At 70.9% G+C, this 56,085-nt stretch carries 52 protein-coding genes, 1 tRNA gene and 1 pseudogene (1 of these 54 only partly in view); 41 read left to right on the top strand and 13 right to left on the bottom strand.

The window, feature by feature from the left end; all coding sequences use genetic code 11:
* The 4 genes from ACWCQK_RS21085 to ACWCQK_RS21070 all read left to right on the top strand — a co-directional run.
* On the top strand, positions 1–22 hold the 3' portion of the coding sequence (locus ACWCQK_RS21085; protein WP_451157354.1) for a helix-turn-helix transcriptional regulator. 149 nt of this gene lie to the left of the window's left edge; the window shows 22 of its 171 coding nt (coding positions 150–171); its start codon lies beyond the left edge, outside the window; the stop codon is at positions 20–22.
* Complete coding sequence (locus ACWCQK_RS21080) at positions 19–1,392, top strand: tyrosine-type recombinase/integrase (protein WP_451156971.1); 1,374 nt, start codon at positions 19–21, stop codon at positions 1,390–1,392. Before ACWCQK_RS21085 ends, ACWCQK_RS21080 begins: the two co-directional genes overlap by 4 nt.
* Before the next feature lie 109 nt (positions 1,393–1,501).
* Positions 1,502–2,362: a nuclease-related domain-containing protein gene (locus ACWCQK_RS21075; protein ID WP_451156969.1), complete on the top strand. Its 861-nt coding sequence runs from the start codon at positions 1,502–1,504 to the stop codon at positions 2,360–2,362.
* Between the two features lie 134 nt (positions 2,363–2,496).
* Complete coding sequence (locus tag ACWCQK_RS21070) at positions 2,497–2,790, top strand: hypothetical protein (RefSeq protein ID WP_451156967.1); 294 nt, start codon at positions 2,497–2,499, stop codon at positions 2,788–2,790.
* Positions 2,791–3,138: 348 nt separating this feature from the next.
* On the opposite strand, the gene ACWCQK_RS21065 is transcribed toward ACWCQK_RS21070, so the two are convergent.
* Positions 3,139–3,210: transfer RNA gene (locus ACWCQK_RS21065), tRNA-Arg, on the bottom strand.
* 177 nt (positions 3,211–3,387) lie between these two features.
* Here ACWCQK_RS21065 and ACWCQK_RS21060 point away from each other — a divergent pair.
* From ACWCQK_RS21060 to ACWCQK_RS20940, 25 genes are all read left to right on the top strand, one after another.
* The gene (locus tag ACWCQK_RS21060) at positions 3,388–3,852 is read left to right on the top strand and encodes a response regulator (RefSeq protein ID WP_451156965.1); all 465 of its coding nucleotides are present in this window, start codon (positions 3,388–3,390) and stop codon (positions 3,850–3,852) included.
* 580 nt (positions 3,853–4,432) lie between these two features.
* Positions 4,433–5,455 (top strand): ArgS-related anticodon-binding protein NrtL, encoded by a 1,023-nt coding sequence (gene nrtL, locus ACWCQK_RS21055; protein WP_451156963.1) that lies wholly within the window; start codon positions 4,433–4,435, stop codon positions 5,453–5,455.
* A gap of 43 nt (positions 5,456–5,498) precedes the next feature.
* Complete coding sequence (gene lysA, locus ACWCQK_RS21050; RefSeq protein ID WP_451156961.1) at positions 5,499–6,890, top strand: diaminopimelate decarboxylase; 1,392 nt, start codon at positions 5,499–5,501, stop codon at positions 6,888–6,890.
* A gap of 197 nt (positions 6,891–7,087) precedes the next feature.
* Positions 7,088–8,386 (top strand): homoserine dehydrogenase, encoded by a 1,299-nt coding sequence (locus ACWCQK_RS21045; protein WP_451157352.1) that lies wholly within the window; start codon positions 7,088–7,090, stop codon positions 8,384–8,386.
* Between the two features lie 6 nt (positions 8,387–8,392).
* Positions 8,393–9,451 carry a threonine synthase gene (gene thrC / locus ACWCQK_RS21040; RefSeq protein WP_451156959.1) on the top strand — a complete coding sequence of 353 codons (1,059 nt, stop codon included), beginning with the start codon at positions 8,393–8,395 and terminating at the stop codon, positions 9,449–9,451.
* 306 nt (positions 9,452–9,757) lie between these two features.
* A complete protein-coding gene (gene thrB / locus ACWCQK_RS21035) occupies positions 9,758–10,675 on the top strand; it encodes a homoserine kinase (protein ID WP_451156957.1) in 918 nt (305 codons plus the stop codon).
* Positions 10,676–11,084: 409 nt separating this feature from the next.
* Positions 11,085–13,133 (top strand): transcription termination factor Rho, encoded by a 2,049-nt coding sequence (gene rho / locus ACWCQK_RS21030; protein ID WP_451156955.1) that lies wholly within the window; start codon positions 11,085–11,087, stop codon positions 13,131–13,133.
* Positions 13,134–13,559: 426 nt separating this feature from the next.
* Positions 13,560–14,699, top strand: a complete 1,140-nt coding sequence (locus ACWCQK_RS21025; RefSeq protein ID WP_451156953.1) for an LCP family protein — start codon at positions 13,560–13,562, stop codon at positions 14,697–14,699.
* Positions 14,700–14,936: 237 nt separating this feature from the next.
* Complete coding sequence (gene rpmE, locus ACWCQK_RS21020) at positions 14,937–15,161, top strand: 50S ribosomal protein L31 (protein ID WP_385776107.1); 225 nt, start codon at positions 14,937–14,939, stop codon at positions 15,159–15,161.
* Positions 15,162–15,270: 109 nt separating this feature from the next.
* Positions 15,271–16,347 (top strand): peptide chain release factor 1, encoded by a 1,077-nt coding sequence (gene prfA, locus ACWCQK_RS21015; protein WP_451156951.1) that lies wholly within the window; start codon positions 15,271–15,273, stop codon positions 16,345–16,347.
* 48 nt (positions 16,348–16,395) lie between these two features.
* Positions 16,396–17,241, top strand: coding sequence for a peptide chain release factor N(5)-glutamine methyltransferase (gene prmC / locus ACWCQK_RS21010; protein ID WP_451156949.1), 846 nt, complete (start codon positions 16,396–16,398; stop codon positions 17,239–17,241).
* A gap of 53 nt (positions 17,242–17,294) precedes the next feature.
* On the top strand, positions 17,295–17,942 hold the full coding sequence (locus tag ACWCQK_RS21005; protein ID WP_451156947.1) for an L-threonylcarbamoyladenylate synthase: 648 nt from the start codon (positions 17,295–17,297) through the stop codon (positions 17,940–17,942).
* Complete coding sequence (locus ACWCQK_RS21000; protein WP_451156945.1) at positions 17,939–18,607, top strand: arsenate reductase/protein-tyrosine-phosphatase family protein; 669 nt, start codon at positions 17,939–17,941, stop codon at positions 18,605–18,607. The genes ACWCQK_RS21005 and ACWCQK_RS21000 overlap by 4 nt, the downstream gene beginning before the upstream one ends.
* A 133-nt stretch (positions 18,608–18,740) precedes the next feature.
* Positions 18,741–19,979 carry a serine hydroxymethyltransferase gene (locus ACWCQK_RS20995; protein WP_451156943.1) on the top strand — a complete coding sequence of 413 codons (1,239 nt, stop codon included), beginning with the start codon at positions 18,741–18,743 and terminating at the stop codon, positions 19,977–19,979.
* 129 nt (positions 19,980–20,108) lie between these two features.
* Complete coding sequence (locus ACWCQK_RS20990) at positions 20,109–21,443, top strand: MraY family glycosyltransferase (RefSeq protein ID WP_451156941.1); 1,335 nt, start codon at positions 20,109–20,111, stop codon at positions 21,441–21,443.
* A 302-nt stretch (positions 21,444–21,745) separates the two neighbouring features.
* Positions 21,746–22,204, top strand: coding sequence for a hypothetical protein (locus ACWCQK_RS20985; RefSeq protein ID WP_451156939.1), 459 nt, complete (start codon positions 21,746–21,748; stop codon positions 22,202–22,204).
* Positions 22,205–22,414: 210 nt separating this feature from the next.
* A complete protein-coding gene (atpB, locus tag ACWCQK_RS20980; RefSeq protein WP_451156937.1) occupies positions 22,415–23,254 on the top strand; it encodes a F0F1 ATP synthase subunit A in 840 nt (279 codons plus the stop codon).
* Positions 23,255–23,329: 75 nt separating this feature from the next.
* Positions 23,330–23,560: an ATP synthase F0 subunit C gene (gene atpE / locus ACWCQK_RS20975; RefSeq protein WP_103780068.1), complete on the top strand. Its 231-nt coding sequence runs from the start codon at positions 23,330–23,332 to the stop codon at positions 23,558–23,560.
* Positions 23,561–23,602: 42 nt separating this feature from the next.
* Positions 23,603–24,151 carry a F0F1 ATP synthase subunit B gene (locus tag ACWCQK_RS20970; RefSeq protein WP_451156935.1) on the top strand — a complete coding sequence of 183 codons (549 nt, stop codon included), beginning with the start codon at positions 23,603–23,605 and terminating at the stop codon, positions 24,149–24,151.
* On the top strand, positions 24,148–24,969 hold the full coding sequence (locus tag ACWCQK_RS20965; protein WP_451156933.1) for a F0F1 ATP synthase subunit delta: 822 nt from the start codon (positions 24,148–24,150) through the stop codon (positions 24,967–24,969). The genes ACWCQK_RS20970 and ACWCQK_RS20965 overlap by 4 nt, the downstream gene beginning before the upstream one ends.
* A 141-nt stretch (positions 24,970–25,110) precedes the next feature.
* The gene (gene atpA, locus ACWCQK_RS20960) at positions 25,111–26,700 is read left to right on the top strand and encodes a F0F1 ATP synthase subunit alpha (RefSeq protein WP_451156931.1); all 1,590 of its coding nucleotides are present in this window, start codon (positions 25,111–25,113) and stop codon (positions 26,698–26,700) included.
* 21 nt (positions 26,701–26,721) lie between these two features.
* Positions 26,722–27,639, top strand: a complete 918-nt coding sequence (locus ACWCQK_RS20955; protein ID WP_451156929.1) for a F0F1 ATP synthase subunit gamma — start codon at positions 26,722–26,724, stop codon at positions 27,637–27,639.
* Positions 27,639–29,075 (top strand): F0F1 ATP synthase subunit beta, encoded by a 1,437-nt coding sequence (gene atpD, locus ACWCQK_RS20950; RefSeq protein WP_451156927.1) that lies wholly within the window; start codon positions 27,639–27,641, stop codon positions 29,073–29,075. Before ACWCQK_RS20955 ends, atpD begins: the two co-directional genes overlap by 1 nt.
* Before the next feature lie 111 nt (positions 29,076–29,186).
* Positions 29,187–29,561, top strand: coding sequence for a F0F1 ATP synthase subunit epsilon (locus ACWCQK_RS20945; RefSeq protein ID WP_451156925.1), 375 nt, complete (start codon positions 29,187–29,189; stop codon positions 29,559–29,561).
* A 161-nt stretch (positions 29,562–29,722) separates the two neighbouring features.
* The gene (locus tag ACWCQK_RS20940; protein ID WP_385776078.1) at positions 29,723–30,169 is read left to right on the top strand and encodes a DUF2550 domain-containing protein; all 447 of its coding nucleotides are present in this window, start codon (positions 29,723–29,725) and stop codon (positions 30,167–30,169) included.
* 71 nt (positions 30,170–30,240) lie between these two features.
* On the opposite strand, the gene ACWCQK_RS20935 is transcribed toward ACWCQK_RS20940, so the two are convergent.
* On the bottom strand, positions 30,241–32,073 hold the full coding sequence (locus ACWCQK_RS20935) for a glycosyl hydrolase family 18 protein (protein ID WP_451156922.1): 1,833 nt from the start codon (positions 32,071–32,073) through the stop codon (positions 30,241–30,243).
* A 229-nt stretch (positions 32,074–32,302) separates the two neighbouring features.
* Here ACWCQK_RS20935 and ACWCQK_RS20930 point away from each other — a divergent pair, with 229 nt between their 5' ends.
* The 4 genes from ACWCQK_RS20930 to ACWCQK_RS20915 are packed head-to-tail and all read left to right on the top strand — an operon-like array spanning position 32,303 to position 35,119.
* Complete coding sequence (locus ACWCQK_RS20930) at positions 32,303–33,001, top strand: response regulator transcription factor (protein WP_451156920.1); 699 nt, start codon at positions 32,303–32,305, stop codon at positions 32,999–33,001.
* Positions 32,998–34,461 carry a sensor histidine kinase gene (locus ACWCQK_RS20925; RefSeq protein ID WP_451156918.1) on the top strand — a complete coding sequence of 488 codons (1,464 nt, stop codon included), beginning with the start codon at positions 32,998–33,000 and terminating at the stop codon, positions 34,459–34,461. The genes ACWCQK_RS20930 and ACWCQK_RS20925 overlap by 4 nt, the downstream gene beginning before the upstream one ends.
* 50 nt (positions 34,462–34,511) lie before the next feature.
* Positions 34,512–34,919: a hypothetical protein gene (locus ACWCQK_RS20920; RefSeq protein ID WP_451156916.1), complete on the top strand. Its 408-nt coding sequence runs from the start codon at positions 34,512–34,514 to the stop codon at positions 34,917–34,919.
* A complete protein-coding gene (locus tag ACWCQK_RS20915; RefSeq protein ID WP_451156914.1) occupies positions 34,919–35,119 on the top strand; it encodes a hypothetical protein in 201 nt (66 codons plus the stop codon). Before ACWCQK_RS20920 ends, ACWCQK_RS20915 begins: the two co-directional genes overlap by 1 nt.
* Before the next feature lie 140 nt (positions 35,120–35,259).
* Here ACWCQK_RS20915 and ACWCQK_RS20910 read toward each other — a convergent pair whose 3' ends face one another.
* Both ACWCQK_RS20910 and ACWCQK_RS20905 read right to left on the bottom strand, forming a co-directional pair.
* Positions 35,260–35,832 (bottom strand): cob(I)yrinic acid a,c-diamide adenosyltransferase, encoded by a 573-nt coding sequence (locus ACWCQK_RS20910; RefSeq protein ID WP_451156912.1) that lies wholly within the window; start codon positions 35,830–35,832, stop codon positions 35,260–35,262.
* A gap of 13 nt (positions 35,833–35,845) precedes the next feature.
* Entirely contained in the window at positions 35,846–36,013 is a 168-nt protein-coding gene (locus tag ACWCQK_RS20905; RefSeq protein ID WP_451156910.1) for a hypothetical protein, read from the bottom strand.
* Positions 36,014–36,406: 393 nt separating this feature from the next.
* On the opposite strand from ACWCQK_RS20905, the gene ACWCQK_RS20900 reads away from it, so the two are divergent.
* The 3 genes from ACWCQK_RS20900 (at position 36,407) to ACWCQK_RS20890 (ending at position 40,500) form a co-directional block, all read left to right on the top strand.
* Positions 36,407–37,255, top strand: coding sequence for a 3-hydroxyacyl-CoA dehydrogenase family protein (locus ACWCQK_RS20900; protein ID WP_451156908.1), 849 nt, complete (start codon positions 36,407–36,409; stop codon positions 37,253–37,255).
* A 169-nt stretch (positions 37,256–37,424) separates the two neighbouring features.
* Complete coding sequence (locus ACWCQK_RS20895) at positions 37,425–37,748, top strand: STAS domain-containing protein (RefSeq protein ID WP_385776062.1); 324 nt, start codon at positions 37,425–37,427, stop codon at positions 37,746–37,748.
* A gap of 265 nt (positions 37,749–38,013) precedes the next feature.
* Positions 38,014–40,500 carry an ATP-binding protein gene (locus ACWCQK_RS20890; protein ID WP_451156905.1) on the top strand — a complete coding sequence of 829 codons (2,487 nt, stop codon included), beginning with the start codon at positions 38,014–38,016 and terminating at the stop codon, positions 40,498–40,500.
* Positions 40,501–40,614: 114 nt separating this feature from the next.
* On the opposite strand, the gene nucS is transcribed toward ACWCQK_RS20890, so the two are convergent.
* Positions 40,615–41,286: an endonuclease NucS gene (nucS, locus tag ACWCQK_RS20885; protein ID WP_385776058.1), complete on the bottom strand. Its 672-nt coding sequence runs from the start codon at positions 41,284–41,286 to the stop codon at positions 40,615–40,617.
* A gap of 253 nt (positions 41,287–41,539) precedes the next feature.
* On the opposite strand from nucS, the gene ACWCQK_RS20880 reads away from it, so the two are divergent.
* Positions 41,540–41,932: an SCO5389 family protein gene (locus ACWCQK_RS20880; protein WP_451156903.1), complete on the top strand. Its 393-nt coding sequence runs from the start codon at positions 41,540–41,542 to the stop codon at positions 41,930–41,932.
* A gap of 84 nt (positions 41,933–42,016) precedes the next feature.
* Here the strand turns inward: ACWCQK_RS20880 and ACWCQK_RS20875 are convergent, their stop codons facing one another.
* Complete coding sequence (locus ACWCQK_RS20875) at positions 42,017–43,045, bottom strand: LLM class flavin-dependent oxidoreductase (RefSeq protein ID WP_451156901.1); 1,029 nt, start codon at positions 43,043–43,045, stop codon at positions 42,017–42,019.
* 223 nt (positions 43,046–43,268) lie between these two features.
* Here ACWCQK_RS20875 and ACWCQK_RS20870 point away from each other — a divergent pair, with 223 nt between their 5' ends.
* Complete coding sequence (locus tag ACWCQK_RS20870) at positions 43,269–43,598, top strand: ATP/GTP-binding protein (protein WP_451156899.1); 330 nt, start codon at positions 43,269–43,271, stop codon at positions 43,596–43,598.
* 54 nt (positions 43,599–43,652) lie between these two features.
* On the opposite strand, the gene ACWCQK_RS20865 is transcribed toward ACWCQK_RS20870, so the two are convergent.
* From ACWCQK_RS20865 to mce, 7 genes are all read right to left on the bottom strand, one after another.
* Complete coding sequence (locus tag ACWCQK_RS20865) at positions 43,653–44,528, bottom strand: ABC transporter permease subunit (protein ID WP_451156897.1); 876 nt, start codon at positions 44,526–44,528, stop codon at positions 43,653–43,655.
* On the bottom strand, positions 44,525–45,841 hold the full coding sequence (locus ACWCQK_RS20860) for an ABC transporter ATP-binding protein (protein ID WP_451156895.1): 1,317 nt from the start codon (positions 45,839–45,841) through the stop codon (positions 44,525–44,527). Before ACWCQK_RS20860 ends, ACWCQK_RS20865 begins: the two co-directional genes overlap by 4 nt.
* Before the next feature lie 123 nt (positions 45,842–45,964).
* Positions 45,965–46,732, bottom strand: a complete 768-nt coding sequence (locus ACWCQK_RS20855; RefSeq protein WP_451156893.1) for an ABC transporter permease — start codon at positions 46,730–46,732, stop codon at positions 45,965–45,967.
* Between the two features lie 2 nt (positions 46,733–46,734).
* Positions 46,735–47,685, bottom strand: a complete 951-nt coding sequence (locus ACWCQK_RS20850) for an ABC transporter ATP-binding protein (RefSeq protein ID WP_451156891.1) — start codon at positions 47,683–47,685, stop codon at positions 46,735–46,737.
* 134 nt (positions 47,686–47,819) lie between these two features.
* Positions 47,820–48,755: a coiled-coil domain-containing protein gene (locus ACWCQK_RS20845; RefSeq protein ID WP_385776042.1), complete on the bottom strand. Its 936-nt coding sequence runs from the start codon at positions 48,753–48,755 to the stop codon at positions 47,820–47,822.
* A 183-nt stretch (positions 48,756–48,938) separates the two neighbouring features.
* Entirely contained in the window at positions 48,939–52,784 is a 3,846-nt protein-coding gene (gene scy, locus ACWCQK_RS20840; RefSeq protein ID WP_451156888.1) for a polarized growth protein Scy, read from the bottom strand.
* Positions 52,785–52,993: 209 nt separating this feature from the next.
* Positions 52,994–53,434: a methylmalonyl-CoA epimerase gene (mce, locus tag ACWCQK_RS20835; RefSeq protein ID WP_385776037.1), complete on the bottom strand. Its 441-nt coding sequence runs from the start codon at positions 53,432–53,434 to the stop codon at positions 52,994–52,996.
* A gap of 147 nt (positions 53,435–53,581) precedes the next feature.
* Here mce and ACWCQK_RS20830 point away from each other — a divergent pair, with 147 nt between their 5' ends.
* The 3 genes and pseudogenes from ACWCQK_RS20830 to ACWCQK_RS20820 all read left to right on the top strand — a co-directional run.
* Positions 53,582–54,781 (top strand): acetyl-CoA C-acetyltransferase, encoded by a 1,200-nt coding sequence (locus tag ACWCQK_RS20830; protein WP_451156886.1) that lies wholly within the window; start codon positions 53,582–53,584, stop codon positions 54,779–54,781.
* 35 nt (positions 54,782–54,816) lie between these two features.
* The gene (gene meaB, locus ACWCQK_RS20825) at positions 54,817–55,773 is read left to right on the top strand and encodes a methylmalonyl Co-A mutase-associated GTPase MeaB (RefSeq protein WP_451156884.1); all 957 of its coding nucleotides are present in this window, start codon (positions 54,817–54,819) and stop codon (positions 55,771–55,773) included.
* Positions 55,774–55,947: 174 nt separating this feature from the next.
* Positions 55,948–56,085: pseudogene (locus tag ACWCQK_RS20820) on the top strand (MFS transporter); the annotation flags it as partial.

Here is a 56,085-nt window from a genome sequence, read left to right as displayed (position 1 = left end):
AGAGCTGGAGGCCGCGGCGTGAAGTCTCTTGACGTGAAGGTCTGGGCCGTTCGGAAGCGTGACACGAAGACGCCCTCGTACGGCGTTCGGTGGTCCGTGGCGGGCAATGTCTTCTCCGACTCGTTCCGGACGAAGGCACTCGCCGATCACTACCGCTCGAAGCTGATGCGGGCGATGCGCGACGGCGAGGAGTTCGACCAGGCGTCCGGGCTTCCGGACTCGATGGAAACGAAGAAGTCGGCTGTGTCCTGGTACGACTTCGCCCTCCGGTACCTCGCCATGAAATGGCCGCACGCCGCTCCCAATACGCGCGATGGCATCAACGAGTCGCTTACCAGCGTGACGGTGGAGCTCCTCGACGAGCGGGCTGGAGGGCCGTCCGACCAAGCCATCCGTAAGGCGCTGCGCAACTGGGCTTTCGTCCTGCCGGGGCCGGACGACCGAGACGTCCCGGACGACGTACGGAATGTTCTCCACTGGGTGGCCAAGGCATCGCGACCGCTGGCCGATCTCGCTGAACCGGCCACGGCGCGTGCGGTGCTGGACTCGCTGAAGCTCAGGCTCGACGGCACGGCCGCGGCAGCCGAGACCGTGCGGCGTAAGCGGCGGACCCTTGTCAACGCTGCCAACTATGCGGTCGACCTGGGGGAGCTGCGCGAGAACCCGATCACGGCCGTCCGCTGGCAGAAGCCGAAGGTCTCCAACCAGGTCGATCCTCGCGTTGTCGCGAACCCCGAGCAGGCTCGGAATCTCCTGGCGGCCGTCTCCTACGTGGGCGGCTACCGGCGGGCCCGTGGTCGGCGCCTGGTGGGTCTGTTCGCTGCGATGTACTTCGGCGGGCTCCGGCCGGCTGAAGCGATCGGCCTCGTCGAGACGGACCTTCGCCTCCCCGAACAGGGCTGGGGATCGGCACTGCTTCACCGGACACGGCCGTCGGTCGGCAAGCAGTGGACCGACTCGGGGGAGACCCACGACGACCGCGGTCTGAAGAACCGGCCGGTTGAGGACGTCAGGCGGGTGCCGATCCCGCCCCATCTCGTGGTCGCGCTTCGCGAGCACCTGGCCACCTTCGGCACGGCGGACGACGGACGACTCTTCTTCAGCGAGAAGGGCTCGGTCGTCCCGTCCTCGACCTACTACCGGGTTTGGCAGGAGGCCCGTCTCCTCGCGCTCCCGCCGTCCGTCGCGGCCTCGCCGCTCGCGAGTCGGCCGTACGATCTGCGGCACTCGGCTTTGTCGACGTGGCTCAACGCGGGCGTCGACCCGACAGAGGTGGCCGAGCGCGCCGGCAACAGCGTTGAGGTCCTGCTGACCCGCTATGCGAAGTGCCTCGACGGGCGGCAGGACGTGGCCAACCGGCGTATCGAGGACTTGTTGCGCGAATACGAGTGAGGCACCCTGCACACCCCACCGAGGCCCCGGGCAATTTGTCCGGGGCATCTCTCGTCATGAGCCCTACCTGTTGCGACGCTTCGAGCTGAGAGCGGACGAGGGGGGACTCGTGGAGCTGAAGGTCACGCGTTGGAAGCGGTACGGACATGATCGCCTGTACGCGAACCTGCCTGATGGCAGGGCGGTCGGCTGGGCAGATGTGAGGACGGGGGACATCACGGTCCTGGTGGCTGAGTATCGCGACGACGTGATCGCCATCCTGACAGACCACTTACGGAACACCCCAGAACCGGTACAGCCGCAGAAGACACTCGGGACGCCCCAGGCTGAGGCTGAGGTTCCCCCGTTGCTGCCGCCCCTGACGGCGGCCGATGACTTGTCGGCCAACCGTCCCGGTGAGTCTCTGCTCGATAAATCCGGGCCGGGCCTGATCAAGCGGGTCGTCTCGCAACTCCTGCGGCGCCCCGCCGAATGGGACTCCTGGCGGAAGGGCCTTGCGGGGGAGCGGAGGGTGGGAGCCGAACTGAACCGGTTGGAGCGGCACGGCTGGCGTGTCCTGCATTCCATCCCCTTGGCAGACCAGGTGGATGTGGATCACCTACTGATCGGGCCTGGCGGCGTATTCAGCATTAATACGAAGAAGCATCAAAAAAGGTCGGTATGGGTCGGCGACGACTCAGTCAAGGTCGATCACGGAAAGCCGGCACCCTACGCGCGCAAAAGCCGGGCTGAGGCCAAGCGAGTAGCTCGCGTGCTTGAGCACTATTGCGGCTTCCCCGTACCGGTGGAACCGGTGCTCGTCTTCGTCGGTGTGACCGATTTGAACGTGGTCGCCACGCAGCTCAGCGTACGCGTGTACAGGGAGCGTGAAGTGGCGGCACTGGCGCCGCTTTCCGGAGTGCTGACGGCCGAGCAGGTCGAGCGGGTGTACGGCATCGCTCGCCATCGTCAGGCTTGGATCCGGGCATGAGCCGGTGCGTCCCAGCGAGGTGCCGGCCTCCCTGCGTGATCTGTGGGGGACCACTGGCTGGGCGAGATGACCTGTCAGTGCCGTCTCCTACACTCCGCTTTCGATCAAGCATGTCGAACGGAGAGGGGATACGAATGGGCGGCGACGAATGGGCCCGCACGGGCCCGTATCAGCGTGATCTGTCGGCCGCGTTCCGGCAGGCCCAGGAAGACGAGCTGGCGCGGGACAGCCGCGGCTTCGAGGGACGGTCCGTTGAACAACTCTGGCGCGACCCGGACTGGCAGGAGTACATCTTCACCGGTGGCACGGGAACCGTGCTGGACTTCCCTCTCATGATCGAAGCCGAGGACAGCGACGACGGTCCGTTCATGCGGCCGCTCACCGATAGCGAGGTGCGCGCGTGGGCTCCTCACGGCCGGCCCACCTAAGAGGAGTGGGACGCGGCTCTCGACTCCGGGCGGTTGGAGTTCCCGGGCCGCAGCCAAGGGAATTGCACAGTGCTCTACCGCGACGGCAGGCCCGTGCACATCGGGTACTGAGGCGTCACCACCGACTAGCGGGGAGCTGGTAGCGCCTGGCGGTGCGGCCCCCGCACCTGTTCCGGGGGTACGTCGATTTGGGGGCCTCACCTGGTGTGATGCCCCAAGATCCCGTCCACGCCTCGTCCACAGACCCCGACATACGGCCGCTTCGGGCGGCATCCGGCTGCGCATACGCGAAGACCCCGGCCTCAGCGTTTCCGCTGGTGACGGGGTCTTTGGGCACCTCATGAGGGGTGCCCCCGGCAGGATTCGAACCTGCGCACACGGCTCCGGAGGCCGTTGCTCTATCCCCTGAGCTACGGGGGCGTGTCCGTCGCGGGCTTGTTGCTCGCGGCGACGGACAGAACACTACCAGCTTCGCCTGGGTGGTCATGAACGGGTTTTGTCGGCGTCGCGAGGTGGCGAAGGGGTCGGCGTCCCTCGCACGGGGTGGAAGTGGGGAAAACCCGGACGCGGTGGCCGGTCCGGACCTACTCTCGAGTTGTGCCAGGCGCTTCGGGACGGGTGCTTGTTGTAGACGACAACAAGGTCATCCGGCAGCTGATCAGGGTCAATCTCGAGCTGGAGGGTCTCGAGGTGGTGACCGCGGCTGATGGTGCCGAGTGTCTGGAAGTCGTGCATCAGGTGCGGCCTGACCTCGTGACCCTCGACGTCGTCATGCCCCGGTTGGACGGTCTGCGGACCGCCGCCCGGTTGCGGGCCGATCCCCGGACGCGCGGGCTGCCTCTCGCCATCGTCAGCGCGTGTACGCAATACGAGGTCGAGGCCGGGCTCGATGTCGGCGTCGACGCCTTCCTCGCCAAGCCCTTCGAGCCCGCCGAACTCGTTCGGCTCGTGAGGGAGTTGATCGAGAGCGGGGGGAGTGCGGCCGCCGCCGAGGGGAGTGGCGGGGGCTCCCTCAGGCGTGTGCTCAGCGCCGGCGAGGCGGCCGAGCGCGCCGGCGGCTAGTCCTCCACCTCTCTAGCTTTCCAGCTTTCTTCAGTTCTCCAGTCCCCATGTGCCTGCCACGTCGGCAGCTAGTTCTCTACGTCTGCCATGTCGGCGGTCAGTGAGCGAGCGGGGCTCACCGCAGCTAGCCGTTACGCGCCCGGGGCGCGCCATCCCAGGCAGTTAAACCCAGTTAAACCTCCTGCGCGGGCCCTCGTCCTCGGCCAATCCGCCATCCATCAGCGGGGTCGCGACAACCCGCCGGACCCCTTCCGGCCCAGCCCGCCCCGGCCTGCCTCCTCACCTCGCCGCGCGTCTCCCGCCTGCCGCTCTCCACCGTCGCCCTGACCGACGCGTCCACCGGCGTCCCAGCCAGCGCCCTGACCGGCGCTCCCCCCAGCGCTCTGCCCGGCGCCCGCCCGGCCCCCTAACCGGCGCGCCCACCCGCGCCCTGCCCGTCCCCCGGCCGACGTCCTAACCGGCGCCCCCGGTGCCCCACCGACGTCCCAGCCGCCGCCCCGCCCACCACCCCCCGTCCACATACCGGACCCTCCCCCCACCGGTTCGCGTGACCTGCCCCCTCCTCGCCTAGGGTGGTCCCGTGACCCCCGTCGAGCTCTCCCGTACCGTGCTGCGCGCGGTGCGTGATGCTGTGGACGAAGGTGCGCTGAGGGTGGCCGTGCCGGAGCGGGCCGTGGTGACGCCGCCCGGTCCCGGTGGCCGCGGGGACTACGCCACCAACATCGCCCTCCAGCTCGCCCGCCCGGCGGGGCAGCCCCCGCGTCGCGTCGCCGAGGTGCTCCGGCCGTATCTGGTCCGGTCCGCCGGTGTCACCGGGGTCGACATCACCGGACCCGGGTTCCTCAACATCAGCCTCGACCAGGGCGCCGCCTCCGTCGCGTTGGTGCGGCGGATCCTGCGCGAAGGGCCGCTCTACGGGCACTCCGACGCCCTTGCCGGTCAGGTCGTCCCGCTGTGTATCCCGTACGACGTCCGGGCCGAGGCCGTCGCCGACGCGCTCGGGCGGATCATCGGGTCCCAGGGCGGGCGCGTCGCGGTCGAGCACGGCGAGCCCGCCGGCCTGCGGCCCGTGCCCGCCCCCGAGGACCCCGCCCCGCTCGGCCCCGACGCCGCCCGCTGGGCCCTGCTCCACCCCGCCCCGCACGACCGGCCCCGCATCACCGCCGATCACCTGGTCCAGCGCGAGAGCAACCCTCTCTTCCGCGTCCGCTACGCGCACGCCCGCACCCGGGCCGTCCTGCGCAATGCCGCCGACCTCGGCTTCACCCCCGAGCCCGGCCCCGTCGGCGACACCGAGGAGCGGCACCGCGCCCTGCTCGCCCTCCTCGCCGACCACCCCCGCTTCCTCGGCGACCTGGTCCTGGCCCCCGCCTCCCCGGGCGGTCCGCTTCCCACCCCCCGGATCGACGCGCCCTCCCGCCTGGCCCGGCACCTCCTCGGTATCGCCGACGGGATCCTCGTCCTCCTGCCCGCCGTCCTCCCCCGCGGGGAGGAGAAACCCTCGGCCGCCCACCGTGCCCGGCTCGCTCTCGCCGAAGCCGCCGGGACGGTGCTGGCCGGTGGCCTGTCCCTGCTCGGTATCGACGCACCCGACCACCTCTGAGAGCGCCGCAGGGCGCCAGAGAGCAAGAAAGAGCCCTTCAGTCATGAGTCGTTCCGCACACCCCGCCGGGCCCCGGCACGCCGATGTCCTCACCGAGGGGCACTACTCCGCCCCGCCCGCCGATCTCAACACCCTCGACCCCAAGGTGTGGGCGCAGACCGTCAGCCGGGACGCGGACGGGGTCGCGACCGTCGGCGGGATGGACGTGAAGCGGCTCGCCGAGGAGTTCGGCACCCCCGCCTACATCCTCGACGAGGCTGACTTCCGCGCCCGGGCGCGCGCCTGGCGGACCGCGTTCGGCCACGACGCCGACGTCTTCTACGCGGGCAAGGCCTTCCTCTCCCGTGCCGTCGTGCGCTGGCTGCACGAGGAGGGGCTCAACCTGGACGTCTGTTCCGGCGGCGAGCTCGCCACCGCCCTGTCCGCCGGGATGCCCGCCGAGCGCATCGCGTTCCACGGGAACAACAAGTCCACCGAGGAGATCCACCGGGCCGTCACGGCCGGTGTCGGGCGCATCGTCCTCGACTCCTTCCAGGAGATCGTCCGGGTCGCCCACATCGCCCAGTCGCTGGGGAAGCGGCAGCGGGTGCAGATCCGGATCACGGTCGGCGTCGAGGCGCACACCCACGAGTTCATCGCGACCGCGCACGAGGACCAGAAGTTCGGGATCCCGCTCGCCGGCGGTCAGGCCGCCGAGGCCGTGCGCCGTGCCCTCCAGCTCGACGGCCTGGAGCTCATCGGCATCCACAGCCACATCGGCTCGCAGATCTTCGACATGTCCGGGTTCGAGGTCGCCGCGCACCGGGTCGTGTCGCTGCTGAAGGACGTCCGCGACGAACACGGTGTCGAACTGCCCGAGATCGACCTCGGCGGCGGGCTCGGTATCGCGTACACCAGCGACGACGACCCGCGCGAGCCGCACGAGATCGCCAAGGCGCTGACGGAGATCGTCACCCGCGAGTGCGAGGCCGCCCGGCTGCGTACGCCCCGCATCTCGGTCGAGCCCGGGCGCGCCATCGTCGGGCCCACCGCCTTCACCCTGTACGAGGTCGGCACCATCAAGCCCCTCGACGGGCTGCGTACGTACGTCTCCGTCGACGGCGGCATGTCCGACAACATCCGCACCGCGCTCTACGACGCCGAGTACAGCGTCGCCCTCGTCTCCCGGGCCAGTGAGGCCGAGCCGATGCTCGCCCGCGTCGTCGGCAAGCACTGCGAGAGCGGGGACATCGTGGTCAAGGACGCGTTCCTGCCGGCCGACCTGGCGCCCGGTGACCTCATCGCCGTACCCGCCACGGGTGCGTACTGCCGTTCCATGGCCAGCAACTACAACCACGTGCCCCGGCCGCCCGTCGTCGCGGTGCACGACGGTGCCGCCCGGCTCATCGTCCGGCGGGAGACGGAGGAGGACCTTCTCCGTCTCGACGTCGGGTGAGACCGGTCCGGGGTCGCCCGGGTCCCGGGCGGCGGACGAGCCGGGAGGCGCGGGGGCGCGGCGGGCGGAAGATCTGTCGTCCTCCCGGCCCGCAGGGATGAAATAGATGTCTCACGATCCGGACCAGGGGCAGAAAGTCCCGTCCGGTGAGTGAGACTGGTGCGACCGTAGACGGTATGAGGAAACGAGGTCGGATGATGCGTACGCGTCCGCTGAAGGTGGCGCTGCTGGGCTGTGGAGTGGTCGGCTCAGAGGTGGCGCGCATCATGACGACGCACGCCGACGACCTCGCCGCCCGGATCGGCGCGCCCGTGGAGCTCGCGGGCGTGGCCGTACGGCGTCCCGGCAAGGTCCGTGAGGGGATCGACCCCGCCCTCGTCACCACCGACGCCACCGCGCTGGTCAAGCGCGGCGACATCGACGTCGTGGTCGAGGTCATCGGGGGCATCGAGCCCGCCCGTTCCCTCATCACCACCGCCTTCGAGTACGGCGCGTCCGTCGTCTCCGCCAACAAGGCCCTGCTCGCCCAGGACGGGGCCGCCCTGCACGCGGCGGCGGAGGAGAACGGCGAGAGCCTCTACTACGAGGCCGCCGTCGCCGGTGCCATCCCGCTGATCCGGCCGCTGCGCGAGTCCCTCGCGGGTGACAAGGTCAACCGCGTGCTCGGGATCGTCAACGGGACGACCAACTTCATCCTCGACAAGATGGACTCCACCGGCGCGGGCTACCAGGAGGCCCTCGACGAGGCCACCGCGCTCGGCTACGCCGAGGCCGACCCGACCGCCGACGTCGAGGGCTTCGACGCCGCCGCCAAGGCCGCCATCCTCGCCGGGATCGCCTTCCACACGCGGGTGCGTCTCGACGACGTGTACCGCGAGGGCATGACCGAGGTCACCGCCGGCGACTTCGCCGCGGCCAAGCGGATCGGCTGCACCATCAAACTGCTCGCCATCTGCGAGCGGGCCGCGGACGGCGGGTCCGTCACCGCGCGCGTGCATCCGGCGATGATTCCGCTGAGCCACCCGCTGGCCTCCGTGCGCGGCGCCTACAACGCCGTGTTCGTCGAGGCCGACGCCGCCGGTCAGCTCATGTTCTACGGCCCCGGCGCGGGCGGCGCCCCCACCGCCTCCGCCGTCCTCGGTGACCTCGTCGCCGTCTGCCGCAACCGGCTCAACGGCGCCAGCGGGCCCGGCGAGTCGGCGTACGCCGCGCTGCCCGTCTCGCCGATGGGCGATGTCGTCACGCGCTACCACATCAGCCTCGATGTGGCCGATAAACCGGGTGTTCTCGCCCAGGTGGCGACCGTGTTCGCCGAGCAGGGCGTGTCGATCGACACGGTGCGGCAGCAAGGTCGTCCTGAAGGCGGCGGCGAGGCCTCTCTCGTCGTCGTCACCCACCGCGCGTCCGACGCGTCCCTGAGCGGGACCGTCGAGGCGCTGCGCAAGCTCGACACCGTGCGGGGTGTCGCCAGCATCATGCGGGTTGAAGGAGAGTAACCAGCAATGACCCACCAGTGGCGCGGAATCATCGAGGAGTACCGGGACCGGCTGCCGGTCTCCGGCAGCACGCCGGTCGTGACGCTCCGCGAGGGCGGCACGCCCCTCGTGCCCGCGCAGGTGCTCTCCGAGCGCACGGGCTGCGAGGTCCACCTCAAGGTGGAGGGCGCGAACCCCACCGGGTCCTTCAAGGACCGCGGGATGACCATGGCCATCAGCAAGGCCAAGGAGGAGGGGGCGAAGGCCGTCATCTGCGCCTCCACCGGCAACACGTCGGCCTCCGCCGCCGCGTACGCGGTGCGGGCCGGCATGGTCTCGGCCGTGCTCGTCCCGCAGGGGAAGATCGCGCTCGGCAAGATGGGCCAGGCCCTCGTGCACGGCGCGAAGATCCTCCAGGTCGACGGCAACTTCGACGACTGCCTCACCCTCGCCCGCGCGCTGAGCGACAACTACCCGGTGGCGCTGGTCAATTCGGTCAACCCGGTGCGGATCGAGGGACAGAAGACCGCCGCCTTCGAGATCGTCGACATGCTCGGGGACGCCCCCGACATCCATGTCCTGCCGGTGGGCAACGCGGGCAACATCACCGCGTACTGGAAGGGCTACACCGAGTACGCCGCCGACGGGATCGCCCGGCGGACGCCGCGCATGTGGGGTTTCCAGGCCTCGGGCTCCGCCCCGATCGTGCGCGGCGAGATCGTCAAGGACCCGTCGACGATCGCGACCGCGATCCGGATCGGCAACCCCGCGTCCTGGAAGTTCGCGCTGGCGGCGCGGGACGAGTCCGGCGGCTTCATCGACGAGGTGACGGACCGTGAAATCCTGCGCGCCTACCGGCTGTTGGCCGCGCAGGAGGGCGTCTTCGTGGAGCCCGCGTCCGCCGCGTCCGTGGCCGGTCTGCTGAAGGCGGCCGAGCAGGGCAAGGTCGACCCGGGACAGACCATCGTGTGCACGGTCACCGGCAACGGCCTCAAGGACCCGGACTGGGCCGTCGCGGGCGCCCCGCAGCCGGTCACCGTGCCGGTCGACGCGGCGACGGCGGCCGAGCGCCTCGGTCTCGCCTGACGAGGGACGCCGACCGGTCAGGGGTAACCCCATCGGGGGTGCACAGGGGGCTTACGACACGCATCGTGCGCCTCCTGTGCGCCCTATGTCGCCACGGAACCTTCCTTCGATAGGCTGTACTGAACCCGCCCGCTGCATATGCCTCCGCATACGGCACGGCGTCGCGCCGTCCCACGGCCCGAGGGTCCTCACGTACTCATCGCCACGTACCTATCGAATCCGTTCGCATCGTCTGCCGCATCGCATGTCGCACGTCCGTATCGCATGTCATTCGACAATCTCGCAGCTCAAGGAGTTCATCGAGCGATGGCCGGTCCAGCGTTCCGCGCCGCCGCCGTCCGGGTGCGCGTCCCCGCCACCAGCGCCAACCTCGGCCCGGGCTTCGACGCCCTCGGCCTCGCGCTGGGGTTGTACGACGACGTGGTCGTCCGGGTGGCCGACTCCGGACTGCACATCGACATCGCGGGCGAGGGCGGCGAGACCCTCCCGCGCGACGAGAGTCACCTGCTCGTACGGTCCTTGCGGACCGCGTTCGACCTGCTGGGCGGCCAGCCGCGCGGGCTGGAGATCGTCTGCGCCAACCGCATTCCGCACGGCCGCGGTCTGGGCTCGTCGTCGGCGGCCATCTGCGCCGGCATCGTGGCCGCGCGGGCCGTGACCATAGGCGGCGAGGCGAAGTTCGACGACGCCGCCCTGCTCGAACTCGCCACCGAGATCGAAGGCCACCCCGACAACGTCGCGGCCTGTCTGATGGGCGGGTTCACGCTTTCCTGGATGGAGGCGGGCGCCGCGCGGGGGATCAGGATGGAGCCCGCCGATTCCATCGTTCCGGTGGTTTTCGTCCCCGGAAAGCCGGTACTGACGGCGACCGCGCGCGGTCTGCTGCCGCGTACCGTGCCGCATGTCGACGCCGCCACCAACGCGGGCCGCGCCGCGCTGCTCGTCGAGGCCCTCACCAGGCGCCCCGAGTTGCTGCTGCCCGCGACCGAGGACCGGCTCCACCAGGATTACCGCGCACCCGCCATGCCGGAGAGCGCCGCGCTCGTCGAACGACTGCGTGCGGACGGCATTCCGGCCGTCATCTCGGGTGCCGGACCCACCGTCATGGCGCTGGCCGACGCGGGCACCGCCGACAAGGTCGAGCAGCTGGCCGGTACGGGCTGGGCTGCGAACCGGCTGAGCCTTGATCTGCAGGGAGCGAGCGTGCTGCCGCTTGCGAGCTGAGACACGGTTGCCGGATTTCGAGAGGGGGAATGTTTGTTGGATCCGGTAGTGTTAACCTCAAGTCTGCACCCGACCCCACCATGGCGAGGTGCTTCGTGTCCCCGTCCGGGACCAACATTCTTCCGGGAGCTCCCCAAGCCGCGCGGTATTCCGTACGTCGTACCTGGGCAGTACGCCGTACGCGGGTGCTGAGCGGTCCGCAGGGCACGCTCCGGAATCGGTGCTTTCACACCACGTGACGCAGACAGTCGGTGCCACGGGTCATGGAAGCGCCATCACCAGAAATTCTCTTCCGCCGCTGAGGCGGACCACCGCCCCGGCACGGTCCACACAGACGGGACCACTGCCGGACAGCACAACCGGTCGCCGAGCCAGACAGGCCGACGTCCGCTCCAGGGAAGGACCCTTCGTGAGCGACACCACCGATCTGATGGGCGCACGTGTCGAGGAGACCGCTGCCGCGCCCGCCACGGACGCCTCCGCGCCTGCCACCGGTGCCGGCTCCCGGCGGCGCCGCGGTACCGGCCTCGACGGCATGGTGCTGGCAGAGCTGCAGCAGGTCGCATCCGGCCTCGGCATCAGGGGCACCGCGCGCATGCGCAAGAGCCAGCTGATCGAGGTCATCAAGGAGGCGCAGGCGGGCGGGGGTGCTCCCGCCGCCAAGGCCACGTCCGCCGTCGCCGGGGACGCCGAGACCAAGCCGAAGCGCCGCGCCACCTCGAAGGCGCGCACCGGCGACGACGCCTCCGCCGAGCAGGCCGAGGCGAACGCCGACAAGGCCGTCGCCCAGCAGCAGATCGACATTCCCGGCCAGCCCGCGGCCGACGACGCCCCCGCGGAGCGCCGCCGTCGGCGTGCCACCGCCGACGCGGGCAGCCCGGCGGCCAACGGCACCGAGACGATCGCCGCCGAGGCCACGGGCGAGTCGAGGACCGAGTCCGCCGCGCAGTCGCAGGGCGACGCGGGTGACGGCGCCGAGGGCCGCCGCCGCGACCGCCGTGAGCGCGGGCGCGACCGTGACCGCCGCGGCAAGGGCGACGAGCAGCAGCAGGGCGGCGGCCAGCCGCAGCGCCAGCAGGGCCAGCAGGGCCAGCAGCAGGGTGGCGGCCGGCCGGAGCGCCAGGACCGTCCGGAGCGCCAGGACCGGCAGGACCGCCAGGACCGGCAGGACCGCCAGGACCGGCAGCGTGACAACGGCCCGCAGGACGACGACGACTTCGAGGGCGGACGCCGCGGCCGGCGCGGCCGTTACCGCGACCGCCGTGGCCGTCGTGGCCGCGACGAGATCGGCACGGCGGAGCCGCAGCTCGCCGACGACGACGTCCTGATCCCGGTCGCCGGCATCCTGGACATCCTCGACAACTACGCCTTCATCCGTACGTCGGGCTACCTGCCCGGGCCGAACGACGTGTACGTCTCCCTCGCCCAGGTCCGCAAGAACGGCCTGCGCAAGGGTGACCACGTCACCGGCGCGGTCCGTCAGCCCAAGGACGGTGAGCGCCGCGAGAAGTTCAACGCGCTGGTCCGCCTGGACTCGACGAACGGCATGGCTCCCGACTCCGGGCGCGGGCGGCCGGAGTTCAACAAGCTGACGCCGCTGTACCCGCAGGACCGGCTCCGGCTGGAGACCGACCCGGGTGTGCTGACGACCCGGATCATCGACCTCGTCGCGCCGATCGGCAAGGGCCAGCGCGGTCTGATCGTGGCCCCGCCGAAGACCGGCAAGACCATGATCATGCAGGCGATCGCCAACGCGATCACGCACAACAACCCCGAGTGCCACCTGATGGTCGTCCTGGTCGACGAGCGTCCGGAAGAGGTCACCGACATGCAGCGGTCGGTCAAGGGCGAGGTCATCTCCTCGACCTTCGACCGTCCGGCCGAGGACCACACCACGGTCGCCGAGCTCGCCATCGAGCGTGCCAAGCGGCTGGTGGAGCTGGGCCACGACGTCGTCGTCCTGCTCGACTCGATCACGCGTCTGGGCCGTGCGTACAACCTCGCCGCCCCGGCCTCCGGCCGCATCCTGTCCGGTGGTGTCGACTCGACCGCGCTGTACCCGCCGAAGCGCTTCTTCGGTGCCGCGCGCAACATCGAGGACGGCGGCTCGCTGACCATCCTCGCGACCGCGCTCGTCGACACCGGGTCCCGCATGGACGAGGTGATCTTCGAGGAGTTCAAGGGCACCGGCAACGCGGAGCTCAAGCTCGACCGGAAGCTCGCCGACAAGCGCATCTTCCCGGCGGTGGACGTCGACGCGTCCGGTACCCGTAAGGAAGAGATCCTGCTCGGCAGCGACGAGCTCGCCATCACCTGGAAGCTGCGTCGCGTGCTGCACGCGCTCGACCAGCAGCAGGCGATCGAGCTGCTGCTCGACAAGATGCGGCAGACGAAGTCGAACGCGGAGTTCCTGCTCCAGATCCAGAAGACGACCCCGATGCCCGGCAACGGCGACTGAGGTCCCTCCTGACACGAAAGGGCCGTTCCCGACTCGGGGGCGGCCCTTCGTGCTGCCCGGGCCCTTTGCCCCACCTGTCGTACGCGTACCGCCCCGCCCGCCGTACACGTGCTGTCCGGGCGGCCCGGTGCGTGTGCTGTCCTGCCCGCCCGTTTCGCGCCCGCCGTGCGGGGCGGGCCGCGCGGCGAGACCTTTGCCACAGGGAACGTTTTCGGGGCCCTTGCGGACCGGGCCGGTTCGGTGGCGGAAACCGCAGGTGAGCGGCGTACGCCCCGGTTTGGTGACTACGCGCTGTGCACGCAACGGCACCCGTCGGACGCGGAGCGTTGTGCAACTCTTTCCCGAGTTTCCCCGTCTGACCGGACGGAGCGACGATGAAGCTAGGGGGATTCCCCCGAACGAGCGACACCGGGAGCCGAGGAGCACATGTCTGCCGAGAGCACGCCGGAGCCCGGCATACCGGGACCCCCCGCCGCCGGCGGCCCCCGCCGCCGCGCCAAGGGCCGCCGCCGCAAGAGCCGCGGCAAGCGGGGCAAGGGTCTGCTCATCATGGCCTGGACCGCGGCGGGCGTCCTAGTCCTGGGCGGTACCGGCGCCGGCTACCTGTACCTCAAGCTCAACGACAACCTGAAGTCCGTCGACATCAACCAGGCCCTGGGCAGTGACCGGCCCACCCGGACCGACAACGGTTCCGAGAACATCCTGGTGCTCGGCTCGGACACCCGCTCCGGCTCCAACAAGAAGCTCGGCGGCGGCACCGACGACGGCAGCGCCCGCTCCGACACGGCGATGGTCGTGCACGTCTACAAGGGCCACAAGAAGGCCAGCGTGGTCTCCATCCCGCGCGACACCCTCGTCGACCGCCCCGCGTGCACCGACGCCCACGGCACCAGGCACACCGCCGCGACCGGCGTGATGTTCAACTCCGCCTACTCCACCGGCGGCGCCGCCTGCGCCGTGAAGACGGTCGAGGCTCTCAGCGGCGTCCGCATGGACCACTACCTGGAGGTCGACTTCAGCGGCTTCCAGAAGCTCGTCGACGAGCTCGGCGGTGTCACGGTGACCACCACCGAGAACATCAGCGACCCCGACAGCCATCTGCACCTCAAGGCCGGCACGCACCGGCTCACCGGGGCGCAGGCGCTCGGGCTGGTCCGCACCCGGCACGCCGTCGGCGACGGCTCCGACCTCGGCCGCATCCAGCTCCAGCAGGCGTTCGTCAAGGCCCTGGTCGACCAGGTCAAGGACGTCGGCCTCTTCACCAGCCCCAAGAAGCTGGTCGATCTCGCCGACACCGCGACCAAGTCGGTCACCGCCGACTCCGAGCTGGGCTCGGTGAACTCCCTGCTCGACTTCGTGAACGGCCTCAAGGGCATCGGCGCGTCCCACATGACGATGGTCACGCTGCCGGTGCTGTACGACCCGGCGGACCCCAACCGCGTCGTCGTCGCCGAGGCCAAGTCGAAGCTGGTCTGGAACGCCCTGCGCGAGGACCGGCCGATCCCGAGGTCCGCCACCAAGGGCACCGTGACCGGCGGCGCCAAGGGCGTCGTGACCTCGTCCTGAGCCCCCACGGGGGCCGCTCCCGCCAGGGCGGGCAGCCCCTCCCCGGGCTCCTCCCCAGCCTCTTCCCGGCCCTTCACCGGCCCCTCCCCGGCTCTCCGCCGGGTCCGGGGAATAGATCGGCTCACCCCCCGGTTTTGGGGGATGCGCCCAGTCCTGGCAGACTGGTACGTCGGCTCCGGTTCACGCTCCCGCATCCCGCGGCTGCGACCCGGCGCCCTCCCGAAACTAGGAGACACCTTGAAGCGCGACATCCACCCCGAGTACGTCGAGACGCAGGTCAGCTGCACCTGTGGCGCGTCGTTCACCACCCGTAGCACCATCGACTCCGGCACCATCCGGGCCGAGGTGTGCTCCGAGTGCCACCCGTTCTACACGGGCAAGCAGAAGATCCTCGACACCGGTGGCCGTGTGGCCCGCTTCGAGGCCCGCTTCGGCAAGGCATCCGCCGGCTCCAAGAAGTAGCGAGCCCCATTTCGCCGGTCCACGGCCGCGCCCCTTCACCGGGGCGCGCCCGGGACCGGCGTTTTTGGTCGCCCGCCTTCCCTTTCGTCACGCAGTACAGGAGCCCAAGATGTTCGAGGCCGTCGAGGAACTCGTCGGTGAGCACGCCGACCTGGAGACGAAGCTCGCCGACCCGTCGGTCCACGCCGACCAGGCCAACGCGCGCAAGCTGAACAAGCGCTACGCCGAGCTCACCCCGATCGTCGCCACGTACCGCTCCTGGAAGCAGACCGGCGACGACATCGAGACCGCGCGCGAACTGGCCGCCGACGACCCGGACTTCGCCGCCGAGGTCAAGGAGCTGGACAAGCAGCGCACGGAGCTGACGGAGAAGCTGCGGCTGCTCCTCGTCCCGCGCGACCCCAGCGACGACAAGGACGTCATCCTCGAGATCAAGGCGGGCGCGGGCGGCGACGAGTCCGCCCTGTTCGCCGGTGACCTGCTGCGCATGTACCTGCGCTACGCCGAGCGCATCGGCTGGAAGACCGAGATCATCGACGCCACCGAGTCCGAGCTGGGCGGCTACAAGGACGTCCAGGTCGCCGTGAAGACCAAGGGCGGCCAGGGCGCCACCGAGCCCGGCCAGGGCGTCTGGGCCCGGCTGAAGTACGAGGGCGGCGTGCACCGCGTGCAGCGGGTGCCGGCCACCGAGTCGCAGGGCCGCATCCACACCTCGGCGGCGGGTGTGCTGGTCACCCCGGAGGCCGAGGAGGTCGAGGTGGAGATCAACCCGAACGACCTGCGCATCGACGTGTACCGCTCGTCCGGCCCCGGCGGCCAGTCCGTCAACACCACCGACTCCGCGGTGCGCATCACGCACCTGCCCACCGGAGTCGTCGCCTCCTGCCAGAACGAGAAGAGCCAGCTGCAGAACAAGGAGCAGGCGATGCGTATCCTGCGCTCCAGGCTGCTCGCGGCGGCGCAGGAGGAAGCGGAGCGGGAGGCCGCCGACGCCCGCCGCAGCCAGGTCCGCACCGTCGACCGCTCCGAGAAGATCCGCACGTACAACTTCCCGGAGAACCGGCTCTCGGACCACCGCGTCGGCTTCAAGGCGTACAACCTTGACCAGGTCCTGGACGGAGACCTCGACGCGGTGATCCAGGCCTGTGTCGACGCGGACTCGGCGGCGAAGCTCGCGGCCGCGTAAGGACGGACGTATCCACGTACGAGGACGAGTACGACACGGAGGACTTGCGTGAACCTGCTGCTCGCAGAGGTGGCCCAGGCCACCCAGCGGCTGGCCGACGCCGGCGTGCCCTCGCCGCGCAACGACGCGGAGGAGCTCGCCGCGTTCGTGCACGGCGTGAAGCGGGGCGCGCTGCACTCCGTGAAGGACGCGGACTTCGACGCCCGCTACTGGGAGGCCATCGCGCGCCGTGAGCAGCGCGAGCCGCTCCAGCACATCACCGGCCACGCCTTCTTCCGGTACCTGGAGCTCCAGGTGGGCCCCGGTGTCTTCGTGCCGCGCCCCGAGACGGAGTCCGTCGTCGGCTGGGCCATAGACGCCGTACGCGCCATGGACGTGGTCGAGCCGCTGATCGTCGACCTGTGCACCGGTTCGGGCGCCATCGCGCTCGCGCTCGCCCAGGAGGTGCCGCGCTCGCGGGTGCACGCCGTGGAGCTGTCCGAGGACGCCCTCCAGTGGACCCGCAAGAACATGGAGGGGTCCAGGGTCGACCTGCGTCAGGGAGACGCCAGGGACGCCTTCCGCGACCTCGACGGCCAGGTCGACCTGGTCATCTCCAACCCGCCGTACATCCCGCTGACCGAATGGGAGTACGTCGCGCCCGAGGCGCGGGACTACGATCCCGAACTCGCCCTGTTCTCGGGCGAGGACGGGCTCGAACTCATCCGCGGCCTGGAACGCACCGCGCACCGGCTGCTGCGCCCCGGCGGTGTCGTCGTCGTCGAGCACGCCGACACCCAGGGCGGTCAGGTGCCGTGGATCTTCACCGAGGAGAAGGGCTGGGCCGACGCGGCCGACCACCCCGACCTCAACAACCGGCCCCGGTTCGCCACCGCACGCAAGGCGCTGCCGTGAGCGGCGCACCCCAGATCTCAGCCCAGCAGTACGTGTACGAGGAGGCCCGCTAGATGGCACGGCGATACGACACCAACGACGCGACCGACCGTGTGACCGGTCTGCGCGAGGCCGCGTCCGCCGTCCGCCGGGGCGAACTCGTGGTGCTGCCGACGGACACGGTGTACGGCATCGGCGCCGACGCGTTCTCCTCGGAGGCCGTCGCCGATCTCCTCGACGCCAAGGGCCGGGGCCGCAGCATGCCCACGCCCGTCCTCATCGGCTCCCCGAACACCCTGCACGGCCTCGTCACGGACTTCTCCGAGCTGGCCTGGGAGCTCGTCGACGCCTTCTGGCCGGGCGCGCTCACGCTCGTCGCCAAGCACCAGCCGTCCCTCCAGTGGGACCTGGGGGACACCCGTGGCACCGTCGCCGTCCGCATGCCGCTGCACCCGGTGGCCATCGAGCTGCTGACCGAGGTCGGCCCGATGGCGGTGTCCTCCGCGAACCTGACCGGCCACCCGTCCCCCGAGACCTGTGACGCCGCCCAGGAGATGCTCGGCGACTCCGTCTCCGTCTACCTGGACGGCGGCCCGACCCCCGGCAACGTGCCGTCCTCGATCGTCGACGTCACCCGCGAGGTGCCGCTGCTGCTGCGCGCGGGCGCGATCTCCGCGGAGGAGCTGCGGAAGGTCGTACCCGACCTCGAGGTGGCGAATTGACGGCCCCTGACGCGGGGCGTGGCATAGGCAACGGGGAAGTGACGGGAACCTTCGGGTTCCCGCGCGACAGCTTCCGCATCCTCCACGTCAGCACCGGCAACGTGTGTCGCTCGCCCATCACCGAGCGGCTGACCCGCCATTTCGTGGCGGACCGGCTGGGCGGTCTGCTCAGTGGTGGGCTCATCGTGGAGAGCGCGGGCACCTGGGGCCACGAGGGCGCGCCCATGGAGGCCAACGCGGAGACCGTGCTGGCCGACTTCGGCGCGGACGCCTCCGGCTTCGTCGGCCGGGAGCTGCTCGACGAACACGTCATCATGGCCGACCTGGTCCTGACGGCGACCCGCGACCACCGGGCCCAGGTCATCTCGATGGGTCATTCGGCGGGCCTGCGTACCTTCACGCTGAAGGAGTTCACCCGGCTGGTCCGCGCGATCGACCCGGCGACGCTGCCGACGCTGGACCACGGGGTGGTCGAGCGCGCGCGTGCGCTGGTGCGCGCGGCCGCCGCGCTGCGCGGCTGGCTGCTGGCGCCCACCGCCGAGGCGGACGAGGTGTACGACCCGTACGGGGCGCCGCTGCCGTTCTTCCGGTCGATCGGGGACGAGATACACGAGGCCCTGGACCCGGTGGTGACGGCGCTGACCGGAGTACCGGCGCGCGCCTAGGCCCTGCCGTCCGGACCGGCCCGGAGCCGCGGGGTGCGGCCCGAAGGCCCCTGACGGCGGCGGGTACCGGGCGCCGTGCGCGCCCCCGGCCTACATTGGACGTACGTCACCGTCGACGCGTCCGGAGCCCATCATGGCGGTCACTCATACCTTCCAGGCCGATGTCCTGCGCCGGCAGGACCCCGAGCTGGCCGACGTCCTGCTCGCCGAGCGCGAGCGGCAGGCGACGTCGCTCCAGTTGATCGCCGCCGAGAACTTCACCTCGCCCGCCGTGCTGGCCGCGCTCGGCTCGTCGCTGGCGAACAAGTACGCCGAGGGCTATCCGGGGGCCCGCCACCACGGCGGGTGCGAGCTCGTGGACGTCGCCGAGCGGCTCGCGGTGGAGCGGGCGAAGGCGCTGTTCGGCGCCGAGCACGCCAACGTGCAGGCGCATTCCGGATCGTCCGCGGTGCTCGCCGCGTACGCCGCGCTGCTGCGCCCCGGTGACACCGTCCTCGCCCTCGGGCTGCCGTACGGCGGTCACCTCACGCACGGCTCGCCGGCGAACTTCTCCGGGCGCTGGTTCGACTTCGTCGGCTACGGGGTGGACGCCGAGAGCGGGCTCATCGACTACGACCAGGTGCGCGCGCTGGCCCGTACGCACCGGCCGAAGGCGATCGTGTGCGGCTCCATCGCCTACCCCCGGCACATCGACTACGCCCTGTTCCGGTCGGTGGCCGACGAGGTGGGCGCCTATCTCGTCGCCGACGCCGCCCATCCCATCGGTCTGGTCGCCGGGGGAGCGGCGCCGAGTCCGGTGCCGTACGCCGACATCGTGTGCGCCACCACGCACAAGGTGCTGCGCGGGCCGCGCGGCGGCATGATCCTGTGCGGCGCGGAGCTCGCCGAGCGGGTGGACCGGGCCGTCTTCCCGTTCACCCAGGGCGGTGCGCAGATGCACACGATCGCCGCGAAGGCGGTGGCGTTCGGGGAGGCGGTGACGCCGGCCTTCACGGTGTACGCCCATCAGGTGGTCGCCAACGCCAGGATGCTGGCGGACGGGCTGGCGGCGGAGGGCCTGGCCGTCACCACCGGCGGGACCGACACCCACCTCATCACCGCCGACCCGGTGCCGCTCGGCGTCGACGGGCGCGGCGCGCGTGGCCGCCTCGCGGCGGCCGGCCTGGTCCTGGACTGCTGCGCACTGCCGCACGGCGACGCCCGCGGCCTGCGGCTGGGCACGGCCGCGGTGACCACGCAGGGCATGGGGCAGAACGAGATGGCGCGGATCGCCGCGCTGCTCGGGGGCGTGCTGCGCGGGGAGATCGAGGGTGGTCGGGCCCGGCAGGAAGTGCGCGAACTCACGCGGGCATTTCCGCCGTATCCCGGCTGAACGGGGGTAGGCGGGCCCGAGTGCACAGGCACACGTGCAACCATCGTCGCTACCCGGAAGTCCCCAACCTTATGCGGCCCTCGCTAGGGTGTGGGGCTGAGATGGCCAGCGAGACCTGTGGGGAAGCCCGTGCGTGAATACCTGCTGACGCTCTGCATCACGGCCGCGGTGACGTATCTGCTGACCGGGCCGGTGCGGAAGTTCGCGATCGTTGCCGGAGCGATGCCGGAGATCCGGGCACGTGACGTGCACCGGGAACCCACTCCGCGGCTCGGCGGGATCGCGATGTTCTTCGGCCTGTGCGCCGGACTGCTGGTCGCGGACCACCTCACCAATCTCAACGAGGTCTTCGAGAAGTCGAACGAGCCGCGGGCGCTGCTCTCCGGGGCGGCGCTGATCTGGCTGATCGGTGTCCTGGACGACAAGTTCGAGATCGACGCCCTGATCAAGCTGGGCGGCCAGATGATCGCCGCCGGCGTGATGGTCATGCAGGGTCTGACGATCCTGTGGCTGCCGGTGCCGGGTGTCGGCACGGTCGCGCTGACCCAGTGGCAGGGCACCCTGCTGACGGTCGCGCTGGTCGTCATCACCATCAACGCGGTCAACTTCGTCGACGGCCTCGACGGTCTGGCGGCCGGCATGGTGTGCATCGCGGCCGCCGCGTTCTTCATGTACGCCTACCGGATCTGGTACTCGTACGGCATCGAGGCCGCCGCCCCGGCCACGCTGTTCGCGGCGATCCTGATGGGCATGTGCCTGGGCTTCCTGCCGCACAACGCGCATCCCGCCCGGATCTTCATGGGCGACTCGGGCTCGATGCTCATCGGCCTGGTGCTGGCGGCCGGCGCGATCTCCGTCACGGGGCAGGTCGACCCGGACGTGATGAAGCTGTTCTCGGGATCCGAGCGCAGCGCCGTGCACCAGATGGTGCCGGTCTACATCCCGCTGCTGATGCCGCTGACCATCATCGCGATCCCGGCCGCGGACCTGATCCTGGCCATCGTGCGGCGCACCTGGCGCGGCCAGTCGCCGTTCGCCGCGGACCGCGGGCACCTGCACCACCGGCTGCTGGAGATCGGGCACTCGCACAGCCGCGCGGTGCTGATCATGTACTTCTGGTCGGCGCTGATCGCGTTCGGCGCGCTCGCCTACTCGGTGAACGCGGCGTCCATGTGGATCGTGCTCGGCGTCGTCCTCCTCTGCGCGATCGGCCTGGGGCTGCTTCTGCTGCCGCGCTTCACCCCGCGGGCCCCGCGCTGGGCCGAGCACTTCGTGCCGCCGCGCTACCGGCGTCGCCGCCGGGTCCGGGAGGCGCCCGAGGCGGAGCCGGCGACGGCCTACGCGGCCGAGGCGCCCGCCGAGGACGAGGACGAGGAGGAGCGCGCTCCGGTCGCGGCCGGTATGTCCGGAGTGTCAGGGGTCAACGGGGCAACCGCCATCGGCCCGCGCTCGCGCCTGCGTTGACGCCTCAAGGTAAGAATCTGACTAGAGCATTGCCAACTCGTGGGGGAGCAAACTGCTCCAATACCAGACATGTTGGCTCTGTTTTTGCACAGACGCGCACTGTCACTCTCATGTGTGACAGCAAGCACACCTACCAGGTAAAGACCTCATCAAATAGTTTGTGATACGGTTCACGAGAACCCGGGATGGGGCCGAAGGACCGTAGTGCGACGGTCCCTTGGCGTGAGGTCATCCACACTCGGCCCGGGACTACGCTCGTCCATGACGACACCCCTTCCCCCTTTGAAAGCGGAGTTGCCGCCATGCCGTCCAACGACGTCCGGATCCTGGCTCAGGCCGCTGTGCCCACAGCTGCCGTCGGCGCGATCGCCGCCGTCGTCAGCGGCGTGGTCGCGGGTGGCAAGGGTGCGGTCGGGGCGATCGTGGCGACGCTGATCGTGATCCTCTTCATGGGAATCGGGCTGTACATCCTGCAGCGCACCGCCAAATCGCTTCCGCACCTGTTCCAGGCGATGGGTCTGATGCTGTACGCGGCGCAGATCCTGCTGCTGTTCATCTTCGTCGCGGCCTTCAAGCACACGACGCTGTTCCACCCCCGGGCTTTCGCGCTCACGCTCGTCGCCGGCACCCTCACCTGGATCGCCGCGCAGACGCGTGCCCACATGAAGTCCAAGATCCTCTACGTCGAACCCGATTCGACCACCTCCACGACCGCCTCCTCGAAGGGTGACAAGCCCGAGAAGCCGGGGCACTCGTCGTGAGGGGTAGGGCCGGGATAAAGCCGCATGAGAGATCCTGCTATCGTCCGGTGCCAACTGCGGCATCGCGGGCGCGGGCATCCGAGCTGACGCCTGCTCAATCGCGAGGCGAGATGCCCCTCAGCCGCCCCCACATCCGTAACACCAGTCCCGTGCCGAACTGCGGCCCCGCGCCGCGCCGACACAACGAGGTTGCCGTACCTATGCGCCACGATGAAGGAGCCCGCGGTGAGTGCTGACCCGACGCAGACGCTCGCTTTCGACACGAGCTGCCACCTGTTCGACGGGTGCGGCTTCCCGGCTCCGGGCCTGCACTCGTTCATGTTCGAGCCGCTCTGGGGCGACGCCGACGGCAACGGCCTCTACTTCAACAAGCCGATGCTGCTGGCCCTGCTGGGTTCCATCATCGTGGTGGGCTTCTTCTGGGCCGCGTTCGCCAAGCCGAAGCTCGTCCCGGGCAAGCTCCAGATGATCGCCGAGGCGGGGTACGACTTCGTCCGGACCGGCATCGTCTACCAGACGATCGGCAAGCGCGAGGGCGAGAAGTACGTACCGCTCGCCGTCTCGCTGTTCTTCTTCATCTGGATGATGAACCTCTGGTCGATCGTCCCGGTCGCCTCTTTCCCGGTGACCTCGATCATCGCCTACCCGGCGGTGCTCGCACTGATCGTCTACATCACCTGGGTCTCCCTGACGTTCAAGCGCCACGGCTTCGTCGGCTTCTGGAAGAACGTCACCGGATACGACAAGTCGCTCGGTGCGGTGCTGCCGCTGTCGATGACCATCGAGTTCTTCTCGAACCTGCTGGTCCGGCCGTTCACGCACGCCGTCCGACTGTTCGCGAACATGTTCGCCGGTCACACCCTGCTGCTGCTCTTCACGATCGCCAGCTGGTACATGCTGAACGGCATCGGCATCGCGTACTCGGGTGTCTCGTTCGTGATGGTCATCGTGATGACCGCCTTCGAGCTCTTCATCCAGGCGGTTCAGGCGTACGTCTTCGTCCTCCTGACCTGCACCTTCATCCAGGGCGCGCTCGCCGAGCACCACTGAGCAGGCCCCTCCCTCACCCAAGAGACAACCGGTGGCCAACCCCCACCGGTCACTGAAAGAGAAGGAAGAACCGGCATGTCCGCTCTCCAGACCCTCGCTGCGGTTGACGGCAACCTCGGCTCCATCGGTTACGGCCTCGCCGCGATCGGCCCGGGCGTCGGCGTCGGCATCATCTTCGGTAACGGCACCCAGGCCCTGGCCCGCCAGCCCGAGGCGGCCGGCCTGATCCGCGCCAACCAGATCCTCGGCTTCGCTTTCTGTGAGGCGCTGGCCCTCATCGGCCTCGTCATGCCGTTCGTCTACTAAGACGAACGACAGCGACAGCCCCATTCGACGAAAGGCACTGATGTGAACCCCCTGGTTCAGCTGGCGGCCGAGGCGGAGAAGGAGAACCCCCTCATTCCGCCGTGGCCGGAGCTCGTCATCGGCCTGATCGCCTTCGTCATCGTCTTCGGCTTCCTCGCCAAGAAGCTCCTTCCGACCATCAACAAGGTCCTGGAAGAGCGTCGCGAGGCCATCGAGGGCGGTATCGAGAAGGCCGAGGCCGCACAGACCGAGGCCCAGAGCGTCCTTGAGCAGTACAAGGCCCAGCTCGCCGAGGCCCGCCACGAGGCCGCGCGGCTGCGCCAGGAGGCGCAGGAGCAGGGCGCCACGCTCATCGCGGAGATGCGCGCGGAAGGCCAGCGGCAGCGCGAGGAGATCGTCGCCGCCGGTCACACCCAGATCGAGGCCGACCGCAAGGCCGCTTCTGCCGCGCTGCGGCAGGACGTCGGCAAGATCGCCACCGACCTGGCCGGCAAGCTGGTCGGCGAGTCCCTCGAGGACCACGCCCGCCAGAGCCGTGTGATCGACCGCTTCCTCGACGAGCTCGACGCGAAGGCCGAGGCGGCTCGATGACTGCACACGGAGCGAGCCGCGAGGCGTTCGCAGCTGCCCGTGAGCGTCTCGACGCGCTGACGGACTCCACGTCCGTGGACGCCGGCCGGCTCGCCGACGAGCTGGCCGCCGTCACCGCGCTGCTCCACCGCGAGGTGTCGCTGCGTCGGGTCCTCACCGACCCGGCGCAGGCCGGTGAGGCCAAGGCCGAACTGGTCCAGCGACTGCTCGGCAGCCAGGTCAGCGGCCCGACCGCCGACCTGGTGGCCGGCACGGTGCGCTCGCGCTGGTCGCAGCCCCGCGACCTGGTGGACGTGCTGGAGGAGCTGGCGAGCATCGCCGACCTCACCGCGGCGGAGAAGGCGGGCACGCTCGACGACGTCGAGGACGAGCTGTTCCGGTTCGGCCGGATCGTCTCCTCGAACACGGAGCTGCGGGCCGCGCTGACCGACCGCAAGGCCGCCGCCTCGGCGAAGGACCAGCTGCTGCACCGGCTGCTCGACGGCCGGGCGAAGGTGACCACCGAGCGTCTGGTGACGCGCCTGGTGACCGCGCCGCGTGGACGTAGCCTGGAGGCGGGACTGGAGTCCCTGTCCAAGCTCGCCGCCGAGCGCCGGGACCGCGCGGTCGCCGTCGTGACCTCGGCGGTACCGCTGAGCGACACGCAGAAGCAGCGCCTGGGCGCCGCCCTCGCGAAGCTCTACGGCCGCAAGATGCACCTCAACCTGGACGTGGACCCCGAGGTCCTCGGCGGGATGCGGGTACAGGTCGGCGACGAGGTCATCAACGGCTCGCTCGCGGACCGTATCGAGGACGCCGGCCGCCGACTGGCGAGCTAGCTGCCCCGCCGCAACTCAAAACGTAGTACGTAGGCAATGACGGCCCTGGTTGGGCCGTGCAGAGGATTCACCTCATTCAGGGGGGAGTCCCCATCCCCCCAAGTGAAACTTCGGGCCCAACAAGGAGAGCAGGGAACCCAGATGGCGGAGCTCACGATCCGGCCGGAGGAGATCCGGGACGCGCTGGAGAACTTCGTCCAGTCGTACAAGCCGGACGCGGCCTCGCGCGAGGAGGTCGGTACGGTCACCCTTGCCGGCGACGGCATCGCGAAGGTCGAGGGGCTTCCCTCGGCCATGGCCAACGAACTGCTGAAGTTCGAGGACGGCACCCTCGGCCTCGCGCTCAACCTGGAAGAGCGCGAGATCGGCGCCATCGTCCTCGGTGAGTTCAGCGGCATCGAGGAGGGTCAGCCGGTGCGCCGCACCGGTGAGGTGCTCTCCGTGGCGGTGGGCGAGGGCTACCTCGGCCGTGTCGTCGACCCGCTCGGCAACCCGATCGACGGCCTCGGCGAGATCGAGACGTCCGGCCGCCGTGCCCTGGAGCTCCAGGCTCCGGGTGTCATGGCCCGTAAGTCGGTGCACGAGCCGATGGAGACCGGCTACAAGGCCGTCGACGCGATGACCCCGGTCGGCCGCGGCCAGCGTCAGCTGATCATCGGTGACCGCCAGACCGGCAAGACCGCGCTGGCCGTCGACACGATCATCAACCAGCGTGACAACTGGCGCTCGGGTGACGTGAACAAGCAGGTCCGCTGCGTCTACGTCGCCATCGGCCAGAAGGGCTCGACCATCGCCTCCGTGCGTGGCGCCCTCGAAGAGGCCGGCGCGCTGGAGTACACGACCATCGTCGCCGCCCCGGCGTCCGACCCGGCCGGCTTCAAGTACCTGGCGCCGTACACCGGTTCGGCCATCGGTCAGCAGTGGATGTACGAGGGCAAGCACGTCCTCATCATCTTCGACGACCTTTCGAAGCAGGCCGACGCCTACCGCGCCGTGTCCCTGCTGCTGCGCCGCCCGCCGGGCCGCGAGGCCTACCCGGGCGACGTCTTCTACCTGCACTCCCGTCTGCTGGAGCGCTGCGCGAAGCTCTCCGACGAGCTGGGCGCCGGCTCGATGACCGGTCTGCCGATCGTCGAGACGAAGGCCAACGACGTCTCGGCGTTCATCCCGACCAACGTCATCTCCATCACCGACGGCCAGTGCTTCCTGGAGTCGGACCTGTTCAACGCCGGTCAGCGCCCCGCGCTGAACGTCGGTATCTCCGTCTCCCGAGTCGGTGGTTCCGCGCAGCACAAGGCGATGAAGCAGGTCTCCGGCCGCCTCCGCCTCGACCTCGCCCAGTACCGTGAGCTGGAGGCGTTCGCCGCCTTCGGTTCCGACCTGGACGCCGCGTCGAAGTCCCAGCTGGAGCGTGGTCAGCGTCTGGTCGAGCTGCTCAAGCAGGCTCAGTACCAGCCGATGCCGACCGAGGACCAGGTCGTCTCCGTGTGGGCCGGTACCACCGGCAAGATGGACGACGTCCCGGTCTCCGACGTCCGCCGCTTCGAGAAGGAGCTCCTGGAGCACCTGCACCGCAAGGAGCAGGGCCTCATGACCTCCATCAAGGAGGGCGGCAAGATGTCGGACGACACCCTCATCGCAGTTGCCGACGCGATCGCCGAGTTCAAGAAGCAGTTCGAGACCTCGGACGGCAAGCTCCTCGGCGAGGACGCCCCGGCCGCGGCCAAGTGACGTAAGGAAGGGACCTGACTCATGGGAGCCCAGCTCCGGGTCTACAAGCGTCGCATCCGATCCGTCACCGCGACCAAGAAGATCACCAAGGCGATGGAGATGATCGCCGCCTCGCGTGTCGTCAAGGCGCAGCGCAAGGTGGCGGCCTCCACGCCGTACGCGACCGAGCTCACCCGCGCGGTCACGGCGGTCGGTACCGGTTCGAACACCAAGCACGCGCTGACCACGCAGGCCGAGACGGTCGTGCGGTCCGCGGTGCTGCTCCTGACGAGCGACCGCGGCCTCGCCGGCGCGTTCAACTCCAACGCCATCAAGGCCGCGGAGCAGCTGACGGCGCGCCTCGAGGCCGAGGGCAAGCAGGTCGACACGTACATCGTCGGCCGGCGTGGTCTCGCGCACTACCACTTCCGTGAGCGCAAGGTCGCGGAGTCGTGGTCGGGCTTCACGGACGAGCCGACGTACGCGGACGCCAAGAAGGTCGCGGCCCCGCTGATCGAGGCCATCGAGAAGGAGACGGCGGACGGCGGCGTGGACGAGATCCACATCGTCTTCACCGAGTTCGTCTCGATGATGACGCAGACGGCGCTCGGCGACCGTCTGCTGCCGCTCAGCCTCGACGAGGTCGCCAAGGAGTCCGCGGCGACGGGCGAGATCCTTCCGCTGTTCGACTTCGAGCCCTCGGCGGAGGACGTCCTCGACGCCCTCCTGCCGCGCTATGTGGAGAGCCGCGTCTACAACGCTCTCCTCCAGTCGGCAGCCTCGAAGCACGCCGCCACCCGGCGCGCGATGAAGTCGGCGACCGACAACGCGGGAGAGCTCATCGAGACGCTCTCCCGCCTCGCCAACGCGGCCCGCCAGGCCGAAATCACCCAGGAAATCAGCGAGATCGTCGGTGGCTCCGCAGCCCTGGCCGACGCGACCGCGGGGAGTGACAGGTAATGACGACGACAGTTGAGACGGCCGCTGCCACGGGCCGCGTCGCCCGGGTCATCGGCCCGGTCGTCGACGTGGAATTCCCCGTCGACGCCATGCCGGAGATCTACAACGCCCTTCACGTCGAGGTCGCCGACCCGGCGAACGAAGGCGAGAAGAAGACGCTGACCCTGGAGGTCGCCCAGCACCTGGGTGACGGCCTGGTCCGCACCATCTCCATGCAGCCCACCGACGGTCTGGTCCGCCAGGCCCCGGTCACCGACACCGGCACGGGCATCACCGTCCCGGTCGGCGACTTCACCAAGGGCAAGGTGTTCAACACCCTCGGTGAGGTGCTGAACGTCGACGAGCAGTACGAGGGCGAGCGCTGGTCCATCCACCGCAAGGCCCCCAACTTCGACGAGCTCGAGTCGAAGACCGAGATGTTCGAGACCGGCGTCAAGGTCATCGACCTTCTCACCCCGTACGTCAAGGGTGGAAAGATCGGTCTGTTCGGTGGTGCCGGCGTCGGCAAGACGGTGCTCATCCAGGAGATGATCTACCGCGTCGCCAACAACCACGACGGTGTCTCCGTGTTCGCCGGTGTCGGCGAGCGCACTCGTGAGGGCAACGACCTCATCGAGGAGATGGCCGACTCGGGCGTCATCGACAAGACCGCCCTCGTCTTCGGCCAGATGGACGAGCCCCCGGGCACCCGTCTGCGCGTGGCCCTGGCGGGTCTGACCATGGCGGAGTACTTCCGCGATGTGCAGAAGCAGGACGTGCTGTTCTTCATCGACAACATCTTCCGCTTCACCCAGGCCGGTTCCGAGGTCTCGACCCTGCTCGGCCGGATGCCCTCCGCGGTGGGCTACCAGCCGAACCTGGCCGACGAGATGGGTCTCCTCCAGGAGCGCATCACCTCGACCCGTGGTCACTCGATCACCTCGATGCAGGCGATCTACGTCCCCGCGGACGACCTGACCGACCCGGCCCCGGCCACCACCTTCGCCCACCTCGACGCGACGACGGTGCTCTCCCGTCCGATCTCGGAGAAGGGCATCTACCCGGCCGTGGACCCGCTGGACTCCACGTCCCGCATCCTGGACCCGCGCTACATCGCGGCGGACCACTACAACACCGCGATGCGCGTGAAGACGGTCCTCCAGAAGTACAAGGACCTCCAGGACATCATCGCGATCCTCGGTATCGACGAGCTGGGCGAGGAGGACAAGCTCACCGTCCACCGTGCCCGTCGCGTGGAGCGCTTCCTGTCCCAGAACACCCACGTCGCCAAGCAGTTCACCGGCGTCGACGGGTCGGACGTCCCGCTGGACGAGTCGATCACCGCGTTCAACGCGATCATCGACGGCGAGTACGACCACTTCCCGGAGCAGGCGTTCTTCCTGTGCGGTGGTATCGAGGACCTCAAGGCCAACGCCAAGGAGCTGGGCGTCTCCTGAGCCTCGTGCTCTTGCGGAGGGGGCGGGCGCGTCCCGCCCCCTCTGTCACGCCCACTAGACTTGTAACCAACACCCGGCAGATCCGCCGGGTGGTGACCCGAGGAGCCAACCTTGGCTGCTGAGCTGCACGTCGCGCTGGTCGCGGCCGACCGAGAGGTCTGGTCCGGCGAGGCCACCCTGGTCGTCGCGCGCACCACGTCCGGCGACATCGGCGTCATGCCCGGTCACCAGCCGCTGCTCGGTGTGCTGGAGTCGGGCCCTGTGACCATCCGTACGAGTGATGGTGCGACGGTCGTCGCCGCGGTGCACGGCGGTTTCATCTCGTTCGCCGACAACAAGCTGTCGCTGCTGGCCGAGATCGCCGAGCTGTCGGACGAGATCGACGTCCAGCGCGCCGAGCGCGAGCTCGAGCGCGCGAAGGCGGAGGGCGACGCCTCCGCCGAGCGCCGTGCCGACGTACGACTGCGTGCGGCGACGGGGCGCTGAGACCGAGGCGCCCGCCCGGGCCGGTGCGGCGCGGGGAAGCGCCACGCGATGATGTCACTCAGCCGCGGCTGGGACCGGAGCGATCCGGTGCCGGTCGCGGCTGAGGCAGATATGGAAGTTTTTTCCGTTCCGTTATCTAGGAGACGAGGAGGTCGGTGCCGATGGTCCTCGCTCTGACTGTGTGCGGAATCGTCGTCGCCCTTGTGGTGGTGGGGCTGTTCGTCTTCGGACTGCGGCGCAGACTCATCCAGCGCTCGGGCGGCACTTTCGATTGCAGCCTGCGCTGGGACGTCCCCGAGAAGCCCGACACCAGCGGCAAGGGCTGGAGCTACGGCGTCGCCCGCTACAACGGCGACCGCATCGAGTGGTACCGGGTCTTCTCCTACGCTCCTCGTCCGCGCCGGGTCCTGGAGCGCGCGTCGATCGAGGTGGCCGGACGCCGGCTGCCCGACGGCGAGGAGGAGCTGGCACTGCTGTCCGACTCGGTGATCCTCACCTGTATGCACCGGGGCACGCGGCTGGAGCTCGCGATGAGCGACGACGCGCTGACCGGTTTCCTCGCCTGGCTGGAGGCGGCCCCGCCCGGTCAGCGGGTCAACGTGGCCTGACCTCCCACGCAAGGCGCCGCGGACAGACCCGGAGGTCCGCCCGCGGCGGTTGTGGGGGGTGGGCGAAAGGGTCAGCTCAGGCCGGTGTTGATGGCGCTGACGAGCTCGCCGTTGCTGGTGTCACCGCTGAACTCCCAGAAGAACGCACCGCCAAGACCCTGGTTCTTGGCCCACGCCATCTTCGTGCCGATGGTGGTGGGGGTGTCGTAGGACCACCAGTTGCTGCCGCAGTGCGCGTACGCCGTGCCGGCGATGGTGCCGGTTACGGGGCAGCTGGTCTTGAGGACCTTGTAGTCCTCGTTGCCGGGCTCGTACGTGCCCGCCGCGGGCCCGGTCGCCGTGCCGCCCGGGGCGTCCTGGGTGACGCCGGTCCAGCCGCGGCCGTAGAAGCCGATGCCGATGAGCAGCTTGCTCGCGGGCACGCCCTTCGACCTGAACTTCGCGATCGCGTCCGCCGTGGTGAACCCGGCCTGCGGGATGCCGGTGTACGTGGTGAGCGGGGAGTGCGGGGCGGTCGGGCCGTCCGCGTCGAAGGCGCCGAAGAAGTCGTACGTCATCACGTTGTACCAGTCGACGTACTGCGCGGCGCCCGCGTAGTCGGCGGCGTCGATCTTTCCGCCCGAGGTGCCGTCGGCCGTGGTGGCCGCGGTGACCAGGTTGCCCGTGCCGAACTTGGCGCGCAGGGCGCCCATCAGGTTCTTGTAGGCCGCGGCGCCGCTGGTGTCACAGGTCAGACCGCAGGCGTTCGGGTACTCCCAGTCGATGTCGATGCCGTCGAACACGTCGGCCCAGCGCGGGTCCTCGACCAGGTTGTAGCAGGACTGCGCGAAGGCGGCCGGGTTGGCGGCGGCCTGGGCGAATCCGCCGGACCAGGTCCAGCCGCCGAAGGACCAGAGGATCTTGATGTTCGGGTACTTGGCCTTCAGCTGGCGCAGCTGGTTGAAGTTGCCGCGCAGCGGCTGGTCCCAGGTGTCGGCGACGCCGCTGACCGACTGGTCGGCGGTGAAGGCCTTGTCGTAGTCGGCGTAGGAGTCACCGATCGCGCACTGCCCGTTGGTGACGTTGCCGAAGGCGTAGTTGATGTGGGTGATCTTGGCGGCCGAGCCCGACGTCACCAGGTTCTTGACGTTGTAGTTGCGGCCGTAGATGCCCCACTCGGTGAAGTAGCCGAGCTTGATGTTCTTGCCGGTGGGCGGCGGGGTGGTGCCGCCGGTGGTGTGCACCGAGACCGAGCCGCTGGCCGGGCCGGTCTGGTCCGCGGTGTCACGGGCCTGGACGGTGTACGAGTAGTCGGTGCCGGCGCTCAGGCCGGTGTCGGTGTACGACGTCGTGGTCACCGTGGCGACCTTGGTGCCGCCGCGCAGGACGTCGTAGTTCTTGACGCCCTTGTCGTCGGTGGCCGCGCTCCAGGAGAGCTTCACCGAGGTGTCGGTGATCGCGGAGGCGGTGGGCGTGCCGGGCACGGAGGGCGGGTTGTCGCCGGGTACGGACGGGCCGCCGTCGCAACTGCCGCCGTTGAGCTTGCAGTTGGAGGGCGCTCCGGAGCCGGCGCCGTTGAAGCCGAAGGAGACGGAGGCGCCGGCGGCGATGCTTCCGTTGTAGGACTTGTTCTTGGCGGTCCAGTGGGTGCCGGAGGATGTGACGTCGGCGTCCCAGGCGGACGTGACGGACGTACCGGAGGGGAAGTCCCACTCGATCGTCCAGGAGCTGATGGCCGTGGTGCCGGTGTTCTTCACCGTCCACTTGCCTTCGAAGCCGGTGCCCCAGTCGGAGCCCTTGGTGTAGGTGGCGGTGGCCGACGTGGCCGTGGCCGCGGCCTGCGCGGGAGTGGTGAGACCGGTCAGGCCGGCCAGCGGGAGCAGCAGGGTGGCGATCCCTGCCGCGGCTCTGTGCCTGAAGCGCATGGTGCGCCTCCTCGGGGGTGTAGGGGGCGTGACTGAGCCTTCGCGCCCACAGTGCCGCGAGAATAGAAAGGTCTGGACCATAGGTCAATAGGTCTGGACCACTATGGCGTTACCCCGATGTGGCGCCAACTCCTGTGCGACGATGGCTGTTTGTGCCTCGCGGCGCAACACCTGTGCAGAGTTGACCCGTGCCACGGCCGGGTCCGAAGGGGCGCCGTACGCTGACCGCATGAGTGACAGGGCCCGCCCCGGAGCGGTGCTGGTGGTGGACGACGATCCGGCCATCCGGCGTTCGCTGGAGCGCGGGCTGCGGCTGAGCGGCTTCCGCGTGCGCACGGCGGAGGACGGGCGCGCGGCCCTGGACGCGATCCGGGAGACGCGGCCCGACGTGCTCGTCCTCGATGTGTCGATGCCCGGGATGAGCGGCATCGAGGTGTGCGCACGGCTGCGCGACGACGGCCAGGACCTCCCCGTGCTCATGCTCTCGGCGCTGGACGAGACCGCCGACCGCATAGCCGGGCTCCAGGCGGGCGGGGACGACTATCTGGTGAAGCCGTTCGCGCTGCAGGAGCTGGTGCTGCGGTTGCGGGCGCTGCTGCGGCGCCGGCCGCCGGCGGGGGAGGTGCTGCGGGTGGCGGGGCTGGTGATCGACCCGGCGGCCCGTACGGCGCTGCGGGACGGGCGGCCCCTGGAACTGACCCGGCGCGAGTTCGAGCTCCTGGAGGTGCTCGCCCGCAACGCCGGTCTCGTCCTCACCCGCGACCAGCTCGTCGAACGGGTCTGGGGCTACGACTTCGACGTGCGCACCGACACCGTCGACACCTTCGTCAGCTATCTGCGGCGCAAGCTGGAGGCGGGCGGCCGGCGACGGCTGGTGCACACGGTGCGCGGGGTGGGGTTCGTCCTGCGCGACGAGCCGTCGTCATGAGGCTGTCGACCAGGATCGGGCTCGCGGTCGGGGTGACCGTGCCGCTGCTGGTGCTGGCCTGCGGCTGGCTGCTGCTCCAGCTGGTCTCCCGCGATCTGCACAGCGCCCAGGACGCGCACCTGCGGGAGCGGGCAGCGGCCGTCACCCCGCAGGCCCGGGCCCTGCTGCGGGTCTCCTCCGCCGACCGGCCCAAGGCGGCCGACACCCGGGAGCGGCGGCTGTACAGCGCGGTCCTCGACGTCGGCGTGCGGGTCGTGGGACCGGACGGCAGCTTCAGCGGAGGGCCGCAGCCGGACGCCTCGGTGCCGCTGCCGGACCGGACGCCGGGACCGGTCACCGTCCGCTCCCGGGGCACCGGCTGGCGCGCCTTCTCGGTGCCGATCACCACCGCGCGCGGCTCGGGCACCCTGTGGGTCTTCTCGCCCGACACGGCCGACCGGAGTCAGCTCCGGCTGGTCAGGCGCCGCGTGGCCGTGACGACCCTGCTGGCCGCGCCCCTGTCCGGCCTGCTCGCCTGGGGCATCGCCACCGGCGCCACCGGTCCGCTGCGGCGCCTGGGCCGCCGTACCGCAGGACTCGACCCGCGCACCGGCACCGCCCGGCCGCCCGACGAACCCACCGGCGTCACCGAGGTCGACGACCTCGCGGCCACCCTGCGCACGGTCCTCGCCCGCTACGACGAACAGGCCGCCCGCACCGCCGAGGCGCTCGGCACGGCCCGCTCCTTCGCGGCGGCGGCCTCCCACGAACTGCGCACCCCGCTCATGAGCATGGGCACCAACCTCGACATCCTCACCGACCATCCAGGGCTTCCCGAGCCGGACCGCACGGAGGTCCTGGCCGACCTGCGCGGCGAACACGCCCGGCTGCTCGGTCTGCTGGTGATGCTGCGGGAGCTGGGCCGCGGGGATCTGGTGGAGGCGGACGCCCTGCGGAGCGTGGACGTGACGGAGGCGGCGGACGCCTCGGTGGCGGAGGCGCGGCGACGGGCCCCCGACGCGCGGATCACCCTGGACGCGGTCCCGGGACTGACGGTCCACGGCTGGGAGCCGGGTATCCGCCTGCTGCTCGACAACCTCGTGGCCAACGCGCTGGCCCACGGGCGGGACCCGCGAGGCCGGGCGACGGTGGCGGTCGGGGTGCGGCGCGCGGGACACCAGGTCGTGCTCACGGTCGACGACGGGGGGCCGGGCGTGCCCGCCGAGGCCCGCACCCGCGTCTTCGAACGGTTCGAGCGAGGTCCCGGCAGCTCGGGCTCCGGACTCGGCCTGACCCTGGTGGCCCAGCAGGCCGCGCTGCACCGGGGGAGCGTGACGGTGACGCGGGGGCCGTCCGGCGTGGGCGCCCGCTTCGAGGTACGGCTGCCGTCGGCCGGCGGGGACCTGCCCGGCCGCCGGGACTGGCTGATCGGGACAGCCGGGGCGAACCGGTCACAGGGTTTCCCCAGAGAAGCTCCCTAGCCTCCGGCCCGTCGGACGGACGAGGGTCCGTCCGGGAACGGAGGAAGGACATGCACGCACCGGGAAAGCGCCTGATCGTGGGGTTCGCCACGGCGGCCCTGCTGATGGGCGCCCCGACGGCGGCCACCGCCGAGGGCGCCACCGCGCCGACGCCGACGGGCGACGGCGCCCGGGCGCTCTGCGCGCGGCTGCCGAAGATCGACGACCGGATCGACCGGGTCCTGACCCGCCTGAACGCCGGCGCCGGCACCCGCGGCTCGATCGCCCGCCTCCAGCAGCGCGTGGACAACGCGAAGGCGGCCGGCCACGACGAGATCGCGACGTATCTCCAGGACCGGCTCACCTTCCGCGAGTCCCTGGCGTCGACGCTGCGGCAGCGCCGGACGGACCTGGCCGGCGTGAAGACGTGGTGCCGGTCCGACGACAACGGCACCGGCACGGGTACGGGGCGGAGCTGATGCGCCGGACGGTCACGGCGGCGGCCGTCGTCGCCCTGCTGGCGGGGGTGACCCTGGGCTGCGCCCCGGACGACGGGACCGCGGGGAAGTCACCCGCCGCTCCCTCCGGATACGCCGAGATGCGCAAGACGGTGGACGCCGCCGAGTCGGCGCTCGCGCGGGCGGACCAGGACGCCGCACGGGACGACGCGGACCGCTGAGAGTGGGGCCCGGGAGCGCCCCCGGCCGGTGTCGGGGAGTGCCCCGGCCGGTGTCGGGGGACGCCCCTGGGCGGTGTCGGGGTGCGCCGCCGGTCGGTGTCGGGGAGCGCCGCCGGTCGGCGCCCGGGAGCGTCGCCGGGTCAGCGCTCCCCGCCCGGCACCCACAGCACGTCGCCCACGTCCTTGTTCGCCGTGCGCGCCAGGATGAAGAGCAGGTCCGACAGACGGTTGAGGTAGGTCGCGATGAGCGGGTTCATCGCCTCGCCGTGCGCCTCCAGGGCGGCCCACGTCGAGCGCTCGGCCCGCCGGACGACCGTGCAGGCCTGGTGCAGCAGGGCCGCGCCCGCGGTGCCGCCCGGCAGGATGAACGACCGCAGCTTCTCCAGCTCCGCGTTGAAGACGTCGCAGTCCGCCTCCAGCTTGTCGACGTAGAACTGCTCCACCCGCAGCGGCGGGAACTCGGGGTTCTCCTTCACCGGCGTCGACAGGTCCGCGCCCACGTCGAACAGATCGTTCTGGACCCGGGTGAGGACCGCGACGATCCGCTCGTCCAGGCCGCCGAGGGCGATCGCCGTGCCGATGACCGCGTTCGCCTCGTTGGCGTCGGCGTACGCCGAGATCCGCAGGTCCGTCTTGGCGACCCGGCTCATGTCGCCGAGGGCGGTGCTGCCGTTGTCGCCGGTCCTGGTGTAGATGCGCGTCAGATTGACCATGCGGCCAGCCTAGTTATGCCCCGGGGGTTCGGAACACGCGTGTGCCCGCGATCACGGCGAGCACGGCGGAGCCGACGGCGACCGGGACGCCGTGGAGCGTGTGCGCGGACGTGCAGGTGCCGGGGTGGGCGTCGCGCGGCGGGTCCACCGGATGGCGCAACGGCACGCGGTGCGACGGCACGAGGTACGACAGTGAGGGCGGGGCGGCCCCGGGGGACCCGCCGCCGGATCTGAGCTCCGGACCTGATCGCTGGATCTGATCGCCGGTCAGATCGCCCGGGTCCACCGGACGGCATGCGTCCGCGTCACGCGGGACACGGCTGCCGGGTGCAATTCGGACGAAGTGTCACGAGTGGTACTGGTGTTCCTCCACGGCGTCGAGGGGCCGCCGAGTGGAAAGGTGCCCAACTACGCCGTCCGGGGCGAGCGCTGACACCTGCCGGTGTGATGTCCGTCAGATGAGACGTGACGCGCATTACTTACCGGTCACACAGCCTCCCACGACCGCTATGGTCCGCCGGAGAGGCAGACATAAACAGCGTGTTAGTCATGGTTGCAGTAGGGGAGTCACACAGTGGCACGGAAGCTCGCCGTCATCGGAGCCGGCCTCATGGGTTCCGGCATCGCCCAGGTCTCCGCACAGGCGGGCTGGGACGTCGTCCTGCGTGACGTCACCGACGAGGCGCTCAAGCGCGGCACCGACGCGATCAAGGCTTCGTACGACCGGTTCGTCGCCAAGGGCAAGCTGGAGGCGCACGACGCCGACGCGGCCCTCGCCCGGATCACCGCGACCACCGACCTGGACGCGGCCGCGGACGCCGACGTCGTCATCGAAGCGGTCTTCGAGAAGCTCGAGGTCAAGCACGAGATCTTCCGCGCGCTCGACAAGATCGTGCGGGAAGACGCCGTGCTCGCCTCCAACACCTCCGCCATCCCGATCACCAAGATCGCGGCGGCCACCGAGCGCCCCGAGCGGGTCGTCGGTGTGCACTTCTTCTCGCCGGTGCCGATGATGCAGCTCGTCGAGCTCGTCCGCGGTTACAAGACCAGCGACGAAACCCTCGCCACCGCGCGGGAGTTCGCCGAGTCCGTCGGCAAGACCTGCATCGTCGTCAACCGTGACGTGGCGGGCTTCGTGACGACCCGGCTCATCTCGGCGCTCGTCGTCGAGGCGACCAAGCTCTACGAATCGGGCGTGGCGACCGCCGAGGACATCGACCTCGCCTGCAAGCTGGGCTTCGGCCACGCGATGGGCCCGCTGGCCACGGCGGACCTCACCGGCGTGGACATCCTGCTGCACGCCACCGGCAACATCTACACCGAGTCCCAGGACGAGAAGTTCGCGCCGCCGGAGCTGATGCGCCGGATGGTTGACGCCGGTGACATCGGACGCAAGAGCGGGCAGGGCTTCTACACGTACTGAAGCTCACGTACGTGTCGCCACTGAAACCGCACAAGCCCCAGGGGTCTCACCCCTGGGGGTGAATTCGGTATCGGTTCGCTTACAGACGGCAACCAGTTCGCCGCTGAAGCAGTCAAACGTTGCACAGCCACCGTCACGGAGTACGCCACCGCACTCTCGGGGAGCGCATATGTACATCAGGGGCGACCACGTCGAGCTGGTCGTCGGGGGCCGCCTCGACGTCCGCAGCGCGGCGGACGCCCGTACGGTCCTGCACTCGGCCGTCGATGACGGAGTCGGCGACCTCGTGCTCGACCTGTCCGAACTCGACTCCTGGGACGCCACCGGCCTCGGGGTGATCATGGGCGTCCACCGGCGGGCCGGCCGCATCGGCCGGCGACTGGTGCTGCGCGACGTCCCGCCGCAGATGCAGCGCCTGCTCGTGGCGACCCGGCTGCACCGGATCCTGGCGATCGAGGGCGGCATCGGCGTGGAGTCCCTGCCCCGCGTGTGACCCCCGGCGCGGGCGGGGCCCGGACCACCGGGAGAGACCTGGTCAGGCTGCGGCGAAACGCCCGACGCGCCCAATCCTCACGAGACTGTGATGTCTCGGACGGCGCGGTACCCCGGGCTGTCGGAGATACTGTGCGAAGGTTTAGGGTTCGGCTGCCCGCTGACCCTGCAACCCTCTAGCGGGCCCGGACCAGAAGCGACAGCGCAGTGTGCGGCAAGGCCGGGAGGGGCTTTCGGCACTCGACGCTTTTGGGGGGCTTGAACCTATGGACCCGATCGACCGGGGACCCGAGGAGTACGGCCATGACGCAGACGGCAACTCGCCGCGCCCGCGCCCGCCTAGGGATCCCCTCACACCTGACCTGAAACCGCAGTCGCCGGCCGTGGCCCGTACGGTCCAGCTGATCACCGGCGACCTGCTGCTCACGGTCAACCCCGTGGACGGCAGCGAGATCGAGGTCCGCCCGCCGGGTGAGCGGCCCGGCCGGCCCGAGAAGCTCACCGAGGCCGCCCGCGCCGAGGCCGACCGCGCCGCCCGGCCGCCCGTCCCGCCCGGTCCCGCGCTGCCGGAACTGCCGCTGCTCGGCCGCCAGGACGAACGCGAGAGTCTGGTCAGGCTGCTCGCCCGGGGCCGCTCCGTGCGTCTCACCGGCCCCGCGGGCTCCGGCCGCACCAGCCTCCTCGACGTCGTCGCCGAGGACTGCACGGACCTCGCCCCCGACGGCGTGGTCCGCCTCGACGGCTCCCACCGCACGGCGACCGAGCTGCTGTACGACCTGTTCTACGCCGTCCACGACGCGCCCCTGCACCGCCCGGACCGGGACGAGCTCACCGAGTACGTCCGGGAGATCGGCGCGGTCGTCGTGGTCGACGACGTCGAGTTCGGCGGCGCCGCGCTCGACGAACTGCTCGACGCCACCCCCGAGTGCGCCTTCGTGTTCGCCGTCACCCCCGAGGTGCCCGCCCCGACCGCCGACGCGGCCATCGCGGAGATCCTCCTCGGCGGCCTCGACCGCGCGGGCGGTGTCGACCTCATCGAGCGTGCCGTCGGCCGGGTGCTGACCGAGGAGGAGTCCAACTGGGCGGGCGACCTCTGGTTCGAGTCGGAGGGCCTGCCGCTGCGCTTCGTCCAGGCCGGCGCCCTGCTGCGCCAGCGGGACCGGCTACGGGCCGGCGTCGGCGCCGTCGACGAGTTCGGCGTCTTCGAGGACGTGCTGCCCGTCGACGCCCCGTTCGACGAGGAGTCCACCGAGGACGTACCCCTGCCCTCGCTCGGCGAGGCGGCCGCGCCCGCCCCGCTGCTCGCCACCCGGCTGAGCGCCTCGGCCCGCGCCACCCTGCGCTTCGCCGTCGCCCTCGGCGGTGAGGTGCCGCACCAGGCGCACCTGCCCGCGCTGGTCGGAGACACCCACGCGGACGCCGCCCTCGGCGAACTGGCGGCCTGCGGCCTGGTCTCCCCGGTCGGCTCCCGCTACCGGCTCGCCGCGGGCGTCCTGACCCAGCTGGAGGCCGCCGGCTACGCCGACGACATCGAGGCCCGCGCCCTCACCGCCGCCCAGCACTACGCCTGGTGGGCCGGACACCCCTCGGTCACCCCCGAACGGGTGTGCGCCGAGGCCGACGCCCTGCTCACCGCCCTCGCCGTGCTGGCGCCGACGGCCGTCCCGCCGGCCGAGGGCGAGGAGAGCACGGTCGCCCAGCTGGCCCGCACGGCCGCGCCCGCGTTCGCCGCCGGACTGCACTGGAGCGCCTGGGAGAAGGCGCTGCGATCCGGCGCCGAGGCCGCCCGGCTCACCGGAGAGGTCTCCGAACAGGCTTACTTCCACCACGAGTTGGGCGTCCTGGCGCTCTGCGGCGGACAGTACGACCGGGCCCGCGCCGAACTGGAGGCGTCCATAGGCCTGCGCGGCGCGCTCGCCGACAAGCGCGGCACCGTCGCCGGCCGCCGCGCCCTCGCCCTGGTCGCCGACCGGACCGGCGACGTGGCCGGCGCGCGGGCCACGGCGGGCGAGGAGGTGCCCGACGCCCGTTCCGAGGAGTCGGCCTCGCCGCCCGGCGGGGTACCCGCGGTCTACCCGCCGCTCGTCGCGGACACCTCCACGCTGGTCACCCACCAGGCCCCGGGCGGGGGCGCGCACAAGGGCCGTGGCGGTCTGCGGGGCCTGGCCCGGCGCAACCTCGTCGCGGCCGGCGCGGGCGCGATGCTCGTGGCCGTGCTGGGCACGGTCGTGACGCTCGGCGCCACGTCGAACAACGACGCCACCACCCCGTCCGACCAGGTCGGCGTCAACCCCTCCGCGAGCCAGGGCCTGGACGACGGCAGCCTGGGCGCGGACACCCCCAAGAACGACGACGGCGACGGCGGCGGCAGCGGCGCGCCGGCCGCCGCGCCGACGGACCCGGGCCCCGACGGCACCTACGGCACGTCCGACGACCCGACGCCGACGGACGGCGCGGTGCCGTCGGACCGGCCGAGCGGGACGAAGGGGTCGGGCGGCCCGTCGGGCAGGCCCACCAGAACGCCGTCGTCCACGCCGAAGCCGAGCCACAGCTCGCCGAAGCCGCCCACCTCGTCCACTCCCTCGCAGTCGTCCACCCCGTCGCCCACGCCCACGCCCTCGGAGTCGGCGTCCCCGAGTCCGAGCGACTCGACCGGCAGCAGCGCGTCCGCCAGCGTCTCGCAGACCGCCTCCGAGGCGGCGTCGGAGGGAACCGGCGAGGGGACGCCCAGCGACGCGGCCCCGGTGATCTGAGGCCCCTGGACGCGGCGCTCGGCGCCGGGCCGGGAGCGGCGCCCACGACGGAAAGGGCCGGGTCCGTAAGCCGGACCCGGCCCTTCTCGTCGTACGCGCGGGTGTGCGGCCCGCTCAGAACAGCCGCAGCTTGTCGTCCTCGATGCCCCGCAGCGCGTCGTAGTCCAGGACGTGACAGCCGATGCCGCGGTCCGTGGCCAGGACGCGGGCCTGCGGCTTGATCTCCTGGGCCGCGAAGACGCCTCGCACCGGCGCGAGGTGGGGGTCGCGGTTGAGCAGTTCCAGATAGCGGGTGAGCTGCTCGACCCCGTCGATCTCACCGCGCCGCTTGATCTCGATCGCGACGGTCCGGCCCTCGGCGTCCCGGCACAGGATGTCGACCGGGCCGATGGCGGTCATGTACTCGCGCCGGATCAGCGTGTAGCCCTCGCCGAGGGTGTCGATGCGGTCGGCGAGCAGCTCCTGAAGGTGTGCTTCCACGCCGTCCTTGATCAGGCCGGGATCCACGCCCAGTTCGTGCGAGGAGTCGTGGAGGACCTCCTCCATCGTGATGATGAGCTTCTCGCCCGCCTTGTTGACGACCGTCCACACGCCCTCCTCCGCGCCGCTGCCTTCTTTCAGCGTGCAGGGCGGCGACATCCAGTTCAGGGGCTTGTAGGCCCGGTCGTCCGCATGGATCGAGACGCTGCCGTCCGCCTTCACCAGAATCAGGCGGGGCGCGGAAGCGAGGTGGGCGGTGAGCCGGCCCGCGTAGTCGACGGAACACCGGGCGATGACGAGACGCATGGTCGGCAACGCTACTCGACGGGCGGCTGTGCACGCGATTCGCCCTGGAAAACATCTGTTCGCTCGTGGCCGATTGTGTGCCTATTGAGAGTTCCCTATGTGCGCAATCTCCTGGTGCCGTCACCGTCGGTTGCCTACCGTAGTAAACGGGAGGTCGCGGTGCGTGCACGCAGCGTGCTCGCTGTTTCGCCATGGCGAACTCCCTTTCCCTGTCCGGCAACCCCTGAGTTCCGGGGGTGCGAGAGGAGAACCCATGTCGCTCGACGTCTCACCGGCCCTACTCGAACAGGCCGAGCGAGGCGAGGTCGACGAAGCAGAATTCGTCGACTGCGTCCGGACCTCCCTGCCCTTCGCATGGGAGATGGTCAGCTCCCTGGTGGCCCAGCTGAAGGTGGACGGCGGCCAGTTCGCCGACAACCAGACGCCCCCGCCGGACGAGCAGGCACGCGGCCAGCTGCTGCGCGCGCTCGCGAGTGACGCGATACGCGGCGCCCTGCAGCGGCACTTCGGTGTGCGGCTGGCCTTCCAGAACTGCCATCGGGTTGCGGTCTTCCCGCTGGACGCCTCGGTCGACGAGTCGCTGGCGCGTTTCACCTCGGTGCGTAGTCAGGTGCTGAACCAGTCCCCCGAGTTCCGGGACTGCTGACGCAGTGAGCCGCCTGCTTGCCGCTCCGTACGCGGGAGGTGCAGTCAGTACCGGAGCGGCAAGCTCCCCGTGGCACAGGGTCGTTCAGCCGAGCTGCGGGAGCACCTCGGCGCCGAGCCGTCGTACGTTCTCCTCGGTCGCCGCCAGGTCTCCCGAACCCTCGACCAGCAGGGCGAAGCGGTTGATGCCGGTCCGCTCGCTGGTCGCCGCGAGCCGGTCGGCGCACAGGCGCGGGGTGCCCACCGGGTGCAGCCCGCAGAGCAGTTCGGTGTACGCCAGCGGGTCGCGCATCTGCCGGGCGCGGCCGTCCACCGTCACATGGGCGTCCAGGCCCTGCTTCAGCCAGCCCGGCATCGCCTTCGTCAGGGCCTCCACCGCGTCCGTACGCCGGTCCGCGACCTGGCAGACCCCGGCCGAGACATGGGCCGCGCCACGGACCTCCGGCGCGGGCCGCCCGGCAGCGCGTGCGTGCTGTCGCCACAGGGCCACCATCTCGGCCTTCTCCTCGTCCCCGATATGCATCCCGAGCAGCATCGGCAGCCCGCGCTCGGCCGCCATCCGCACACTCGCCGGGGACGTGCAGGCGACGACGACCTCGGGACCCGTGCCGTCCGTCAGGGATTCCGACGGCCTGGGCACGACGGGGACTTCCCGGAAGCCGAAACGCTTCCCGCGTGCTTCCACCGACGGTTCGCGCAGCCAGCGCACCAGCAGATCGAGTGATTCGGGGAACCCGCTCTCGTACGCCTCCAGGCCGGCGCCGAAGACCTCCAGGTCGACCCACGGCCCGCCGCGTCCCACGCCCAGCGAGAACCGGCCGCCGCTCGTCACATGCAGCAGCGCGGCCTGTTCGCCGAGGGCCACGGGATGGACGGTGGGCAGCACGCTGACCGCCGTGCCGACCCGGACGCGCCGGGTGCGGCCCAGCAGCAGCGCGGCCAGGGTGACCGCCGACGGACAGGTGCCGTACGGCACGAAATGGTGCTCGGCCAGCCAGACCGTGTCGAGCCCCGCTTCCTCGGCGACCTCGGCGGAGCGGACCGCGCGGTGCAGCGCCTCTCCCTGGCCCTGCCCCGGGAACTGGGCCGCCAACACGAAACTTCCTACGCGCATTGCACTTTCCTGCTTCCTTGGCTCCGACGCGGAGCTCCCCCACCCGGCATAACCGTCCGACACGTGCCGAGGACACGGCTTGGCGGAGGGATTTGCCGATTGTCTGGAGAATCGGTCGCCCAGGAGGGGGACTTGTGGAGTTCGGTGCACTACGCGTACCCGTGTCCACGCCGCGTAGGCTGGACTTGGTCCGTGCTTCCTGTATAGCCCCGTGAGGTGTTCCGTGTCCCCGCGTCGCAACCGTCCCAAGGGCTCCGGCTCCGGCCGGAGCGCCGAGGACGACTCCGCCGGCCGCTACGGCGGCTGGCAGTCCTCGGAGAGCTGGCAGGGTGACGGCTGGAGCGTGCGCCATGTGGCCGGGTCGAGCGCGCAGGGCAAGGCCTACCGGTGCCCCGGCTGCGACCAGCTGATCCCCGACGGGGTACCGCACGTCGTGGCATGGCCCGAGCACTCGGGCGTCGACGAACGCCGGCACTGGCACAAGGCGTGCTGGAACGCGCGAGACCGCCGCACCACGCGGGTGCAGCGGTCCCGTAACGCGCCCAGATTCTGAGCCGTGCCCCGGCTCTCCGGCCTGACTCAGGCCCTGAGAGCCGTGCTCCGGCCCTCAGACGTCCCGCTTCTCCAGCAGCGCGAAGGCGCCGGCGAACGCGACGGCCGTGACGCCCAGGGCGATCCACAGCGGGTCCCAGCCGGACGGGCCCGACTCGCTCAGCGAGTTCGAGTAGAAGACGCTCAGCTGGTTCGGGATCGAGTACTCGAACAGGGCCTCGCGGACCTTCTCCAGCGACTCGGAGAACATGAACAGCGCGATCACCAGCGGAGCCAGCAGGACGCCGATCATGATGGTGATGGCGCCCGCCGAGTGCCGGATGATCGAGCCGATGAGCAGGGACAGCAGCCCGAGCAGCGCCATGTAGAACGAGACGCCGATCGTGGCCTTGAACCACTCGCCGCCCGAGGGCTCCCTCGCCCCGTCCAGCAGGGACACGTCAGCGAGGGCCACGACGAAGGCCGACGCCAGTGTGACGACGAACGCGACCACGAAGAACACCAGCGCCTTCGCCGTCAGCACCCGGCCACGCGACGGGCACGCGGTCATCGTCGTGCGGATCATGCCGGTGCCGTACTCCGAGGCGGTGGTCAGCACGCCGAGCGTGATGACGCACATGCTGCCGAGCAGCAGCCCGAAGAATCCGAACGACAGCGGGTTCTCGGAGGCCAGGTCCTGCTCCGAGGCGTTGGCGGCGACCAGCACGCCGGCCAGCAGGCCGACGCCGACGACGAGCAGCACGAACACGCCCAGCGTCCACATCGTGGAGCGCACGGACCTGATCTTCGTCCACTCCGAGCTGATCGCGTGTCCGAGGTGCGTGCGCACGATGGGGATCGGCGAGGTGTAGGCGGGGTACGCGGAACCGGCCGTCGCCTGCCAGTGCGGTGCGGGTGTGGCCTGCGGCATCGGGGGCTGGGGCGTGCTCATCGGGCGTCCTCGGGCTTGGTCAGAGCGTCGGTGGCGGGTGCGGGTGCGGGTGCGGGTGCGGGTGCGGGTGCGGGTGCGGGTGCGGGCGTGGCGTCCGCGACCGGGGCGGCGACCGGGGCAGCCACCGGCGGGGCGCCGGGGGCGGTCACGGGGGCCGCGGGAGCCGGCGGCGTGGCCGTGGGCGCCGCGTACGGGTTGGCCGTCGCGGGAGCGCCCTGACCGCCGTACGGGCCCGCGGGGACCTGGCCCGGGGCCGGCGGCTGCTGCATCGCGAACGGCTGACCGCCCTGCTGGGGCGGCGGCGGGGCGTACCAGCCCGGCTGTCCCTGTCCCGGTACCGGCATCGGCGGCTGCGCGCCGGGCGGCAGCTGCTGCATCAGCCCGGTCCGCGGGTCGATCGTCGAGCGGTAGTCGACCGCGCCCTGCGTCATCCGCATGTACGCCTCCTCCAGCGAGGCCTGGTGCGGCGACAGCTCCCACAGCCGCACCTCGGCCTCGTGGGCGATGTCGCTGATGCGCGGCAGCGGAAGTCCCGTCACCCGCAGCGCGCCGTCCTGCTCCGGCAGCACGTGCCCGCCCGCCTCGGCGAGCGCGGAGCCGAGCTTCTCGCGCAGCTGGGGCTCGGTGTCGGGGGTGCGCACCCGGGCGAAGTCCGCGGAGTTGGCCGAGATGAAGTCGCGCACGCTCATGTCGGCGAGCAGCTGGCCGCGCCCGATCACGATGAGGTGATCGGCGGTCAGCGCCATCTCGCTCATGAGGTGGCTGGAGACGAACACGGTCCGTCCCTCCGCCGCCAGCGACTTCATCAGGTTGCGCACCCAGAGGATGCCCTCCGGGTCGAGGCCGTTGACCGGCTCGTCGAAGAGCAGCACCTGGGGGTCGCCCAGGAGCGCGGCGGCGATGCCGAGCCGCTGTCCCATGCCCAGCGAGAACCCCTTGGAGCGTCGCTTCGCCACGTCCTGGAGCCCGACCACGCCGAGCACCTCGTCCACGCGCCGGGCCGGGATGCCCGAGAGCTGGGCGAGGCTCAGCAGGTGGTTGCGGGCGTGCCGGCCACCGTGCACGGCCTTGGCGTCGAGCAGGGCGCCGACCTGGCGCGGGGCGTTCGGCAGCTTGCGGTACGGGTAGCCGCCGATCGTCACCGAGCCCGCGGTGGGGTTGTCCAGGCCGAGGATCATGCGCATGGTCGTCGACTTGCCCGAGCCGTTGGGCCCGAGGAAGCCGGTCACAGCGCCCGGCCGTACCTGGAAGGAAAGGTTGTACACGGCGGTCTTGTCGCCGTAGCGCTTGGTCAGGCCGACAGCCTCGATCATGCTCCGCACCCATCGAAAGGATCAGGACAGCGGGGCGCACGCCCCCGTAAGGGTTAGGAGCTTATCCGGGCGCTGACGGTTCCGCCCAAGCGCGGGTAAAAACATCGCAGGTCAGCGCGGTCACTACGCGTCGCGCCGCTTCAGCAGCAGGTAACCGCCCGCCAGTACCGCGATCACCCACAGCAGCATGATCCCGAGGCCGCCCCACGGGCCGTAGGGGTCGTCGCCGGCCCGGGGGATCACCTGGAGGATGCGGCTGCCGGCCTGGTCGGGCAGGAAACGGCCGATCTTCTTGGTCTGCGCGACGTTGCCGAGGATGTTGGAGATCAGGAAGAAGAACGGCATCAGGACGCCCAGCGACAGCGTGGGGGAGCGGAGCATCACGGCGATGCCCATCGAGAACACCGCGATGAGGGTGATGTAGAGCCCGCCGCCGATCACCGCTCGCAGCACACCGGGGTCGCCGATCCGCGCCCGGTGCGAGCCGAGCGCGGCCTGCCCGAGGAAGAAGGCGGCGAAACTGGTGACCAGCCCGACGGCCAGGGCGAGCCCGGCGGCGACCGCGATCTTGCTGAACAGGAACGTCCCGCGCTGCGGCACGGCGGCCAGCGAGGTGCGGATCATGCCGGTGCTGTACTCGTTGGAGACGACCAGCACCCCGAACACGATCATCGCCAGTTGGCCCAGACTCATCCCCGCGAAGCTGATGAACGTCGGGTCGAAGGACAGCCGCTGCGCCCTGCTCATCTTGTCGAACTCGTGCCGGGACAGCGCCGCGATCAGTATGCCCAGGGCCACGGTGACCACCACGGCGACGGAGAGGGTCCACACCGTGGACGCCACGGAGCGGATCTTCGTCCACTCGGATCTGACGACCTGCGTCGCCGCCATGCTCAGCCCCTCTCCCAGGCGTTGTCCCACTGCTGCGGCAGTGCCGGGTCGGCATGCGCGTGGTACTCGACCGACTCCGCGGTCAGCTGCATGAACGCCTCCTCCAGGGAGGCCTGCCGGGGACTCAGCTCGTGCAGCACGAGCTGGTGCTGCGCGGCGAGCTCCCCGATCCGCTCGGGCTTGCCGCCGTCCACCTCCAGCGCACCGCTGCCGGACTCCACGACCGTGATGCCGGCCTCGTGGAGCACGTCGAGCAGCCGTTCGCGCTGCGGGGTGCGGACCCGGACGTACGAGCGGGAGTTCTGCCGGATGAAGTCGGACATGGAGGTGTCGGCGAGCAGCCGCCCCTGGCCGATGACGACCAGATGATCGGCGGTCAGCGCCATCTCGCTCATGAGGTGGCTGGAGACGAACACCGTGCGGCCCTGCGCGGCCAGCGATTTCATCAGGTTGCGGATCCAGTGGATGCCCTCGGGGTCGAGACCGTTGACCGGCTCGTCGAACATCAGGATCCGCGGATCGCCGAGCAGCGCCCCCGCGATCCCGAGCCGCTGCCCCATGCCCAGCGAGAACCCCTTCGCCTTCTTCTTCGCGACCGCGGTGAGCCCGACGGTGTCCAGCACCTCGTGCACCCGGCGCGCGGGGATGCCGTTGCTCTGGGCGAGGCACAGCAGATGGTTGAAGGCGCTGCGCCCGCCGTGCGCGGCCTTGGCGTCCAGCAGGGCGCCGATGGAGGTCAGCGGGTCCTTGAGATGGTCGTAGTGCCTGCCGTCGATACGGACGTCACCGGCCGTCGGCCGGTCCAGGCCGAGGATCATGCGCATGGTGGTCGACTTGCCCGCGCCGTTGGGCCCGAGGAAGCCCGTGACGATGCCCGGCCGGACGGTGAAGGTCAGGTCGTCGACCGCCACCCTCTCGCCGTACCGCTTGGTCAGCCCCTCGAGCTCGATCATGGGCCCACGCTAGGGGGGCCGTTGGGCGGCTGCCACCCGGGCGGGCAAACAGCGTCCGACGGCGTGGCGAGGACCGTACGCCGAAGGCCCGTACCCATGGGGGAGGGGTACGGGCCTCGGTCGTCGCTACGGTGTCACCGGGTCTGCTGGGCCGGAACCCCGCGGGAGATCGGCTCGTCGTCGGCGGGAGTGCCGGCGGCGGCCACCGCGGCGCCCGTGAGTGTGGCGAGCATCTCGCGGACGTTCGTCAGCTGGGCGTTGATCGAGTCGCGGCGGTTCGTCAGTGCCGCGAGCTCGCGCTCGGATTCCGAGCGGATGCGGTCGGCCTTGGCGTTGGCGTCGGCCACGATGTCCTCGGCCTGGCGCTGGGCCGTCTCGACCGTCTGACGGGCGCGACGCTCCGCGTCCGTGCGCAGCTTCTCGGCCTCCAGACGCAGCTGCTCGGCGCGGTGCTCGATCTCGGCGAGACGCTTCTCGGCCTTCTGCTGACGCGAGGCCAGGTCGCGCTCGGACTGCTCGCGACGCTTGGCGAGGTTCGTCTCGAAGTCGGCGGCGGCCTGCGCGGCCTTGGCGCGGGTCTCCTCGAAGAGTGCGTCGGCCTCCTCACGCTTGGACTGCGCGTCCTTCTGAGCCTCGGAGCGCAGCTGCGAGGCGTCGCTCTTGGCCTTCTCGACGATGCGGACGCCCTCGTCCTCGGCCTTGGACTTGCGCTCGGCGGCGAACGACTCCGCGTCGTTGCGCACCTGCTGGGCGGCCGACTCGGCGAGCTCGCGGTGCTGCTCGGCCGCGCGACGGGCCTCCTCGCGCAGGTCCTTGGCCTCCTCCTCGGCGAGGCGGAGGATCTTCTCGACACGCGCGCCGAGACCGGCGTACGACGGCTCGGCGTCGGTCACCTGAGCCTGGGCGTTCTGCGTCTCGAGGTGGAGCTCCTCGATGCGCTTCTCGAGAGCGGTGATGCGGGCCAGAGCGCTGTCACGGTCGGAGACGAGCTTCGAGATGCGTTCGTCCACCTGAGCGCGGTCGTACCCACGCCGCACAAGCTCGAAGCCGTAGGGGGAAGTGTCGCTCATGGGGTTCCTGTCGAATGAGACCGGTGAGGTGATAGGTGGAATCCTAGGGGCCGAAGCGGTGTGTCATCGAGCGGATACGTGTTTGATCTGGAGAATGACACCCCTTTTGAGTGGCTCGCCGCCGGACAGCTTGCCAAAAACCCGGTCAAAGGCCCCAAGACTTAACGGAACTCACACTCTCCGCTAGCCCTCCGTCGGCTTGCCCCCCGAGCGAGGGGCGCCGATGCTCGCGCCCGCCTTGACCCCGCCGTCCTTGCCGCCCGGGGTCTCGAAGGATTCCAACGCCTCCAGGACGTCCTGGACACGGGAGATCTCGGCGTTGATGTCCTCGCGGCGCCGCACCAGGATCTCCAGCTCGCGCTTGCCCTCCTCGACCGTCTGCCTGGCCTCACGGATCGCCTCGGCCTTCAGCTCCTCGGCCTCCCGGACCAGTGAGGCCTTCTTCTGCTCGGCCTCCTTCAGGAGCAGTTCGGCCTTCTTGACGGCGGCGATCCGCACCTTGCCGGCCTCGGAGTTGGCCTCCGACACCAGGTCCTTGGCCTTGGCCTGGGCCTTGCCGAGCTGCTCCTCGGACGCCTTGATGAGCGCGTCACAGCGGTCGCCGGTCGACTTCATCGTCTCGGAGGCCTCGCGGCGGGCCCGGTCGTGCAGCTCCTCGATCTCGGCCGTGATGCGGTCGCGCAGCTCCTCCGCGCGCTCCCGGATCGCGGTGGCGTCCCGGCGGGCGCCGACGAGCAGCTCGTCCGCGTCCGTACGGGACTTCTCGACCCGTCCGTTGCCCTCGATCGTCGCCTCGGACACCAGTCGCTCGGCCTCGTTGCGGGCCGCGCCGACCATCGTGTCCGCCTGGGCCTCCGCGTCCGCCGTGGCCTGCTGCGCCTGCTGCTGGGCCTCGGCGAGCAGTTTGTCCGCCTCGGCCGCGGTCTCCGTGATGAGGGTGTCGACCTGCTCGGCCGCCTCCGCGCGCCGCTTGTGCGAGTCCTGGCGGGCCTCGTCGAGGGTGCGCTCGGCCTCCTCGCGGGCCGAGGACACCAGCCGCTCGGCCTCCGCCGCCGCCTCGGTCCGCACCCGCGCGGCCTCGGAACGCATCCGCTCGGCGTGCTGCTGCGCGGAGCCGACCGTGTCGGCGGCCTCGGCGCGCAGCCGCTCCGCGTCCCCGGTGGCGTCCCCGATCAGCGTCTCGGCCGCGGCGAGCGCCTCGGCCCTGACCCGCTCGGCCTCCGCGGCCGTCTCCGACTGGAGCCGCTCCGCCTCGGCCGTGACCTCGGTGACGAGGGTGTCCGCCTGCGTCGCAGCGTCGGACCGCAGCCGGTTGGCGTCGTCCCGGGCGTCCGCCCGGGCGCGTGCCGCGTCCTGGTCGGCCTGGGCGATGAGGTCCGAGGCCTCGCTGCGCACCCGCTGGGCGTGCGCGGACGCCTCCGACCGCAGCCGCTCCGACTCGGCGATCGCCTCCGCCATGGTGCGCTCGGCGAGCGACTTGGCGGCCTCCGTCTCCTCGTGCGCCTCGCGGCGCAGCCGGGTCGCGTCCTCGCTCGCCCGCTCCCGCTCGGCGTACGCGTCGGCGCGGACCCGGCCCGCCTCCTCCTCGGCCTCCCGGCGGGTCCGGTCCGCCGCGTGCTCGGCGGCGGAGCGCAGTCCCTGGATCTCCTCCTGCGCCTGGTCGTGCAGCCCGGTGACGGAGTCCCGCACCTGCTGGGCGTGCTGCTCGGCGGCGGACACCATCTCGGTGGCGCGCCGGTCGGCCTCCTCGACCAGCCGTACGGCCTCGGCCTGGGCGTCCTCGACCCGCTTGCGCGCCGAGGCGAGCAGTTCCTCGCTCTGCTCGCGGGCCCGCTCACGCTCCTGGTCGGCCTCCTGGCGGGCGGAACCGAGGAGTTCCTCGGCCTCGCGGCGGCGCCGTACGGCCTCCTCCTGGGCGGCGGCCAGCGTCTCCGACGCCTCCGTGGCCAGTCGCTCGGCGGCGGCCTGCGCCTCCGCGCGGACCCGGTCGGCGGTGTCCTGGGCGTCCGTCTTCAGCCGCTCGGCCTCGGCCACCGCCTCCGAGCGCAGCCGTACGGCGATGTTCTCGCCCTCGGCCCGGGAGGCGGACGCGTCGGCGGCGGCCTCGTCGCGCAGCCGCTCGGCCTCGGTCTCGGCCTGCGCCTGGAGGGTGCGCACACGCTCGGCGGCCTCGGCACGCAGCCGCTCGTTCTCCTCGGCGGCCTCGCGGCGGATCCGCTCGGCCTCCTCGCGGGCGTCGGTCAGTGCCTGCTCGGCCGACGCGAGCCCGTCCTCGGCCTCCGTGTGCAGCCGGGCCAGCCCGTCGGCGGCCTCGGCCTGCCGGGCCGCTATGGCGCGCTCGGTGTCCTCGCGCAGCTCCTCCGCGGCCCGCTCGGCGTCCGCCTTGATGCCCTCGGCCTGCTCGGTGGCCTCGTCGCGGTTGCGCTCGGCCTCCTTGCGGGTGCGCTCCAGGGTCTCCTCGGCCTGCCGGCGCAGCGTGGTGGCGCGCTCGATGGCCTCGGTGCGGACCTTCTCACTGTCCGTCGTGGCGCTCTGGCGCAGCTCGTCCGCGTCGACCTTCGCCTTGGCGAGCAGTTCCTCGGCGGTCCTGGCCGCCTCCTCGATCTGCTGGACGGCCTCCCGCCGGGCCTCGGCGCGGATCTTCTCGCCCTCGCCGACCGCGTCGGAGCGCAGCTGCTCGGCCTCACCGCGCAGCCGACGGGCCTCCTCCTGGAGCTCGACCGTCTTGGCGCGGTACTCCTTGGTGTCGTCCTTCGCCGTGCCCTTGAGCTGCTCGGCGATGTCGTGCGCCTCGGCGCGCAGCCGGTCCGCCTCGGTCTCCGCCTCGGTGCGGATCCGCTCGGCCTCCTCGGAGGCCGCCTTGGTGGTGTTGCGCGCGTCCTCCTGCGCCCGGTTGAGGACGTCCTCGGCGGTGCGCGCGACCTGGCTGAGCTGGGAGGCGGTCTCCTCGGCGGTGGCGCTGCGGGCCTTCTCGGCCGCCTCCGCGAGGATCTTCTCGGCCTCGGCGCGGGCGTCCGCGACGACCTGCTCGGCGTCCGCCTTGGTGGCCTCGGCCTCCTTCGTGGCCTCGGTGACCAGCCGGGCGACCTGCTCCTTCGCGGTCCGGGTGCGCTGCTCGTTCGTCGACTCGGCGCCGGACAGCGCCTTGGCGGCGGTGTCCTTGGCCTCGGCGAGCACCTTCTCGGCCTCGGCGCGGGCCTCGCGCAGCGCCGAGTCGGCCTCGGCGATGCGCTGCTCGGCGGCGCGGCTGAGCTCGCCCGCCTGGCGGCGGGCCGTGTCGGACTCGGTCGCCGTGGAGCTGCGCAGCGCCTCGGCGTGGTCGGTGGCCTCCTGGGCCTGGGTGGAGGCGGCGTTCAGCAGCCGCTCGGCGTCCGTGCGGGCGCGCCGGAGCAGCTGCTCGGCCTCCGCCCGGGTCGCCTCGGACTCGCTCTGGAGCCGCTGCCGGGCCTCCGCGGTGACCCGCTCGGCCTCCGCGCGGGCGGCGGCGGTGGCCTGCTCCACCTCGGCGCGGGACTCCTCGAGGAGCCGGCGGGCCTGCGACTCGCTGCGGGCGCGCAGCTGCTCCGCCCACGCCACGTTCTCGTTGACGTGCGACTCGACGGTCTGCCGGCGCTCCGCCAGCTCCTGGTCCAGCTGCTGCCGGCGGGTCACGGCCTCCTGGTGCAGCTCGGCCTGGAGCCGGGCGGCCTGTTCGGCGTGCTCCTGGAGGATCCGCTGGGTCTGCGCCCGGGTCTGGCTGAGCTCACGCTCGGCGTCCTGGCGCAGCTGATCCGCCTGCATCTGCGCGTTACGCAGCATCTGCTCGGCCTGGTACCCGATGTCTCCGCCGTCGAAGGCGGGCCGGGACATGATGGTGCGCCGCGCCTCGTGCAACTTGGCGCGCAGCACCTCGACCTGGTAGCCGAGGTCCTCGGCGTGCTGGATCGCCTTTTCCCGCTCGGTCTTCAGCCGCTTCATCTCGGCCTCGAACCGAGAGAGGTGGTCGACGTCAGCCGCCGGCTCTCGCTCCTGGCTCTCGTAGCCCCGCACTGCGCGGTCCCATCCGTCCCCTGGTCGCAAGCTTCTCCAACGAGCTCCGTTCATCCGCCGAACGGGGCCCCCGGGGAATGGTGTCAGATCGACAACGGAGCATGGGCTGCTGCCCCGACGCTCGTCCCCCGAAACCCGGACCCCGGCATGCGGTCGCCCCGATGTGAGCGACGACCGCCCCCAACCCTACCGGCCCATATGTACGAGGGTCAGTGCTCAGGTGACTCAACCGGTGCCGAAGTGACGAGTTCTGTCAGTACACCGTGGCAATCCTTGGGATGCAGAAAGGTGATTCGCGACCCCATGGAGCCGCGTCGTGGCTCCTCGTACAGGACGCGTACGCCCTTGCCCCGGACGTCCGCGGCGTCCGCGTCCACGTCCGCCGTGCCGAAGGCGATGTGATGGACACCCTCGCCGTTCTTGTCGAGCCACTTCGCCACGGTGGAGTCCGGGCGGGTCGGCTCCAGCAGCTGGAGGTACGACGCGCCGCCGTCCGACGTATCGTTGATCTTGAGCATGGCCTCGCGCACGCCCTGCTCCTCGTTGACCTCGGAGTGGAACACCTCGAAGCCGTATGTCGCCCGGTAGAACTCGACGGTCTTGTCGAGGTCGAAACAGGCGATCCCGATGTGGTCGATTCGCGTCAGCATGTTGCCAGTGCAGCGCTCCGAAGGTGGTTACGCAACGTGCGCGCGATCACACCGACAGCCGGATGACGGGTGGACTACCGCTCAGTACATTCGAGTAAACCCTCGTTCACTCCTCGGCTGTGCAGGCCGGTAAGGGGATCGCAGCTCATGTCTTCTGGAACGAACAGCTCGGTGATCGTCGCGGGCGCTCGTACGCCCATGGGGCGGTTGCTGGGCTCGCTGAAGTCCTTCTCTGGCGCCGACCTCGGCGGCTTCGCGATCAAGGCCGCCCTCGACCGTGCGGGCATCGGCGGCGACCAGGTGCAGTACGTGATCATGGGGCAGGTGCTCCAGGCCGGGGCGGGGCAGATCCCGGCCCGTCAGGCCGCGGTCAAGGCCGGCATCCCGATGAGCGTGCCGGCGCTCACGATCAACAAGGTCTGTCTGTCCGGCCTCGACGCGATCGCGCTGGCCGACCAGCTGATCCGCGCGGGTGAGTTCGACATCGTCGTGGCGGGCGGCCAGGAGTCCATGACCAACGCCCCCCACCTGCTCCCGAAGTCGCGTGAGGGCTACAAGTACGGCGCGGTCGAGATGCTCGACGCGATGGCCTACGACGGTCTGACCGACGCCTTCGAGAACATCGCCATGGGCGAGTCCACCGAGAAGCACAACACGCGCCTGGGCATCGCCCGGCCGGAGCAGGACGAGATCGCCGCCCTGTCCCACCAGCGTGCCGCCGCCGCCCAGAAGAACGGCGTCTTCGAGGCCGAGATCACCCCGGTCGAGATCCCGCAGCGCAAGGGCGAGCCGGTCGTCTTCAGCAAGGACGAGGGCATCCGCGGCGACACCACGGCCGAGTCCCTGGGCAAGCTGCGCCCCGCGTTCACCCGGGACGGCACGATCACCGCCGGCACCTCCTCGCAGATCTCGGACGGCGCGGCGGCCGTGGTCGTGATGAGCAAGGCCAAGGCGCAGGAGCTCGGCCTGGAGTGGATCGCCGAGATCGGCGCCCACGGCAACGTGGCCGGGCCGGACAACTCTTTGCAGTCGCAGCCGTCGAACGCGATCCTGCACGCCCTCAAGAAGGAGGGCCTGGAGGTCTCCGACCTCGATCTGATCGAGATCAACGAGGCCTTCGCCGCCGTAGCGGTGCAGTCGATGAAGGACCTCGGCGTGTCCACGGATCGGGTGAACGTCAACGGCGGGGCCATCGCCCTGGGTCACCCCATCGGGATGTCCGGCGCCCGGCTGGTGCTGCATCTGGCGCTGGAGCTGAAGCGCCGTGGCGGCGGGGTCGGCGCGGCCGCGCTGTGCGGTGGCGGCGGTCAGGGTGACGCCCTGATCGTGCGGGTAGCCAAGGCCTGAGTCCCCGGTACGTCTCGTAAGCGAACGGAGCTGTGATGCAGGACGTCTCCTCTCTGGTGGCCCAGGCCAGGGAAGGCCGGCCGCGGGCCGTGGCCCGGCTGATCTCCCTGGTCGAGGGGGCGTCCCCGCAGCTGCGGGAGGTGATGGCGGCGCTGGCGCCGCTGACCGGCAACGCCTACGTCGTCGGCCTCACCGGCTCCCCCGGGGTCGGCAAGTCGACCTCGACCTCGGTGCTGGTGAGCGCCTATCGCAAACAGGGCAAGCGCGTCGGCGTCCTGGCCGTCGACCCGTCCTCCCCGTTCTCCGGCGGGGCCCTGCTGGGCGACCGGGTCCGGATGTCGGAGCACTCCTCCGACCCCGGTGTCTACATCCGCTCCATGGCGACCCGCGGCCACCTGGGCGGGCTCGCCTGGTCCGCGCCGCAGGCGATCCGCGTCCTGGACGCGGCCGGCTGCGACGTGATCCTGGTCGAGACGGTCGGCGTGGGCCAGTCGGAGGTGGAGATCGCCTCCCAGGCGGACACCTCGGTGGTCCTGCTGGCCCCCGGGATGGGCGACGGCATCCAGGCCGCCAAGGCGGGAATCCTGGAGATCGGCGACGTCTACGTGGTCAACAAGGCGGACCGTGACGGCGCGGACGCCACCGCGCGCGAGCTGAACCACATGCTGGGCCTCGGCGAGTCCCGCGGCCCCGGCGACTGGCGGCCGCCGATCGTCAAGACGGTCGCCGCGCGCGGCGAGGGCATCGACGAGATGGTGGAGGCCCTGGAGAAGCACCGGGCCTGGATGGAGGAGCGGGGCGTCCTCGCCGAGCGCCGCAGGGCCCGCGCCGCCCGCGAGGTCGAGACGATCGCCGTCACGGCCCTGCGCGAACGCATCGGCGACCTGCACGGCGACCGGCGGCTGAGTGCGCTGGCGGAGCGCATCGTGGCGGGCGAACTGGACCCGTACCGGGCGGCGGACGAACTGGTGGCCGGACTCACCCAGGGCTGACCGGGGAGGGCCGCCCGCCCCTGGCCGACTCCCGCGGCTCGTTGGTAGGTTGACCGCGTGTTCCTCCTCTTGGCATAGCGCGCGCCCGGGCCCGCGCACGGCGAAACGGCACCAGGCCGACGCCGTCGCGGCCCTTCGGCGTCCCTCGCTGCCTCCCGTTGAGGAACCTCTGCCATGCCCGCGCGTTCTTCGCGGCCCTCGTACGCCGCTGTCCTGCGCCTTCCCCACGCCCGCCGCACCTTCGCGCTCGCCCTCGTCGGCAGGCTCTCGTACGGTGTCGTCGCCCTGTCGGTGATGCTCACCGTGGCCCGC

This window comes from Streptomyces sp. NPDC002306, assembly GCF_053593435.1.
This window is presented reverse-complemented; position numbering and strand designations above follow the sequence as displayed.

What these genes read in the sequence shown, in the direction of transcription:
- ACWCQK_RS21070 (WP_451156967.1), top strand. Translation starts at nt 2,497, where the DNA reads ATGGGCGGCGACGAATGGGCCCGCACGGGCCCGTATCAGCGTGATCTG.
- lysA (WP_451156961.1), top strand. Translation starts at nt 5,499, where the DNA reads ATGAGTCGTTCCGCACACCCCGCCGGGCCCCGGCACGCCGATGTCCTC.
- ACWCQK_RS21045 (WP_451157352.1), top strand. Translation starts at nt 7,088, where the DNA reads ATGCGTACGCGTCCGCTGAAGGTGGCGCTGCTGGGCTGTGGAGTGGTC.
- thrC (WP_451156959.1), top strand. Translation starts at nt 8,393, where the DNA reads ATGACCCACCAGTGGCGCGGAATCATCGAGGAGTACCGGGACCGGCTG.
- thrB (WP_451156957.1), top strand. Translation starts at nt 9,758, where the DNA reads ATGGCCGGTCCAGCGTTCCGCGCCGCCGCCGTCCGGGTGCGCGTCCCC.
- ACWCQK_RS21025 (WP_451156953.1), top strand. Translation starts at nt 13,560, where the DNA reads ATGTCTGCCGAGAGCACGCCGGAGCCCGGCATACCGGGACCCCCCGCC.
- prfA (WP_451156951.1), top strand. Translation starts at nt 15,271, where the DNA reads ATGTTCGAGGCCGTCGAGGAACTCGTCGGTGAGCACGCCGACCTGGAG.
- ACWCQK_RS21005 (WP_451156947.1), top strand. Translation starts at nt 17,295, where the DNA reads ATGGCACGGCGATACGACACCAACGACGCGACCGACCGTGTGACCGGT.
- ACWCQK_RS20995 (WP_451156943.1), top strand. Translation starts at nt 18,741, where the DNA reads ATGGCGGTCACTCATACCTTCCAGGCCGATGTCCTGCGCCGGCAGGAC.
- ACWCQK_RS20985 (WP_451156939.1), top strand. Translation starts at nt 21,746, where the DNA reads ATGCCGTCCAACGACGTCCGGATCCTGGCTCAGGCCGCTGTGCCCACA.
- atpB (WP_451156937.1), top strand. Translation starts at nt 22,415, where the DNA reads ATGAAGGAGCCCGCGGTGAGTGCTGACCCGACGCAGACGCTCGCTTTC.
- atpE (WP_103780068.1), top strand. Translation starts at nt 23,330, where the DNA reads ATGTCCGCTCTCCAGACCCTCGCTGCGGTTGACGGCAACCTCGGCTCC.
- ACWCQK_RS20965 (WP_451156933.1), top strand. Translation starts at nt 24,148, where the DNA reads ATGACTGCACACGGAGCGAGCCGCGAGGCGTTCGCAGCTGCCCGTGAG.
- atpA (WP_451156931.1), top strand. Translation starts at nt 25,111, where the DNA reads ATGGCGGAGCTCACGATCCGGCCGGAGGAGATCCGGGACGCGCTGGAG.
- ACWCQK_RS20955 (WP_451156929.1), top strand. Translation starts at nt 26,722, where the DNA reads ATGGGAGCCCAGCTCCGGGTCTACAAGCGTCGCATCCGATCCGTCACC.
- atpD (WP_451156927.1), top strand. Translation starts at nt 27,639, where the DNA reads ATGACGACGACAGTTGAGACGGCCGCTGCCACGGGCCGCGTCGCCCGG.
- ACWCQK_RS20940 (WP_385776078.1), top strand. Translation starts at nt 29,723, where the DNA reads ATGGTCCTCGCTCTGACTGTGTGCGGAATCGTCGTCGCCCTTGTGGTG.
- ACWCQK_RS20935 (WP_451156922.1), bottom strand. Translation starts at nt 32,073, where the DNA reads ATGCGCTTCAGGCACAGAGCCGCGGCAGGGATCGCCACCCTGCTGCTC.
- ACWCQK_RS20930 (WP_451156920.1), top strand. Translation starts at nt 32,303, where the DNA reads ATGAGTGACAGGGCCCGCCCCGGAGCGGTGCTGGTGGTGGACGACGAT.
- ACWCQK_RS20925 (WP_451156918.1), top strand. Translation starts at nt 32,998, where the DNA reads ATGAGGCTGTCGACCAGGATCGGGCTCGCGGTCGGGGTGACCGTGCCG.
- ACWCQK_RS20920 (WP_451156916.1), top strand. Translation starts at nt 34,512, where the DNA reads ATGCACGCACCGGGAAAGCGCCTGATCGTGGGGTTCGCCACGGCGGCC.
- ACWCQK_RS20915 (WP_451156914.1), top strand. Translation starts at nt 34,919, where the DNA reads ATGCGCCGGACGGTCACGGCGGCGGCCGTCGTCGCCCTGCTGGCGGGG.
- ACWCQK_RS20910 (WP_451156912.1), bottom strand. Translation starts at nt 35,832, where the DNA reads ATGGTCAATCTGACGCGCATCTACACCAGGACCGGCGACAACGGCAGC.
- ACWCQK_RS20895 (WP_385776062.1), top strand. Translation starts at nt 37,425, where the DNA reads ATGTACATCAGGGGCGACCACGTCGAGCTGGTCGTCGGGGGCCGCCTC.
- ACWCQK_RS20890 (WP_451156905.1), top strand. Translation starts at nt 38,014, where the DNA reads ATGGACCCGATCGACCGGGGACCCGAGGAGTACGGCCATGACGCAGAC.
- nucS (WP_385776058.1), bottom strand. Translation starts at nt 41,286, where the DNA reads ATGCGTCTCGTCATCGCCCGGTGTTCCGTCGACTACGCGGGCCGGCTC.
- ACWCQK_RS20880 (WP_451156903.1), top strand. Translation starts at nt 41,540, where the DNA reads ATGTCGCTCGACGTCTCACCGGCCCTACTCGAACAGGCCGAGCGAGGC.
- ACWCQK_RS20875 (WP_451156901.1), bottom strand. Translation starts at nt 43,045, where the DNA reads ATGCGCGTAGGAAGTTTCGTGTTGGCGGCCCAGTTCCCGGGGCAGGGC.
- ACWCQK_RS20865 (WP_451156897.1), bottom strand. Translation starts at nt 44,528, where the DNA reads ATGAGCACGCCCCAGCCCCCGATGCCGCAGGCCACACCCGCACCGCAC.
- ACWCQK_RS20860 (WP_451156895.1), bottom strand. Translation starts at nt 45,841, where the DNA reads ATGATCGAGGCTGTCGGCCTGACCAAGCGCTACGGCGACAAGACCGCC.
- ACWCQK_RS20855 (WP_451156893.1), bottom strand. Translation starts at nt 46,732, where the DNA reads ATGGCGGCGACGCAGGTCGTCAGATCCGAGTGGACGAAGATCCGCTCC.
- ACWCQK_RS20850 (WP_451156891.1), bottom strand. Translation starts at nt 47,685, where the DNA reads ATGATCGAGCTCGAGGGGCTGACCAAGCGGTACGGCGAGAGGGTGGCG.
- ACWCQK_RS20845 (WP_385776042.1), bottom strand. Translation starts at nt 48,755, where the DNA reads ATGAGCGACACTTCCCCCTACGGCTTCGAGCTTGTGCGGCGTGGGTAC.
- mce (WP_385776037.1), bottom strand. Translation starts at nt 53,434, where the DNA reads ATGCTGACGCGAATCGACCACATCGGGATCGCCTGTTTCGACCTCGAC.
- ACWCQK_RS20830 (WP_451156886.1), top strand. Translation starts at nt 53,582, where the DNA reads ATGTCTTCTGGAACGAACAGCTCGGTGATCGTCGCGGGCGCTCGTACG.
- meaB (WP_451156884.1), top strand. Translation starts at nt 54,817, where the DNA reads ATGCAGGACGTCTCCTCTCTGGTGGCCCAGGCCAGGGAAGGCCGGCCG.